General features: G+C 41.9%; 59 protein-coding genes (2 of these 59 only partly in view). 9 read left to right on the plus strand and 50 right to left on the minus strand.

All coding sequences use genetic code 11. The features are described from left to right. The 13 genes from mraY to B9Y89_RS15405 form a co-directional block, all read right to left on the minus strand. Positions 1-678, minus strand: the 5' portion of a protein-coding gene (gene mraY / locus B9Y89_RS15345) for a phospho-N-acetylmuramoyl-pentapeptide-transferase (RefSeq protein ID WP_085524071.1). Its footprint begins 294 nt before the window's first position; the window shows 678 of its 972 coding nt (coding positions 1-678); the start codon lies at positions 676-678; its stop codon lies beyond the left edge, outside the window. After that, positions 678-2,054: a UDP-N-acetylmuramoyl-tripeptide--D-alanyl-D-alanine ligase gene (locus B9Y89_RS15350; RefSeq protein ID WP_085524072.1), complete on the minus strand. Its 1,377-nt coding sequence runs from the start codon at positions 2,052-2,054 to the stop codon at positions 678-680. The genes mraY and B9Y89_RS15350 overlap by 1 nt, the downstream gene beginning before the upstream one ends. Further along, positions 2,044-3,519, minus strand: a complete 1,476-nt coding sequence (locus tag B9Y89_RS15355; protein ID WP_085524073.1) for a UDP-N-acetylmuramoyl-L-alanyl-D-glutamate--2,6-diaminopimelate ligase — start codon at positions 3,517-3,519, stop codon at positions 2,044-2,046. Before B9Y89_RS15355 ends, B9Y89_RS15350 begins: the two co-directional genes overlap by 11 nt. Before the next feature lie 90 nt (positions 3,520-3,609). Continuing rightward, the gene (locus B9Y89_RS15360; RefSeq protein WP_085524074.1) at positions 3,610-5,544 is read right to left on the minus strand and encodes a stage V sporulation protein D; all 1,935 of its coding nucleotides are present in this window, start codon (positions 5,542-5,544) and stop codon (positions 3,610-3,612) included. Between the two features lie 95 nt (positions 5,545-5,639). Beyond that, a complete protein-coding gene (locus tag B9Y89_RS15365) occupies positions 5,640-7,787 on the minus strand; it encodes a penicillin-binding protein (protein WP_085524075.1) in 2,148 nt (715 codons plus the stop codon). 14 nt (positions 7,788-7,801) lie between these two features. Further along, positions 7,802-8,176 carry a cell division protein FtsL gene (ftsL, locus tag B9Y89_RS15370; protein ID WP_085524076.1) on the minus strand — a complete coding sequence of 125 codons (375 nt, stop codon included), beginning with the start codon at positions 8,174-8,176 and terminating at the stop codon, positions 7,802-7,804. After that, a complete protein-coding gene (gene rsmH / locus B9Y89_RS15375) occupies positions 8,173-9,132 on the minus strand; it encodes a 16S rRNA (cytosine(1402)-N(4))-methyltransferase RsmH (protein WP_085524077.1) in 960 nt (319 codons plus the stop codon). Before rsmH ends, ftsL begins: the two co-directional genes overlap by 4 nt. 22 nt (positions 9,133-9,154) lie before the next feature. Beyond that, entirely contained in the window at positions 9,155-9,592 is a 438-nt protein-coding gene (gene mraZ, locus B9Y89_RS15380; RefSeq protein WP_085524078.1) for a division/cell wall cluster transcriptional repressor MraZ, read from the minus strand. 125 nt (positions 9,593-9,717) lie between these two features. Continuing rightward, positions 9,718-11,340, minus strand: a complete 1,623-nt coding sequence (bshC, locus tag B9Y89_RS15385; RefSeq protein ID WP_085524079.1) for a bacillithiol biosynthesis cysteine-adding enzyme BshC — start codon at positions 11,338-11,340, stop codon at positions 9,718-9,720. Between the two features lie 81 nt (positions 11,341-11,421). Further along, complete coding sequence (locus B9Y89_RS15390) at positions 11,422-11,808, minus strand: DUF3397 domain-containing protein (protein WP_176222252.1); 387 nt, start codon at positions 11,806-11,808, stop codon at positions 11,422-11,424. A 95-nt stretch (positions 11,809-11,903) separates the two neighbouring features. After that, a complete protein-coding gene (locus B9Y89_RS15395; protein WP_085524081.1) occupies positions 11,904-13,442 on the minus strand; it encodes an acyl-CoA carboxylase subunit beta in 1,539 nt (512 codons plus the stop codon). Continuing rightward, positions 13,439-13,660 carry a biotin/lipoyl-binding carrier protein gene (locus tag B9Y89_RS15400; protein ID WP_085524082.1) on the minus strand — a complete coding sequence of 74 codons (222 nt, stop codon included), beginning with the start codon at positions 13,658-13,660 and terminating at the stop codon, positions 13,439-13,441. The genes B9Y89_RS15395 and B9Y89_RS15400 overlap by 4 nt, the downstream gene beginning before the upstream one ends. Next, a complete protein-coding gene (locus B9Y89_RS15405; RefSeq protein ID WP_085524083.1) occupies positions 13,657-15,000 on the minus strand; it encodes an acetyl-CoA carboxylase biotin carboxylase subunit in 1,344 nt (447 codons plus the stop codon). Before B9Y89_RS15405 ends, B9Y89_RS15400 begins: the two co-directional genes overlap by 4 nt. 160 nt (positions 15,001-15,160) lie before the next feature. On the opposite strand from B9Y89_RS15405, the gene B9Y89_RS15410 reads away from it, so the two are divergent. Further along, positions 15,161-15,637, plus strand: a complete 477-nt coding sequence (locus B9Y89_RS15410) for an N-acetyltransferase (protein WP_085524084.1) — start codon at positions 15,161-15,163, stop codon at positions 15,635-15,637. Positions 15,638-15,678: 41 nt separating this feature from the next. Here the strand turns inward: B9Y89_RS15410 and B9Y89_RS15415 are convergent, their stop codons facing one another. The 3 genes from B9Y89_RS15415 to B9Y89_RS15425 all read right to left on the minus strand — a co-directional run bounded on the left by B9Y89_RS15415 (position 15,679) and on the right by B9Y89_RS15425 (position 17,171). Next, positions 15,679-16,314: an RsfA family transcriptional regulator gene (locus B9Y89_RS15415; RefSeq protein WP_085524085.1), complete on the minus strand. Its 636-nt coding sequence runs from the start codon at positions 16,312-16,314 to the stop codon at positions 15,679-15,681. Positions 16,315-16,461: 147 nt separating this feature from the next. Next, positions 16,462-16,635, minus strand: coding sequence for a 50S ribosomal protein L32 (gene rpmF / locus B9Y89_RS15420; protein WP_085524086.1), 174 nt, complete (start codon positions 16,633-16,635; stop codon positions 16,462-16,464). 20 nt (positions 16,636-16,655) lie between these two features. Further along, the gene (locus B9Y89_RS15425; RefSeq protein WP_085524087.1) at positions 16,656-17,171 is read right to left on the minus strand and encodes a YceD family protein; all 516 of its coding nucleotides are present in this window, start codon (positions 17,169-17,171) and stop codon (positions 16,656-16,658) included. A gap of 127 nt (positions 17,172-17,298) precedes the next feature. Between B9Y89_RS15425 and B9Y89_RS15430 the strand changes: the two genes are divergently transcribed. Beyond that, a complete protein-coding gene (locus B9Y89_RS15430; RefSeq protein ID WP_085524088.1) occupies positions 17,299-18,519 on the plus strand; it encodes a nucleotidyltransferase in 1,221 nt (406 codons plus the stop codon). A gap of 6 nt (positions 18,520-18,525) precedes the next feature. Here the strand turns inward: B9Y89_RS15430 and B9Y89_RS15435 are convergent, their stop codons facing one another. Together B9Y89_RS15435 and B9Y89_RS15440 are read right to left on the minus strand one after the other, a co-directional pair. After that, positions 18,526-19,563 (minus strand): SepM family pheromone-processing serine protease, encoded by a 1,038-nt coding sequence (locus B9Y89_RS15435; RefSeq protein ID WP_176222253.1) that lies wholly within the window; start codon positions 19,561-19,563, stop codon positions 18,526-18,528. 5 nt (positions 19,564-19,568) lie between these two features. Then, the gene (locus tag B9Y89_RS15440; RefSeq protein WP_085524090.1) at positions 19,569-20,351 is read right to left on the minus strand and encodes a patatin-like phospholipase family protein; all 783 of its coding nucleotides are present in this window, start codon (positions 20,349-20,351) and stop codon (positions 19,569-19,571) included. 140 nt (positions 20,352-20,491) lie between these two features. On the opposite strand from B9Y89_RS15440, the gene ylbJ reads away from it, so the two are divergent. Beyond that, positions 20,492-21,736, plus strand: a complete 1,245-nt coding sequence (gene ylbJ, locus B9Y89_RS15445; RefSeq protein WP_085524091.1) for a sporulation integral membrane protein YlbJ — start codon at positions 20,492-20,494, stop codon at positions 21,734-21,736. Here ylbJ and coaD read toward each other — a convergent pair whose 3' ends face one another. The 10 genes from coaD to safA all read right to left on the minus strand — a co-directional run bounded on the left by coaD (position 21,737) and on the right by safA (position 29,605). Then, on the minus strand, positions 21,737-22,228 hold the full coding sequence (coaD, locus tag B9Y89_RS15450; protein ID WP_085524092.1) for a pantetheine-phosphate adenylyltransferase: 492 nt from the start codon (positions 22,226-22,228) through the stop codon (positions 21,737-21,739). Continuing rightward, positions 22,221-22,796, minus strand: coding sequence for a 16S rRNA (guanine(966)-N(2))-methyltransferase RsmD (gene rsmD, locus B9Y89_RS15455; RefSeq protein WP_085524093.1), 576 nt, complete (start codon positions 22,794-22,796; stop codon positions 22,221-22,223). Before rsmD ends, coaD begins: the two co-directional genes overlap by 8 nt. Positions 22,797-23,084: 288 nt before the next feature. Then, a complete protein-coding gene (locus tag B9Y89_RS15460) occupies positions 23,085-23,348 on the minus strand; it encodes a DUF2129 domain-containing protein (RefSeq protein WP_085524094.1) in 264 nt (87 codons plus the stop codon). 85 nt (positions 23,349-23,433) lie between these two features. After that, on the minus strand, positions 23,434-23,871 hold the full coding sequence (locus B9Y89_RS15465) for a YlbF/YmcA family competence regulator (protein ID WP_176222254.1): 438 nt from the start codon (positions 23,869-23,871) through the stop codon (positions 23,434-23,436). Positions 23,872-23,969: 98 nt separating this feature from the next. Beyond that, positions 23,970-24,251, minus strand: a complete 282-nt coding sequence (locus B9Y89_RS15470) for a YlbE-like family protein (RefSeq protein WP_085524096.1) — start codon at positions 24,249-24,251, stop codon at positions 23,970-23,972. Positions 24,252-24,260: 9 nt separating this feature from the next. After that, the gene (ylbD, locus tag B9Y89_RS15475) at positions 24,261-24,683 is read right to left on the minus strand and encodes a YlbD family protein (protein WP_176222255.1); all 423 of its coding nucleotides are present in this window, start codon (positions 24,681-24,683) and stop codon (positions 24,261-24,263) included. Between the two features lie 95 nt (positions 24,684-24,778). Further along, positions 24,779-25,969 carry an amidohydrolase gene (locus tag B9Y89_RS15480; protein ID WP_085524098.1) on the minus strand — a complete coding sequence of 397 codons (1,191 nt, stop codon included), beginning with the start codon at positions 25,967-25,969 and terminating at the stop codon, positions 24,779-24,781. 111 nt (positions 25,970-26,080) lie between these two features. Further along, positions 26,081-27,700, minus strand: a complete 1,620-nt coding sequence (locus tag B9Y89_RS15485; RefSeq protein ID WP_085524099.1) for a BCCT family transporter — start codon at positions 27,698-27,700, stop codon at positions 26,081-26,083. 122 nt (positions 27,701-27,822) lie between these two features. Then, positions 27,823-28,866, minus strand: coding sequence for a CAP domain-containing protein (locus B9Y89_RS15490; protein ID WP_139822818.1), 1,044 nt, complete (start codon positions 28,864-28,866; stop codon positions 27,823-27,825). Between the two features lie 106 nt (positions 28,867-28,972). After that, positions 28,973-29,605, minus strand: coding sequence for a SafA/ExsA family spore coat assembly protein (safA, locus tag B9Y89_RS15495; RefSeq protein WP_085524101.1), 633 nt, complete (start codon positions 29,603-29,605; stop codon positions 28,973-28,975). 170 nt (positions 29,606-29,775) lie between these two features. Between safA and B9Y89_RS15500 the strand changes: the two genes are divergently transcribed. After that, positions 29,776-30,147: a YugN family protein gene (locus tag B9Y89_RS15500; protein ID WP_085524102.1), complete on the plus strand. Its 372-nt coding sequence runs from the start codon at positions 29,776-29,778 to the stop codon at positions 30,145-30,147. Between the two features lie 35 nt (positions 30,148-30,182). Here B9Y89_RS15500 and B9Y89_RS15505 read toward each other — a convergent pair whose 3' ends face one another. The 7 genes from B9Y89_RS15505 to cyoE form a co-directional block, all read right to left on the minus strand. Further along, on the minus strand, positions 30,183-30,686 hold the full coding sequence (locus tag B9Y89_RS15505; RefSeq protein ID WP_254901265.1) for a GNAT family N-acetyltransferase: 504 nt from the start codon (positions 30,684-30,686) through the stop codon (positions 30,183-30,185). Positions 30,687-30,809: 123 nt separating this feature from the next. Further along, complete coding sequence (locus tag B9Y89_RS15510; RefSeq protein WP_085524103.1) at positions 30,810-31,271, minus strand: DUF420 domain-containing protein; 462 nt, start codon at positions 31,269-31,271, stop codon at positions 30,810-30,812. A 122-nt stretch (positions 31,272-31,393) separates the two neighbouring features. Beyond that, positions 31,394-31,726, minus strand: coding sequence for a cytochrome C oxidase subunit IV family protein (locus tag B9Y89_RS15515; RefSeq protein ID WP_085524104.1), 333 nt, complete (start codon positions 31,724-31,726; stop codon positions 31,394-31,396). A gap of 3 nt (positions 31,727-31,729) precedes the next feature. Continuing rightward, positions 31,730-32,350: a cytochrome (ubi)quinol oxidase subunit III gene (locus tag B9Y89_RS15520; RefSeq protein WP_085524105.1), complete on the minus strand. Its 621-nt coding sequence runs from the start codon at positions 32,348-32,350 to the stop codon at positions 31,730-31,732. Position 32,351: 1 nt separating this feature from the next. After that, positions 32,352-34,238: a cytochrome c oxidase subunit I gene (locus B9Y89_RS15525; protein ID WP_085524764.1), complete on the minus strand. Its 1,887-nt coding sequence runs from the start codon at positions 34,236-34,238 to the stop codon at positions 32,352-32,354. A gap of 46 nt (positions 34,239-34,284) precedes the next feature. Then, a complete protein-coding gene (gene coxB / locus B9Y89_RS15530) occupies positions 34,285-35,319 on the minus strand; it encodes a cytochrome c oxidase subunit II (protein WP_085524106.1) in 1,035 nt (344 codons plus the stop codon). 97 nt (positions 35,320-35,416) lie between these two features. Beyond that, positions 35,417-36,352, minus strand: coding sequence for a heme o synthase (cyoE, locus tag B9Y89_RS15535; protein WP_085524107.1), 936 nt, complete (start codon positions 36,350-36,352; stop codon positions 35,417-35,419). 333 nt (positions 36,353-36,685) lie between these two features. Here cyoE and B9Y89_RS15540 point away from each other — a divergent pair, with 333 nt between their 5' ends. Continuing rightward, positions 36,686-37,588, plus strand: coding sequence for a COX15/CtaA family protein (locus B9Y89_RS15540; RefSeq protein ID WP_085524108.1), 903 nt, complete (start codon positions 36,686-36,688; stop codon positions 37,586-37,588). Positions 37,589-37,639: 51 nt separating this feature from the next. On the opposite strand, the gene pyc is transcribed toward B9Y89_RS15540, so the two are convergent. The 3 genes from pyc to B9Y89_RS15555 form a co-directional block, all read right to left on the minus strand. Further along, complete coding sequence (gene pyc / locus B9Y89_RS15545; RefSeq protein ID WP_085524109.1) at positions 37,640-41,086, minus strand: pyruvate carboxylase; 3,447 nt, start codon at positions 41,084-41,086, stop codon at positions 37,640-37,642. Beyond that, positions 41,087-42,220, minus strand: coding sequence for a putative lipid II flippase FtsW (gene ftsW / locus B9Y89_RS15550; protein WP_085524110.1), 1,134 nt, complete (start codon positions 42,218-42,220; stop codon positions 41,087-41,089). It abuts the gene before it with no gap. Positions 42,221-42,377: 157 nt separating this feature from the next. Beyond that, the gene (locus B9Y89_RS15555; protein WP_085524765.1) at positions 42,378-42,662 is read right to left on the minus strand and encodes an Fpa/YlaN family protein; all 285 of its coding nucleotides are present in this window, start codon (positions 42,660-42,662) and stop codon (positions 42,378-42,380) included. Positions 42,663-42,848: 186 nt separating this feature from the next. On the opposite strand from B9Y89_RS15555, the gene B9Y89_RS15560 reads away from it, so the two are divergent. Continuing rightward, positions 42,849-43,337 (plus strand): hypothetical protein, encoded by a 489-nt coding sequence (locus tag B9Y89_RS15560; protein WP_085524111.1) that lies wholly within the window; start codon positions 42,849-42,851, stop codon positions 43,335-43,337. A 337-nt stretch (positions 43,338-43,674) separates the two neighbouring features. Here B9Y89_RS15560 and B9Y89_RS15565 read toward each other — a convergent pair whose 3' ends face one another. After that, entirely contained in the window at positions 43,675-45,000 is a 1,326-nt protein-coding gene (locus tag B9Y89_RS15565; RefSeq protein ID WP_085524112.1) for a PhoH family protein, read from the minus strand. A gap of 180 nt (positions 45,001-45,180) precedes the next feature. Between B9Y89_RS15565 and B9Y89_RS15570 the strand changes: the two genes are divergently transcribed. Then, positions 45,181-45,387, plus strand: a complete 207-nt coding sequence (locus B9Y89_RS15570) for a YlaI family protein (protein ID WP_085524113.1) — start codon at positions 45,181-45,183, stop codon at positions 45,385-45,387. A 46-nt stretch (positions 45,388-45,433) separates the two neighbouring features. On the opposite strand, the gene B9Y89_RS15575 is transcribed toward B9Y89_RS15570, so the two are convergent. Next, a complete protein-coding gene (locus tag B9Y89_RS15575) occupies positions 45,434-45,754 on the minus strand; it encodes a YlaH-like family protein (protein WP_085524114.1) in 321 nt (106 codons plus the stop codon). 29 nt (positions 45,755-45,783) lie between these two features. Further along, positions 45,784-47,616, minus strand: a complete 1,833-nt coding sequence (gene typA / locus B9Y89_RS15580) for a translational GTPase TypA (RefSeq protein WP_085524115.1) — start codon at positions 47,614-47,616, stop codon at positions 45,784-45,786. 130 nt (positions 47,617-47,746) lie between these two features. On the opposite strand from typA, the gene B9Y89_RS19135 reads away from it, so the two are divergent. Next, the gene (locus tag B9Y89_RS19135; RefSeq protein WP_254901266.1) at positions 47,747-47,920 is read left to right on the plus strand and encodes a DUF5325 family protein; all 174 of its coding nucleotides are present in this window, start codon (positions 47,747-47,749) and stop codon (positions 47,918-47,920) included. Between the two features lie 41 nt (positions 47,921-47,961). Here B9Y89_RS19135 and B9Y89_RS15585 read toward each other — a convergent pair whose 3' ends face one another. Both B9Y89_RS15585 and B9Y89_RS15590 read right to left on the minus strand, forming a co-directional pair. Then, complete coding sequence (locus tag B9Y89_RS15585) at positions 47,962-48,789, minus strand: inositol monophosphatase family protein (protein ID WP_085524116.1); 828 nt, start codon at positions 48,787-48,789, stop codon at positions 47,962-47,964. Positions 48,790-49,143: 354 nt separating this feature from the next. Next, on the minus strand, positions 49,144-49,332 hold the full coding sequence (locus tag B9Y89_RS15590; RefSeq protein ID WP_085524117.1) for a hypothetical protein: 189 nt from the start codon (positions 49,330-49,332) through the stop codon (positions 49,144-49,146). 296 nt (positions 49,333-49,628) lie between these two features. On the opposite strand from B9Y89_RS15590, the gene B9Y89_RS15595 reads away from it, so the two are divergent. After that, entirely contained in the window at positions 49,629-50,252 is a 624-nt protein-coding gene (locus tag B9Y89_RS15595; RefSeq protein WP_085524118.1) for a YktB family protein, read from the plus strand. A 127-nt stretch (positions 50,253-50,379) separates the two neighbouring features. On the opposite strand, the gene B9Y89_RS15600 is transcribed toward B9Y89_RS15595, so the two are convergent. The 7 genes from B9Y89_RS15600 to B9Y89_RS15630 form a co-directional block, all read right to left on the minus strand. Beyond that, positions 50,380-51,333, minus strand: a complete 954-nt coding sequence (locus tag B9Y89_RS15600) for an NAD(P)H-dependent flavin oxidoreductase (RefSeq protein ID WP_085524119.1) — start codon at positions 51,331-51,333, stop codon at positions 50,380-50,382. 318 nt (positions 51,334-51,651) lie between these two features. Beyond that, a complete protein-coding gene (locus B9Y89_RS15605; RefSeq protein WP_085524120.1) occupies positions 51,652-51,765 on the minus strand; it encodes a GapA-binding peptide SR1P in 114 nt (37 codons plus the stop codon). Positions 51,766-51,982: 217 nt separating this feature from the next. Further along, on the minus strand, positions 51,983-53,392 hold the full coding sequence (lpdA, locus tag B9Y89_RS15610; protein WP_085524121.1) for a dihydrolipoyl dehydrogenase: 1,410 nt from the start codon (positions 53,390-53,392) through the stop codon (positions 51,983-51,985). Between the two features lie 4 nt (positions 53,393-53,396). Continuing rightward, the gene (locus B9Y89_RS15615; RefSeq protein ID WP_085524122.1) at positions 53,397-54,713 is read right to left on the minus strand and encodes a dihydrolipoamide acetyltransferase family protein; all 1,317 of its coding nucleotides are present in this window, start codon (positions 54,711-54,713) and stop codon (positions 53,397-53,399) included. A 94-nt stretch (positions 54,714-54,807) separates the two neighbouring features. Beyond that, complete coding sequence (locus B9Y89_RS15620) at positions 54,808-55,785, minus strand: alpha-ketoacid dehydrogenase subunit beta (protein ID WP_085524123.1); 978 nt, start codon at positions 55,783-55,785, stop codon at positions 54,808-54,810. Between the two features lie 3 nt (positions 55,786-55,788). After that, positions 55,789-56,850, minus strand: a complete 1,062-nt coding sequence (gene pdhA / locus B9Y89_RS15625; RefSeq protein WP_085524766.1) for a pyruvate dehydrogenase (acetyl-transferring) E1 component subunit alpha — start codon at positions 56,848-56,850, stop codon at positions 55,789-55,791. Positions 56,851-57,222: 372 nt separating this feature from the next. Then, positions 57,223-57,671, minus strand: the 3' portion of a protein-coding gene (locus tag B9Y89_RS15630) for a YkyA family protein (RefSeq protein ID WP_085524124.1). It continues 232 nt past the right edge of the window; the window shows 449 of its 681 coding nt (coding positions 233-681); its start codon lies off the right edge, out of view; the stop codon is at positions 57,223-57,225.

Consider the following 57,671-nt stretch of genomic DNA (forward strand, 5'->3'; position numbering starts at 1 on the left):
CACTTTGGCAGGATGAGCATTAAATACAAGAAAACCAAGCAAAGCTCCTGCGGCCGCTATCGAGAAGACAGCGACATCCATCAGCTGCATTTGATAAGCAATAACGGCATAAGCCCCAAATGCAATTGCGGATGTACCTGTTAATAAGCCATCCATACCATCGGTGAGGTTCGTTCCATTCGACGTCCCGAGCAGCATAATAACAATTAATACAATATAAAATCCATGTAAATCAAAACTGATACTGGTGCCTGGAATACTAATGGCTGTAGAAAACTCAGTTTGCATCAAAATGACAAAGAATAACACCGCCACAATTAACTGACCTAGTAGTTTTTGTTTCGACTTCAAGCCTAAGTTACGTTTCATAACCACTTTAATGAAATCATCCAAAAAACCAATGACACCGTATCCCACAGTCACTAGCAGCAGAAGATACGTCGATGTAGATAGAAGACCAGTGCGCCAAGAAACAACCAAAGTGGCAATCACCAAAGCAACAATGATAATGATCCCGCCCATGGTCGGTGTTCCAGCCTTCTTTTGGTGGCTCTCCGGTCCCTCTTTTCTAATATATTGTCCAAATTTTAGTAAGCGTAATAATGGAATAAATAGTGGCGCGATGATCACGGCAATAACAAACGCCGCAATCATAGCCACTAATAAAGTGCCTGACATTAATGTGTGCCCCCTTGCGATGGATCCATTACGGCCGTTAATGTTTCAAATTTTGCGGCACGTGAGGCTTTGAATAAAACAACAGTATCCTCTTGGTTATGTTGCTTTAGAACAGATGCCGCTGCATCCTTATTTTTAAATGAACGAATAATAAGTTTTGACGCATGCTTTTGTAATTCATCAGCAATCCATTGTGCTTTCTCACCTATGGTATAGACATGGGTGATCGGGGCATGAATTGAGTCAGCAATATCCCTATGCATTCGCTCTTCATCCACACCCAATTCATAAATATCGCCAAGTACAAGCACTCGTTCAGTAAATCCAGGTAACTGTTTGATGGTTTCAATCGCCGCTTTCATCGATGTTGGACTAGCATTATAAGCATCGTTAATGATTGTGGCACCGGCTGCGGTGACATACGTTTGCAACCTCATGTCCGTCATTTGACCTTGAAGCAGTCCGGCCTGAATCGCTTGATTTGATAAACCTAAATATTGACCGACTGCAACAGAAAACAATGCATTTTGGACATTGTGACGCCCGAGTAACGGAATATCAAAGCTTCGGTTTTTCACCTCAAAACGATAACCTTCAGCACTTTCATGAACCCCACTGACCATATAATCATTTCGTTCAGTAAAACCACAGCGAATCGTCGTCAAACTTTTTGTAAGGGGTGAATCCAGCAACGGTTCATCACCGTCAATCACGAACACACCTGAAGCGTCCATACCATCCATAATTTCCATTTTAGCCTGAGCAATACCTGCGCGACTTCCAAGATATTCAATGTGTGATTCCCCAATATTGGTAATCACCGCAAAGTCAGGTTCAGCCAGACGGCTTAATTGTGATATCTCACCAAAATGATTCATGCCCATTTCAGCAATGAGAACCTCACAATCTTCCGGCATCGAAAGTATGGTTAAAGGCAGCCCGATATGATTATTGAAATTGCCTTGGGTTTTAAAAGTTTCATAAGACTGGCTCAGAACACCATCCATAATATCTTTCGTCGTCGTTTTCCCGTTACTTCCCGTAATTGCAACAACTTTAGGATTGATCTTACGTCGATAGTTACGAGCAAGCTCTTGCAGGGCTGTTAACGGATCTGTGACAAAAAATACGGGAAAGTCCTCGGGTATGTCGCTAGGAAAATCGTGATCCTCCTGCCATAGCGTCGCCACCGCGCCATTGTCTATCGCTTGCTTCACAAAGTGATGAGCGTCAAACGTTTCCCCAGTCAGCGGGATAAATAGACCCTGATTGATCGGTTTACGGCTATCTGTCATCACATTGAGACTGTATATGTCAGTCAGACGACCTTGGGAGCGAACGCTCACAGTTTGCACCGCTTCTAAATTAATGCTCATGGTTCTGACGCTCCTTTATCGCTTCAGCAGCAACCCGTCGATCATCAAAATTAATCGTCTGATCCCTAATAACCTGATATGTTTCATGACCTTTACCTGCGATCAAAATGACGTCATCAGGCTGTGCTTGATTGATGGCATGGAAAATCGCCCGTCTCCTATCAACGACCGACGTGTAAGTTCCAGTGCCGACACCCGATTCCATATCGTGAATAATTGCTTCAGGATCCTCTGATCGTGGATTATCAGATGTAAAGACTACCCAATCACTATATTCAACAGCAGTTCGTGCCATGACCGGGCGCTTATCGCGATCACGATCACCGCCACAACCCACCACGGAAATGATACGTCCCTTGGCAAATTCCTTAATGGTCTGCAGGGCATTCTTTAGACTGTCGGCTGTATGAGAATAATCGACAATCACATTGAAATCCTGACCAACATTCACATTCTCAAATCGTCCGTCAATCCCTTCAAGCTGCTGAATAGCGGAAATAATGGCTGTCAGTGTCATGCCTGATAAATAACAGGCCAGACTAGCTGCCAATATATTGTATACACTAAATTTGCCTAATAGCGACGTTTTAATCGTATACCGCTCGCCGAAAGCCACGAGATCAAACGTCGTCCCCGCGGCATGAATAGCAATATTTTCAGCTGTGAAATCGGCACTATGATCAATACCATATGTGAAGACCGGTGCAGAAGTGACAGCTTGTAGAGTTTGCGATGTTTCATCATCCCGATTGAGAACAGCCGCTTTTCGATTACTATTATTATATGTATTGCCAAGCTGGGAAAAAAGAAGTGATTTGGCATACATATAGTCTTTCATCGTTGCATGATAATCCAAATGGTCTTGGGTTAAATTGGTGAATACAGCAATATTATAATCACATCCTCTTACTCGACCCTGAACCAAAGCATGTGACGACACTTCCATTACTGTATGCCGGACACCTTCATTAATCATATCCCGGAACATCCGGTGTAGCTGATCGGATTCCGGCGTCGTTCTTGGTATCGGCATATGATGTTCGCCATACTTCACACCCATGGTGCCGATCAATCCACTTTTATCACCACCCGATTCTAGGATTGACTTCACGAGATGACTAACTGTCGTCTTCCCGTTTGTCCCCGTCACACCGATGAGATTCAGATCCCCAGATGGATGATGATATAATTGATCAGATACAATCGACAATGCCCGACGGCTATCAGGAACATAGATGACAGGAATACTCACGTCGATGACCTTCTCTGCAACGATGGCAGAAGCTCCGGCTGAGACAGCAGCCGTTGCAAACATGTGACCGTCATGGTTCTCTCCTTCAATACATACAAACAGTGAGCCGGTTTGAACAGCTCGTGAATCCATTGTAATATCCATTATATCTGGATTCCCATCACCTAATTTCTCATAATTGAATAACGGCTCTATACATTCATTCAGTTTCATCTTCATACCTCCAACCTAAACAACCATTCCATTTATCGTAAAAAAGAAGCCAAGGGACACCACCTTGGCTCATTTATTCCCATCACTATTTTAATCGTCCAACTGAGATTTGTCACCCAGATAAATGCGAATTGTTTGCCCCGTTTCAAGCTTCACACCTGGCTCAGGCCCTTGTTTAATAATGTAATCACCTTGACCAACCGTATCAATCTTTAAATTGTATAAAGCATTCCTTAATTTACTTTTCTTTTTGCCGACTAAATTCGGAACTTTAACCGTAATAGGATCTGTAGGTTTCCGTTCCTTATCCATACCACCTTTTCTTGGTTCAACGCCCATTGCCCGTAAACTATCACCAATAATTTGACCCGCAATCGGAGCAGCAACGACACCGCCGAATTGGACATCAGTCGTCGGATTATCAATAGCGACATAAACAACAATCTCAGGATCATCCGCCGGTGCAAATCCCATGAATGACAAAACATAATTGTTTTTGAGATAGTGTCCATTTTTCGCCTTTTGCGCAGTACCTGTCTTACCACCCACACGATATCCATCAACATAAGCACCGCGGCCCGTTCCTTTTGCCACGACCGATTCAAGGGCATTGCGGACTTTTTTCGATGTTTTTTCGGTAATAACCTGTTGCTTCATGTCAGGAGCAGTCCGGTTCACGACCTTCCCAGTTTCGGGATTTTCCCATGATTTAGCAATGTAGGGTTCATACAGATAACCGCCATTGATGGCTGCTGAAACTGCAGTAATTTGTTGGATTGGCGTCACAGATACCCCTTGTCCAAAAGCCGTTGTTGCTGTTTCCAACGGTCCTGCTTTCTTTGGATCGAAAAGAATCCCCTTGGCCTCACCCTGGAGATCGATACCTGTTTTCTTACCAAATCCAAAATCATGGATATAAGAAAACAACTTATCTGTTCCCAACTTTTGCCCCATTTTGACGAAACCAGGGTTACATGAATTTTGCACCACCTCAAGATAGGTCTGCTCACCATGGCCCCCGCTCTTCCAGCAATGCAATTTACTTCCTGCCACTTCGATGGCGCCAGTATCATTGAAATGGTCTTCCTGCAAATCAATTAACCCTTCGTTTAATATGGCTGACAGCGTAATAATTTTAAATGTCGATCCTGGCTCATACGTTCGCCAAATGGGTGAATTATGATTGTACACTTCTGGTTTCACATTTTGATAATCTTCCGGATTAAAATCAGGGCGTGACGACATCGCCAATATTTCACCATTATCCGGATCCATCGCGATCGCGATCGCATTATCAGGATGATATTTCTGATCAGCAATATCCAGTTCCCGTTCAACAATCGATTGAACTTTGGAATCAATCGTTAACTTAAGATTCAACCCATCTTTGGGTGGAACATACTGTTCCTTGAGCGACGACATCCGGTTACCCTGTGCATCTGAATAAAAATCAACATGCCCGGAGTCACCTTTCAATCGATCGTTGTAATAGGCCTCTAATCCCGTCAATCCCTGATTATCAATTCCCGCAAACCCTAAGACGTGAGATAAATAACTCTTGTGAGGATAATGTCTTGTGAAATCTTCAGCAATAAATACCCCCGGAAGTTTGAGACGTTTAATCTTTGTTGCTTTTTCATTACTAATTTTTTGTCCTTCTGGCTTAATCCACTTTTTGTTAGCTTCATCTGTAATAATCTCATATACTTCTTTTTGCGACATTCCGAGAATATCAGCTAATTTCGCTGCTGTTTTTGCCGGTTTCCTCACTTGCTTAGGAGCAACCAGCACCGATGGTCGGCTTTTATTAGTTGCAAGCACCTCACCGTTACGATCCAGAATGTCACCACGCTCGGCCTTATACTCAATTTCCTGACTCCATGAGTCAAGGGCTTTTTGCGACAGCCAACCATTCTCAAAAAATTGAACATATCCCAAGCGTACGGCAAATATGGAAAAGATGAAGATCCCTATGAATAAAGTTATAAGTAGTCTTTTTCGTACTGTCACATTTGAAACGCGCAAAAGTGGCCCCTCCCGTTATAAAGCTTGTTTCACTAATATGCGAGTCACGGAGAAATTAGAACAAGCTAGGGCCACATACGCATTCTGATTTCTTGCTATTCCTCTTTTTTATCTTTCGATTCAGGAGCTTGTTTTTTGTCCCTTGTCTCGAGGTTAAGGACAAGATCATCACCTTTTTTAATGGCCTTATCCGGTTTCGGCTGCTGCTGCTTTACAAAACCATGGCCAACAAGGTTCAATTGCATCTCTAGCACGTCAGCTACTTTTAAACTATCTGACAAGGACCAACCACGTAAATCTGGTAAATGATAATCACGCTCTCCAGCGAGAATGACTTTGCTGCCTTGCAGTAACTCAGAACCCGAATAAGGAATTTGATCGGTAACCTTTCCTGTGCCAATGACGACAGGATTCAGACCCTTCTTCTCAAGTACTTTAGCTGCATTGTTAATGTCTTTTCCTTGTAGGTCCTGGACTTGTACGGTTTTAGCTTGATCATCTTTCTTGCTCGGTTTGATGTTCATATATTGCAAACTATTTTTCATCACTGGTCTGAACACTTTAGACACCGATTCTGACTCTCCCTTTTCAGGACGGTCCACTGCTATGTATACAACGAGTTCAGGATCTTTTTTAGGAGCCATGCCTAAAAATGAAAAAATGTAATTATTTTTTCCTGTCATATATCCGTTTTTATCAGGGATCTGTGCCGTTCCAGTCTTACCAATGATGTCATAGCCTTCAATTTGATAATCGTTGCCAGTACCATGGTCTTCATTAGCAACCACTTGGCGCATTAATCCCCGGACATTTTGAGCGGTTTGCTTAGACACTGGATGTCCAGCAGATTTGGGTTCATGGTTAATCAATGTTTCCTGATTATCAGGATCAACGACTTTATCAATCACATAAGGTTGCATCATTTGACCATCATTAGCAATCGCCGTTGCCGCTTGTACGATTTGAATAGGTGTAAAAGCAGAGGCTTGTCCAAAACCTGTCATTACCTGATCAATGGGATACTTAAAATTAATTTGGCTATTCGCTTCATGAGGTAAATCAATTCCCGTTTTTTCTGTGAAGCCAAACTTTTGTAAATACTCATGAAACGTTTTCGATCCTAGTTGTTTGTCGACAACCCGGGAAAAAGCAACATTAGAAGAACGGATAAACCCTTGGCGATAGTTGATTTTCCCCCAGTTTCCCCGCCAGTCATGAATCGATGGTGCATTGTCAGATATCCGATAACTCCCGGAATCAAATGTCGCTTGGCCATTCCAAACGCCTTCGTTCATCGCTGCCGCCAACGTAAAAGTTTTCATGACTGAACCTGGTTCATATGGGGTCGAAATCGCCATGTTGTAGTAATTTTCTACATTCCGTTTATTAGGATTAAATGTCGGTCGGTTCGACATAGCTAATATTTCACCGGTTTTCGGATTGGCAACAATGCCGATCATTCGCTCAGGATTGTATTCTTGATTCACCTTGCTCATAGATTCCTCTAGAACAGTTTGAATTTTATAATCTAGCGTTAATTGGGCATTAGCTCCATTATTCGCTTTAACGTCCGTCTGTTTCGTATCAGCTAGAATGACACCATCCTGTGTTTTTTCAAACGTTACTTGACCATCGTGAGCCTTTAGCTGTTGATTAAGTGACTGTTCTAGACCCATGAGACCTTTTTGTTGGTCAGACGTTTGGTCATACTTGGTAAAACCAATTACATAAGGAGAAAACGACTTATTTGGGTAGAAACGCTTGGAGGTTTCTTTAAAGTGAATACCTGGCAAATCTAAAGCCTTAATCTTCTTCATCTTGTCATAGCTAAGTTTTTTTCCAGCCGTCCCAAACTCCACCTGAAAACGATCTTTGTGCATGAGTGACGCAAGCTTATCAGCCTCAACATCTAAAATGGGCGCGAGCTTTTTGGCCGTTTTTTCTACATCCTCATCCTTGACATAATCATCCATATCTTCGCTTAATACGGCATACACCGTATAAGCAGGGACATCATGAGCAAGAATGCGGTGATTACGGTCATAAATCGTCCCCCGATCAGCGTCTTTAGTTTTCATTTGCGTCCACTGATTTTCACCAAATTGAATAATGTTATGATCATTAATTTCTTTAGCTGAAACAATATAACAAAATCGTCCCAGAATGATCGAAAAGAGCAGTAAAAAGCCTAGTGCCAATACCAGCGCCCATCGATTAATCGATTTATTTTTACTTGGAAACATATCGATTCACCACTTTATGGCAAAACTTTAACATTTTTATCGTTGAGGTCAAGGCCTAATTTGTTCTTAGCAATCCGGTGAATGCGGTCATAGGCACTTAACTTCGTCACTTTAGCTTCCAATTGGTTATTCACTTTAGCTGTTTCACTAATTTTGTTATTCAGTTGATTGATATCTTTTGACGTGGCATGAATCATAGCCTGGGACGACACAATAAAGATAGCCAATGCCATGATAACAGCGACTCCGGCGGCCCACAGGACTTTTTCACCTTTGGTCACACCTTTTTTGACCGGAACAGAGTTTGTCTGGGCTTGTTCACCAGACTTTTGTTGATGTCTTGCTTGTCGAGTTGGCTCTTCAGTTAATTGACGGGCAACTTGGCTCATCTTTCATTCTCCTCCCTATTAATAGGTCTTATTTTTTCGGCAATCCGCAGTTTCGCTGAATGAGCGCGGCGATTATTTGCCATTTCTGAATCAGCAGGCACCACCGGTTTACGATTCACCAACTTAAGTGACGGCTGATAAGCTTCTGGAATCACAGGCAAACCCCGGGGTAGGTCAGGGGGTTCGCTAAACCCTTTAAGCGTTTGTTTACAAATCCGGTCTTCCAGTGAATGAAATGTAATGACAGCGATTCGGCCACCAACGGACAGTAATTCAATTGCCTGCTTCAATGATGCCTCAAATACACGCAATTCATCATTCACAGCAATCCGTAAAGCTTGAAACACACGCTTAGCTGGGTGACCGCCAGTTCGCCTGGCCGCCGCTGGTATCGCCGCTTTTATGATATCGACTAATTCAGTCGTCGTCTTAATGGCTTGCTTTTCCCGGTTTTTTTCAATATGTCTTGCAATGGACTTAGCGAATTTCTCTTCGCCATAACGGCTGATAATGGACACTAACTTTTCAAATGGCCATTCGTTGACAATCACTTCAGCCGTTAAAGCCTGCTCTTGATCCATCCGCATGTCTAAAGGACCGGTAAATCGATAACTGAAACCACGTTCAGCTACATCGAATTGGGGTGAAGATACACCCAAATCAAAAAGAATACCATCCACTTCATCAACTTCAAGACGATGGAGTTCTTGTTTGAGGTGCTGAAAATTTTCTGGAATATAAGTCACCTTTGACGAATAAGCACTCAAACGGTTCCGAGCTTGACTTAACGCGTACTCGTCTTGATCAAAGGCATAAAGATGACCGCCTGTTAACCGCTCTAAAATCGCTTCACTGTGCCCCCCCATTCCCAAGGTGCAATCGACGTATCGGCCATCCGGCTGGATATCCAATTGTTTAATCACTTCTTCTTTTAAAACAGAAATATGCTGTGTCATGTTGTCTTCCTTCCATAGGGATTTATAGATCAAAATCAAAATCCATAAGACTTTCAGAAATCTCCGCAAACGATGCTTCGGATTCTGCATAGTAGCTTTCCCAAACAGGCTTACTCCAAATCTCAATTCGGTTGGAGACACCGATGATCACACATTCCTTTTCCAGTTTTGCGTACTGCTTTAACGGTGTGCTGACGTTAATGCGTCCTTGTTTGTCAAATTGGACTTCAGCCGCACCAGAGAAGAAAAAACGTGTGAAGGCACGTGCGTCTTTTTTCGTAAAGGGGAGGGCTTTTAATTTCTGCTCGAGTTGTCTCCATTCTTCCATGGGATAACCGAACACACATTGATCCATGCCTCTTGTGATCACAAACGTCTCACCTAAGTCCTCCCTTAACTTGGAAGGAATGATGATACGCCCTTTTTCATCGATGTTATGTTGATATTCCCCCATGAACATGGATCCGTACCCCGCTTTCTCCCCCTACTTTACCACATCGCCCCACTATTCACCACTTTATTATTAAATATTCGCTTAGTATACAAAAAATCCTGCCGTTTGGCAGGATTTTTTTGATCATTTTTTTACATATAGAAAAGATATTGTCGGCCATCAAACGAATAGGTTTCACTAAGTAAACGATCGATGAGATCTTTACTATGGGCGTTAATAAAGTAGTAAATCGACCAGGTCCGTTCTTGTGGCTGGTTATCGGGTTTTAAATCCATCTGAACATTATCAAATTTTTTCAGCGCTTGATCATGATGCTGTTCCACTGATTTCATCATTTTACGTCTAATATATTCGATCTGCTGCTCAATGATGGTACGATTTTTATCTGCGAGCGGCTGAAGGTTAGGGTCAATGTCCCCAGCTAGATCCTTCAACGGCTGATAGTATTCATGTAAAGCAGCGGTCACTTGCTCGGCCGTTTCATCTATTGGCCAATGATTCTGCTCACGGAGCCATGCTTGCTTTTTTGCTTCCAGCCCCTCCGTGAGTACATCCCCAATTGAGTAATTTTTGTCTTTCAACCACCTACAAACATCACGGCTAACTAACGTAACGTTCAAACGCGGAATCACCGGCGGCATCGCTAATGACATTGCTTCAAAACCAGTTTTCAAAGCAGACCAATATGAAATTTCACCAGGACCGCCGACAAAAGCCAATGTCGGTAACAACATTTCCTGCATTAACGGGCGCGTAACAACATTATTACTTAATCTCTCAGGTTGTTCACGCGCAATCCGAAGCAATTCATCTTTTGTTAACCGGATTGTATCATGTTTATCCTTAAAAGTGACTTCATCCACCCGTTCTAAAAGTTTGCGCTCACCGGCATCATGATAAAATAAGTGAGCATCTGTTGCAGATGCGTCAAGGTTGACGTGATAGCCAGAGGCATTGAGATTAAATAAAGTATCTTGCACATTTTGACTGAGCGTCTCTGATTGATGAATCATTTGCTCAAAAAATGCCGATTCCAACTGCCGAAACCGCTTATCACATGAATCAAGAAGCACCAAGCCATATTGGCTGAACAGGTCATGAAGCAAATAGGCAAAAAAGTCAACAATCGTTTCCGAACGATCAATAAATGTATAAATAGCATCCAACAATGATTGAGTATCGTCGCTTTCACCATACGCCTGAAACACATCGTTGACCCACGCTTTTAAACGAGCATCGTCTATACCAATCTCAGAAACAGGTTGTTTATTTTGCGTGCGATCTTGATAAACCATTTTTTTTATATGCTGTTGTTCATTCACATTAACATGATTAATTTCCGCAAAATCATGATCTTCTCCGGCAATCCAAAACACTGGGATGACTGGGGTACCCAATTGCTTTTCCCGTTCGCGAGCAAATTTGATGACGGAAATACACTTATAAATCGTCATAGCTGGCCCCGTCAAGAGTCCGGCTTGCTGACCACCGACAACAACCGTAGCATCGGACTGATGAAGCTGATCAATATGTCTTCGAACGTGTTCAGACGACGTATACTGTGCATTAAAGGCATGTAAAGCAGCGACTAAATGATCCCTCTGATAATCACGTTGTTGTAAATATGTAACTCTCTGTTCATATGTATCATCCCTCTGATAATCGTAGGCAAAATAAGATGTGATCGTCTCATCTTGATGAATATAGTCATGAACGAGCTTATTGGCTATGGATGAATTCAAAACCTCAACCATGACTGAACCTTCCTCTCTATGACGGCATTCTTTGCAACATAGAGTATAGCAGATTTAAAGGCCCTGACCAAAATAGTGTGCCTACCCGAATTGGTGTCCAAACTCGAAGATCAATCCATAACAAGATAATAATAGATCTAGGCCGACAAACACTAGAAAATTCAAACGCCATATTCCGCGAAAAACGCGTTTAAATTCAAATTCTCCCCTGTAACGCCAATAAAATATCGTATAGATAATGGCGACGATCGAAACGATTAATATAACAATTCCTAAAAACGAACGATGCCAGAGATAGCTCATCAATGCCTGAGCACATAGAATAACAAAAACCGTTCCTATATCTAAGGCATAATGAAAGGCTTTTCTCCGGTTGCCAGTCAACTTATGCGTAACAAGATAAATCAGAGCTGTTGTTATCAAAGGCAATGTAATGAAAACCCCTAAAATATAAGCAATAACCGTCAAACCCATCCCCCCTTCACTATATAATCCCATCATAAACGACCGTGTCTATGATTTCGACACGGTCGCAGCCATTTCTTGCTTTTATTTAAAAATCGTTATACAGGGTATACGGGATGCTTACGTTCACTAAATGTTACGGCTTTCGACCTGTATATGTCATATCTCATCACTAGTTCATTCCGAAGAGCATCCGCCGATATCACATCATCGACAATCTGTTCTGAAGCCAATTTATAAATATCAATGCTTTCCTGATAGTCTTTTTGTTTTTCTTGGACAAATTGGCGCCGTTCTTTCGGATCTTCAATTTGCTCAATTTTATTGGAATAAACAGCGTTGACGGCCGCTTCGGGACCCATCACTGCAATCTGCGCTGTTGGCAGCGCTAAGCAACAGTCGGGTTCGAAGGCGGGCCCTGCCATAGCGTACAACCCCGCACCGTAGGCTTTCCGAACAATGACTGATATTTTGGGCACCGTTGCCTCACTGACGGCGGCAATGAGCTTGGCACCATGGCGAATAATTCCAGCCTGTTCCACTTTCGTCCCAATCATGAATCCCGGAACATCCGATAAAAATAAGAGTGGGATATTATAGGCATCGCAGAGTTGAATGAATTTGGCACCTTTGTCCGCAGAATCTACAAATAACACGCCGCCTTTACTTTTCGGTTGATTGCCAACAATCCCAACAACCTCCCCATTGATCCTGGCTAGTCCAGTAATCAATTCTCTAGCAAAGCGTTGTTTAATTTCAAAAAAGCTACCCTCATCAATCAATGACTCGATGAATTCATACATATCAAAAGGGGCATTCTGATGCTCGGGTACAATCTCCGACGGTTTTTTTTCTGATTTTGGTGGGATGCCATCGATAGTTGCTGGCTGTTGTTGAAAGTTCGCTGGAAAATAACTGAGATAGTCCCGCGCATAGTTGATTGCTTCCTCTTCGTCTTGAGCCAAAACATCACCGCAACCACTTGTCGAACAATGCATTTCAGCACCGCCCATTTCTTCAAGTGATACCTGTTCACCAATCACTTTTTCCGCCATCCGCGGTGATCCTAAATACATGGAAGCATTTTGATCCACCATTATGACGATATCGCAAAAAGCGGGAATGTAAGCTCCACCAGCTGCAGAAGGTCCAAATAGCAAACAAACTTGTGGGATCATCCCCGATTGCTTCACTTGATTATGGAAAATCCGGCCCGCGCCGCGACGATTCGGGAACATATCAAGTTGATCTGTAATCCGAGCGCCAGCTGAGTCGACTAAATAGAGAAGCGGAACGCGCAATTTTTGCGCCGTTTCCTGAATACGGATGATCTTCTCAACCGTTTTGGCTCCCCATGATCCGGCTTTGACGGTCGAATCATTGGCCATGACACAAACCGTTTCACCGTTAACCTTACCCATTGCAGTCACAACACCGTCAGCAGGGAGATCACCCGCCTCATAATTGGCAAACCGGCCATCCTCCACTTGATAGGTGCCTTTATCAAACAATAATTCAAGACGCTTGCGCACAAATAATTTACCTTTGTCCGCTAAGCGTTCATGATATTTAGCAGCCCCGCCGGATTCAATCGTTTCCACTGCTGTCTGCAAATCACGCTCTTGTTTTTGACTCATGACTGATCCTCCAAAGCGAGTAGTACATCACCTTCATTAACGAAATCTTGACTAGCAACATTCACAGCCTTAACCGAACCGTCAGTCTCGCTTTCCATAGGAATTTCCATTTTCATAGATTCTAACATAACGACCGTATCGCCTTTTTTTACCGCATCTCCTTCTGATACCAAAACATCCAAGACCGTTCCTGCCATATTTGCTTTGATTTCCTTCATTGTGATTCCTCCTTCATATCGTGAAGCATGTGTGTTGTATAATGGCCTCGACTAAATTCAGAGCCGCTAAGTAGTTTTTTAAATAACGGAGCGTTGGTTTTAATTCCATCAACCGTGAGTTGGTCGAAAAAATACTGGCTTTTTGCTAACACGTCAGAACGGTCGTCACCTCTAATAATGATTTTAGCAATCATCGGGTCATAAAAAGGCGTCACTGTGGAGCCAGCTTGATAGCCGTCATCAATACGGACGTCGTTAATATTAGGCCAGGTCAAAGTCCGAATCTTTCCCGGAGAAGGTAAGAATGACACTGGATCCTCCGCATATAACCGGTATTCAATCGCATGTCCCTGCGCATGAATATCCGTCTGCACCTTGGATAACGGCTTGCCTTGAGCCACATCTATCTGCCATTCGACAAGGTCGTCACCCGTAATAGCTTCCGTTACCGGATGTTCGACTTGCAGACGTGTATTCATTTCTAGAAAGTAAAAGTTTTCAGCTTCATCCACAATGAATTCAACTGTTCCCGCATTGGTGTAGCCGACATGCTTGCCTGCGGCGGACGCCGCAGCTGTTATCTTTTCACGCGTGGTTTCGGAAATAAAGGGTGACGGGGATTCCTCAATCACTTTTTGATTTCTGCGCTGTACTGAACAATCTCTTTCATATAGGTGAACAATATGTCCAAAGCTGTCGCCAAATATCTGTACTTCAACATGACGACCGTTTTCAATCGCTTTTTCTAAAAACATATCTGGCCGGCCAAAATAAGTCTGCGCCCGTTTTTGGTTTGATTGAAACGCTGCTTCGAGTTCGGCGGACGAAGTACATAATTGCATGCCAATCCCACCCCCACCTGCACTCGCTTTAAGCATTACAGGGTACCCTATCTTATCCGCTAAGCGGGTCGCTGCATGAGCATCTTCTAAAGCCCAGTCACTCCCTGGGACAACAGGAACCCCAGCGGCCTGCATGGTCAGGCGCGCTTTGACTTTATCACCCATTAGATCAATAATGGATGGATCAGGGCCAATAAAAGTAATCCCGGCTTTTTCAATTTCACGGGCAAAAGCAGGATTTTCAGACAAAAATCCGTATCCAGGATGGACAGCGTCCGCTCCAGAATCCCTGATTGCCTGCATAATCCTTTCAATATTTAAATAAGATTTTTGCGGATGAGATTCCCCGAGTGAAAAAGCGTGATCAGCCTCTTTAACAAACGGTAATTCACGATCAGCTTCTGAAAAAATAGCCACGGTTTCAAGGTTGAGTTTTTGGCAAGTTCGAATGATTCTAAGGGCGATTTCACCTCTGTTAGCAATTAATACTCTGTTCAAGGTATCATCCTCCTCTCGTTGTAAACCCTTACATTTTAATAATTCGTTAATAAACTGCGATATCCTTTTATTTTCTTTCGGCAAATACAAGAAATTTTATTAAATATGTATTATAATTGTAGGAGAAAGCGTTATTAGTTCAATTAGGGGGCAAAACAAAATGAAAACGAATTCTGTCCAACGACTGTTAATTAATTTCAAAACCCTAGAAGAATTTAAAAAGTTCCGTGAGTACGGCGCTCAGGAACTATCCATGTTAGAAGACCTTGAGGCCAATTTTATTGAAAATGACAGCGAATCCCCATTTTATGGGATTTATTTCGGGGACAAATTGGTCGCACGTATGAGTCTATATAAAGTCAATAAAAAGTACGACTCTTATTTCGAACCACCACAAGATTACCTTGAACTTTGGAAAGTCGAGGTTTTACCTGGTTATCAAGGTCAAAAATACGGTAGAGCATTGATTGATTTCGCGAAATCCTTCAACCTTCCCATTAAAACAAATGCTCGAAATCAATCCCATCACTTTTGGGACAAAATGGAATTTGAACCGATCACTTATAACACACAAAGAGATCGTGGTGAAAATCCTTACGTTTGGTTCCCTAGTGGTGTTACAGAGCAATCTCTGTAAAGAAAACACTTGGCATTCTGCTAGTGAATGCCAAGTGTTTATTATTTATTGATCTTTTCAGGCATCTTTTGTTCTTCGTTTGAAATACTGTCTTCATCTTGAAGACCCATCATCTTTCTAGCTCGATCCATAACAGACAGCATTTTCTGATATTCTGCCTCAATCTCTTGATATTGTCGCTCAACTGTTTGCAACGTCTGTGATAACTCCGATTTTTCTTTTTTCATATGCTCCAATTGTTTTTTTAGCGTTTTATTTTCCTTTTCTAAATCATAGCTGTCCAACTCATTATTTTTTAGCTGTTGCAGATAGTCTATGATAGATGATAAGTTGAACGCCTGTTCATTGTCCCCTGCTTTTGCTGCTGAGGCGCGTGATTCACTCTGACCCTCAGTTGATTGAGACCGTTTTTCATCTGACAACGGCTGTTTCAACTTTTTTTGGGCTGCATGCTGTTCTTTTCGCTTATTCTTCGCTACAGTAATCGCTGATTCATAATTTTTTCGCACCAGGGAATTCCATCGAAATCCACAAGCTGCAGAGGTTCGCGATAACTTCTGACCAACTTCTTCAAAAGCACCGAGCTGTGTGCCACCTTCACGTATATGTCGTAAGACGGTTTCGGCAAGCAATAAATCTTCATCATGATTCCAAGCATCCTGCCTAACGGTACTCATGTGATCCCTCCAAACACTTTTTTTCTAAATATATGCATTTAGTTAAATAGATAGACTTATTATTCTATTATTTTTTGACTGTTTTGACTGGAGGGATATTATAAAAAAAAGACAAGGAGAAAACTCCTTGTCTTTTTACGTGATTAGTTATTTTTCAACAACATCTTCGCCTTTGTATGAACCACATTCAGGACATACACGGTGAGCCAATTTGTACTCGCCGCAATTATCACATTGGACCATACCAGGGACACGAAGTTTCAAATGCGTACGACGTTTGTTCTTGCGTGTCGTCGACGTTCTGCGCTTAGGTACTGCCATGGTTGACACCTCCTTGAAGCTTAATCATCATAGAATTGCTTCAATTTTTCTAATCTGGGATCAATACGATTCTTCCGTTCTTCATCGGTTACCACTTCCCATCCCTTACCTTCCGGCTTCGGTTGGTTCTTGGCTTCCTCACTCACGACGCGTATAGGTTTTTCAACCAAAATCGCTTCTTTTATAAACGGAATTAAGTCAATCACTTGATTGTCTACATCATGAATTTCCTCACCATGACCATCTTCTAAATCCAAAGAAGAGTCAAGGCGAAACGTTTCCGATGTATGAACTTCAAATGGCTGATCGACGTTTTTCAGAGTTATCGAACAAGGTAATACCATTTTACCCTTTAATGTCAAATGAAATGAGATCAAGCGGGCTTTAACTTCCGCGAATCCTGTGATGCGAATAGGGGAAAGATCTCGAATTTCATCATCTTGTTCCGACATTTCGGGTAGTTCAATCGTCTCATCCAAGGTCAATCCTTCATTTTTATACGGCATTAAATCAGGAACCGACCATTTCAGTGTCATGTTAAAACCACCTCAAAGACAACATGTGTAATTATAGTGTGAGTTGAATCAATTGTCAATATGTTAACTTTACACCATCCACGAAAACCTCTATGCTGAAACTAAAAGATGAGTGGAGGTTAGAACTATGAAAGCAGCGGGCGTCATTGTTGAATATAATCCATTACATAACGGTCATTTATATCATTTACAAGAAACAATCAAACAAACCGGTGCTGATGTTATTATTGCTGTCATGAGCGGCAACTTTTTACAACGTGGTGAACCGGCGATTACATCAAAATGGACACGGACCAAAATGGCCTTGGATGCAGGTATCGATCTCGTTATTGAGTTGCCTTATGCTTTTGCAACGCAAAACGCAGAAATATTTGCTGGCGGTGCTATTTCTATCCTTAAAGCCCTTAAAGTTGATCACTTATGTTTCGGCAGTGAAGCGGGTGACGTCGCACCCTTCATGCAAACCCTTGAAGCGTTACAGAACCATCATGATCAGTATCAGAAAGCGATCAAGACTTACATGGGTCAAGGTAACAGCTACCCGACATCCCTTGCACGGGCATTCAAACAGCTTGACTTACCTGCAGACAAAAGCATTGATTTATCGCAGCCCAATAATATTCTTGGTTTTCATTATATCAAAGCTATGTCGGAACAAAATCATCCTATGACCGTTCATACCGTTAAACGCAAGCAAGCAGGTTACCATGATCTTACTGTAAGTGATGCCAATATAGCAAGTGCTACAAGTCTTCGGCGGATGATTTTTAACCATCAAGGTGGTCTGTTATCTGCAGAACCCTACATTCCTAACTTTACCCTCCAACGCCTGCAAAAAGAAGCTCACGCAGGACGTTTAACGGAATGGAGCGACTTCTTTCCCTATCTTAAATATCGTCTATTAAGTACTAATATTGAACATCTTGGACATATTTATGAAGCTGAAGAAGGATTGGAAAACCGTCTGCAGCAAAACATTCGTGAGGCCAATACATTCAATGAGTTTATGACAGCTATCAAAACCAAGCGTTATACATGGACACGGCTCCAACGCCTGCTCACACATACACTGATCAATGTAACCAAAGACAGGCTCAGAGAGACGTTGCAACAACCTTCGAGCCCCTATATACGGTTATTAGGGATGACAACTCAAGGTCAAACGTATTTACATGAGATTAAGGACACACTGTCCCTTCCCTTAGTAGCGAACGTGAATCGGTTTAACCATCCGCTCTTAACCATTGATGAGACAGCAGCCCAGTTATACAACTTTATCGTCGGAACGAAACCTGGCAGCATGACGCCGCTGTCCGAGCATCGCCGTCATCCCATTCGTCGAACATAACTACGGTTAATTTTGCTTCTGCAAGTCATTTAAAGCTGTGTTAAAAGATTTCGTCGGGATGACTTTCATATCTGTTTTAATGTCTTTGGCAGCCGCTTTAGCGTCTTGAGCCTCATTATCCGCCGTCGGTGCGAAGAAAATGTCACAATTGGCGTTGTCTGAGGCGACGACTTTCTGCTGAATGCCGCCGATGGGTCCAACCGAACCATCCGTATTAATGGTTCCCGTTCCACATATTTTACGGCCTTTGGTCAGATCTTTAGGCTCCAGGTTGTCATAAACCGCTAACGTCATCATTAAACCAGCTGAAGGGCCGCCGATATTTTTTGTATCTATCGTCACTTTCCGGTCTAACTGAACATCCATTTTATCTCTAAAGGTAATGCCAATCCCATATTGCTTAGAATGATCATCCGAGACGTAAACATCGGGAAATTGGCCGACCGGAACTTGATACGTCTTTTCCTCATCATCTCGGCGAATCGTGAGGGATAACCGATCGCCCTTGTTTTGTTGTTTTACAATCTTTTGTAATTGTTCAGAACTCCTGATGTCCTTCCCGCTAGCCTTTAAGATAATATCGCCTGCTTTCAGCTTATCACTTGCAGGCATGTCTGAAATGACATTAAGGATATGTACCCCGACAAACTTGAGCTTGGGATCAAGTCCTGCTGTTTTCGCTGCAACATAAATCGCTCTTTGCTGCGCTTGAGTCATGTTGTCTAGACGGCTCACTTCCCGTTCATGCTGGTTTTCATCCGGGCCTGTCATCGCTTCAGCAGGCATTAATTGAGTATAGGGATTACCATCAAATTTTGCCCATAGATAGCGATAGACATTCGAGCGTTTTTGGTCCACTAAAATCGTCACCAAGTTATAGGATCCCTTGCTCTCTGATCCATCTTCAACGGATAGCATGGGCTTGATTTCATCGGCGGAACCCGGCATCGTCACATAAGTGTCAACATGATAGAAGTTCAAACCACAGGCTATAACTAAGATAGCTACAACAATGTAATATAATAAGTTGCTTCGTTTTTTCACGAAATTTAAGGCCCCTTCCATTCCCGGATTGTTTGTTCAATGGTCGTGATTTGGTGACGCGCTGTTTCCTCTCCTATTTTAATGATTTTGTCCATATTTGTGAACGCTTTTGAATTAAAACCACTAACATTCGGCTTTAGCATGACATCTGCCAGTTGCTCTTGTCCTTTTACCATTTCCTGTTGCATGATATCAATACTCTGCACAATCACATCAAAGAAAGAAGCAAAGGTCGACCGATCACTCGCGCTAGCGACATCAACAGCGATGATAATATCAGCACCCATCTGCTTAACAACGTTAACCGGGACACGATCAATAACGCCACCGTCTACCAAGATCATATCACCTTTTTGAACAGGAATGAAAATGCCTGGAATGGAAATACTCGCTCTTATGGCTTCATACAAGTACCCTTCCTCAAATATTATCCTCTCTCCATTAGCCAAATTCGTTGCAACAACTTGAACCGGAATGGCCGCATCGGCAAAAGTCTTCTTCTTCGTAATGGCACGAATCAATGACGTAACTTTCTTTCCGGAGATAAACCCCAATCTGGGAACAGTAAAATCAAGATAATGATTTCTTCTAAACGTCGTTGCCAGTTTGAACATAGGCTCATAATGGTAACCGATCGCATACAGCGAACCGACAAGCGCCCCCATACTCGAACCCGCAATATAATCGACTTGAATATTGTGTTCTTCCAAAACTTTAATGACGCCAATATGAGCAAAGCCCTTGGCACCACCTGAACCTAAAGCAAGTCCGATCTTCGGTCGTTTCATGAATGCTCCCCCTGCTTGGTCTAAAGTAAGAACCTTCTGCGTATAGTTGGTAATGGACAGGTTATAAAGACTGATACCAAAAATATATGCGATTCAGGTCTTAAGCATTAACCAAGATTACTGAGAGAGGGGAGCATTAAGTGACTACTGTAGCAAAAATCCAAACGTTTACACTTGCAGCCATCGCAATCATCCTAGCTGCAGCCATTGTCGCGTTTCCAAAGACATCTGTAGATGCTTCCGTGAGCGGGCTTAAAGTATGGTGGAATGTCGTTTTTCCATCCTTGTTACCTTTTTTTATTCTGTCAGAACTGTTGATAGGTTTTGGTGTGGTCACTTTTATAGGTGTCCTTCTTGAACCTATCATGCGCCCTATTTTCAAAGTCCCCGGTATTGGTGGATTTGTCTTTGTTATGGGATTAGCTTCCGGTTTCCCGGCTGGAGCCAAATTTACTGCCCGGCTTTACGAACAAAACCAATTAACAAAAACAGAGGCCGAAAGATTAGCGAGTTTCACTAATTTTTCCAACCCATTGTTCATGTCCGGCGCGATTGCCTACGGATTTTTCGGAAAAGCATCACTAGGTATCATATTAATGTTAAGTCATTATATTGGCAATATATGTGTTGGACTGCTTATGCGTTTCTATAAATCCTGGGAGCGTTCATCGGAAGAGACGAGACTGTCTCCTATGATTTTGGGAAAAGCTTTAAGACGAATGCACCGCGAACGTATGAAAAATAAACAACCCATTGGTCAATTGCTTGGTGATGCGGTGCAATCTTCAGTGCAAACTCTTCTAATGGTTGGCGGTTTCATCATTCTATTTTCTGTCCTCAACCAACTGCTCGAACAGCTAAATATTACAGCAGTTCTTGCTACCATTGTGAAATATGTGTTTGCCTTATTGCATATCACTCCAGAATTAAGCTCTGGATTTATTCCAGGATTATTTGAAATTACGGTCGGTGCTCGAAAAATTAGTGAGATTCAAGCACCATTAATGGAAGCTGTGATTGTAACAAGCTTTATTTTAGGTTTCTGCGGGCTTTCTATTCAGGCCCAGGTCGCCAGTATTTTAGCCCAAGCCCGGTTGGACAGTAAACCTTTTTTTATTGGAAGGATATTCCACGGTTTGTTTGCGGCGATTGTTTCCGGGTTTCTTTTCATGTTCATGTACCGGGAAGACCAGACGAGTTTTAATGGCGCAGATACGATACCTGTTCTCACATCACCACACGGGCAGCTTGATTTCCTTAGCACCCTTAATGTTTTTTGGCATGATAGCCTCCATTGGGGTTCTTGGGTAACTCTACTCAGTCTTATTTTATTTGTATTGGTGACGGCGTCCCGTCTATCATCACAGCAAAAGCCCCGCTACTAATTATGTAGCAGGGCTTTCAAATTTAGCTTTTAATGCCGTTTCCACCACGGGTGGTACTAAATCCTCAACAAGGGCATCGTGACTGGCAATTTCCTTAACGATACTGGAACTTAAAAAAGAATATTGATTGTTAGTCATCATGAAAAAGGTTTCAATATCATCATTCAATTTTTTATTGATTGATGTAATTTTAAGCTCATATTCGAAGTCAGAAACAGCTCTGAGCCCCCGCAGCAACACATCAACATGTTTCTGATTGGCATAATCAACCAGTAATCCATGAAAATAATCGACGGTTACATTGGCTAAATCTTTGGTTGACTCTTTTATAAAGTTCACTCGCTCTTCAACAGTAAATAAGCCGTCCTTACTGTTATTATGTAAAACAACAACGATAACATGGTCGAAAATTTTGGCGCCTCTTTTAATGATGTCCAAATGGCCTAGTGTAACCGGGTCAAAACTTCCTGGACATACGGCTGTTTTACCCATTTTTTATCCCTCCGGAAGATTGATATATCGCGATCGCTGTTTGACTTTGAAAGCTTTGCTGACGGTTCAAAACCAAATGGGGTTCCAATGTATCCGCCATGGTTCGATTGGCATCATGCTCAACAACCAACACGCCCTGCTCTGTAAGCAACTCTTGCTCAGCGATCACTTGCATAATGGCTTCTAAACTCTTATCACTGTAAGGGGGGTCTAAAAAGATGACATCAAACGTTAGCCCCCGTTTGACAATCGCCTTTAAGGCACGGCGGGCATCATTACGAAAAACCTCAGCAACCTCCATATAACTCAATGTGACGAGATTGGTTTTGATGGTTTCCACCGCCTTCGGTGCACGATCAACAAAAATAAAGCTATCAAAACCGCGACTGAGTGCTTCAATACCAAGCCCACCGCTTCCTGAGAATAAATCTAATCCACGACCCCCATCGAAAAAGGGTCCGATCATGTTGAACAAAGCTTCCTTGACCTTATCAGTTGTCGGCCTTGTTGCCTTGCCGGGGACAGCCTTTAGCCGTGTGCCTTTCCGTGTACCTGCGATCACTCTCATATCGTTCATCCTCTAATATAGCATTCGTTATTCATCTTATCACAATCCATGCATTCGACCAATATAGACCAAATCACTAAAATCATGTATAGTTTACAAGAATGATGGCAAATATAGTAATAGCAACATCGGTTATGATGTTGTGCAACCGCGGAGACTTACGTTTCCCCATAAGTTTTTCCGCCGGTTTCTCCTCTCCCATTGTCTTGGCATACTTAGATATGCGTAAAGACGCCCGCAGGTGTTATACCTGCGGGCTTTTTTATCTAAGTACCAGGCCACTAACAACTAAGCATTTACCTCTTCTTCGGATGCCTGAGAATGATCTAAATGCTCCTGCCGAAGTTCGTATAAGGCCGAACGTTCCACATTTTCAACCGGCTTTTGCTTCATTAAAGCATTGATCATCGATTGATGGTTATGTTCATCACAATAAACAATAGCGTAGTTTAATCGGTTGGATACATAATGAACGTTCCCATAACGACGGAGAATTTTAGCATGTTTCGGATGCCGAAGCCAGACGATGAGCCCAATTCGTTGTTTATCCAAATTCAACCCCCCTGGTATCGTTTACAATCATGCTTGATTTCATATTAGGCGCAAAAAGTCACCTATTTGGATAAGACGATGGATTTTAACCACATTGACAAGCGCCGCCGGTGCCACAGCCACCACCGCAACCACGGTCAAAAAAGGGATCACCATTAGGCACTTTAATAGATGGAGAAACGGCACCTGCCATCGTTGCTCCAACTTCGTTAAGCAGCGATTCTAGATTCTCTTCTGCTTTCTTATAGGCAGCAATGCTATCATTCAGGTCGACTTCCCGCTTCATTTCCATCATATCATTAATTACCGTTTTGTATTCGGGATGATATTTTCCGAAGCGCTGTACCTCATCATATTTCTCACGCAATTTGACAAATCGGTTAATGATGTCTTGGGCTTGTTTATCGTCAGCCAATGTTTGTTTACACCGGCGATAATCTTCGGCAATGTCTGATTCGGCAATCATACCTACCAAATCTTCCGCCTGATCTAATAGCGAAATGTGATCCATGGTAGCAATCATGATCGAACACCTCCACCATTCATTGTATCATGGATAGAGAGCTTTTACACCTCTAGATATTAAAATCGGCCCGAATCAGGCGGCTGATGATCAAGACACTAGTCTTGATCATCAAATCCATCCTGAGTATCCTCACCACTTGTATCAGTAGCATTCATCATTTTTGCCATTTCTAACATCATCATCACCATATTCATTTGCTGTCCCCATCGATCTATCTTTTGCGACAATGTGCGTCCGTAGAATTGGTCAGCATAAGATTTTAACGCCTCAACATTTTCGGGTCTGCGCCGTAAATCGCGATACCATTCAGGATGAGCCCGTACAAAAAATTTCAGTTCAGGATTATCATCTAAATAAATCTGAATATCACGCCTCATGTTGATCCACTAATCCCTTTTGAACGTTGGCGGCTGCTGACCTGCTTGCGGCATCATATGCGCTGGGCGCGAGCTAATATATTGATGAGAACGCTGAGGCATGATTTGTGTGATGATATCATGTATGTTGGTTAAGGCACCGTTAATTTGATCCAAATGTTTATTAACATTGTCTGGATCCATACGACTTATAAACTCAATAAAGTGTTGGATGGATTCACCTTGGGATGATGACGTCTCCTCAGCTTCACCTTTACGAATATCGATGCCATAGTCTTCCCAAATTTCATGATCCTCGCCAAATAAAACCCATTCTTCAAAAACATCTTTCCATGACTTACCTTCCTCACGAACCGTTTGAACCATTTCTGGATGCTCACGGACAAACGCTTTAAATTGTTTCAAAGCATCAGCCGTTGTTTGACTGGCCATAAAAGACACCACCCTTTTTTCATGCTTACCTACTAACATGGTAAGCGCAAAGTAGATGGTATGTGCGCCCAAATTATGGGCGACCTGCTGACTAGCTAAATTTTATTAAAAAACTTAAAGGCGGCATGGGTAAATATATCAACCCCTTTTCGGAGCGCATCTTCGTCAATGGTAAAACGTTCATGATGATGCGGGTATGTAATCCCCTTTTCCTGATTGCCTGCACCAATAAAAAAGAAGGCCCCAGGCTTCGCATGTTGATATCCAGAAAAATCTTCACCAGCCATAACTGGGTCACTATATTCGATAACTTCTGTTCCGTACACATCCGTGACCGTTTCCTCTACGAGTCTTGTGACTTGTTTTTCATTAATGACGGGGCGATAACCCGGAATATATTCGAATTCATAACTTGCGCCATGAGCATCCGTGATGCCTCTGACTACCCGTTCCATCAATCCTGGGATATCAGCACGTAATTCAGGATTGAAGCTTCTAACCGTACCTGTCATGGAAACCGCACCAGGGATGACATTATGTGCCGTCCCCCCATTGAATTGAGTAACCGATAACACGAGTGGCTCAATCGGATTATTATAGCGGGCTACAACATGTTGCAGGTTTGTGACAACTTGAGAACCGATTGCGATACTGTCAACAGTACTATGAGGCATGGCGGCATGCCCACCCTTGCCATTAATCGTAATATGAAACATGTCAGGTGAAGCCATCATGGGACCATAGATGATCCCAACTTTACCTGATTCAATTGGGGTCCATAGATGCGCGCCAATGATCCAATTGACATCGTCAACAACACCTGTTTGGACCAATTCTTCCGCACCGCCTGGTTGCAGTTCCTCAGCGTGCTGAAATATGAACCTGATTTCCCCTTCTATCGATGCCTGGCATGTCGATAAAATTTTCGCTGTCCCAAGCAGCATCGCCGTATGACCATCATGACCGCAGGCATGCATCACGCCGGGATGCTTAGAGGTGAACTCGAAATCATTTTGTTCTTCAATAGGTAAGGCATCCATATCCGCTCGCATTCCTAAGACTGGGCCGGATGAATCCCCTATGAGCCGCCCAATCACACTTGTTTCTGTCGGCCGGGTAATTTCGATATTTCCAAATGACGATAGTTGATCCGCTACAAACTGAGCCGTTTCATATTCATGATAAGAAATTTCAGGATATTGATGTAAATAACGACGCCATTCGATCACTTCTGGAATGATATCGCTCACTTGATCTTTTAGATATTCTTTTAAATCAACCGTCATCGGTTAGCTCCCCCTAAGGTAAATGACAAAATATTCATTAATAAAAGCGTACACGAAACCTCCTGTATAATCAATTAAAAAACCCTCTTCAAATGAAGAGGGTGATGATGTCTAATCATGATGATCGTCTGAATGTTTCCGTCTGCGTTTTAACCTATCCACGATTTTTCGATAATTAATATGGATGACTTTTGGTCGATAAGAATCTTGTGCTTTAATGTCACCTGTTGAGGCTTTCATAAATGACCACCCTAACAGGATTAATATGATTAGAAGTGGGAATCCTCCCACAATGCTAGCTGTCTGCAGAATAGACAAGCCACCAAGGTACATTAATGTCAAGGGTAAGAGCGATAAAGCAAATGCCCAGAATAAGCGATTCCATCGGATTGGATCATCGTCAACTTCCTTCTGAACAACGGAAGCGAGAATATATGAGCTTGAATCAAACGTTGTCGCCAAGAAAATGATGGCTAATATAGTAAAAATGGATACCATTAAAAAGTTAAGGGGTAATTGCTCAATCACACTAATAATGGCCGCCGGTGCTCCCTGTTGATTAACAACACCGATCACATCATGCACCCCGGTTAACTGCATATACAACCCGTAATTTCCGATGATACCAAAGAAAAGCAAACTTCCAATCGATCCATAAATAATGGTACCAAGAACCATTTGCCGTATCGTTCGCCCCCTGGAAATCTTCGCGACAAATAAACCGACAAATGGGGCATAGACTAACCACCAAGCCCAATAAAAGACCGTCCAACTCTCAGGAAAACCTGTGCGTTCAAACGGTCCTAAATTATTAAAGGGTTCCGTCCATGTACTCATATGAAAAAAGTTATCTAAAATTAAGCCAATGCTATTCGTAGTTGTCTCAGTAATGAACTGTGTTGGTCCAAATATAAACACGAATGCCAATAAAAATATAGCCAGCCAAAGGTTCACGTCGCTGAGATATTTAATCCCTTTGCGCAAACCTGTATAGGAACTTACTGCAAAAATGGTTGTACATATTACTAAGACAACCGTTTTTAATATCATATTGATACTTATGCCCGTTAAGGAATGAATGCCTTGAGCAATCATCGGTGTCCCCAAGGCAAGGGTCGTTCCCGCACCTCCTAATAGACCGAACATAAATAGAACATCAATGATCGTTCCGACAAACGTATCTGCCAACCGGCCAATTAACGGGCGACAGGCTTCACTGACTTTCAACACGGGTTTCTTACGAACATAATAGAAGTACGCCATCGGTAGTGATGGTAATGTATAGATAGCCCAAGCAATAGGACCCCAATGGAAAATACCATAGGTGGAGGCCCATGAGATCGCTTCCTCAGTCCCTGATTTAAGACCAAAAGGTGGTCCTTGATAATAAAAAGCCCATTCGATCGTCCCCCAGTATAAAATACTTGAACCAATCCCGGCACAGAATAACATTGCTGCCCATGAAAATGTGTTAAATTCTGGTTTTTCACCTTCATCCCCTAGTTTTACCCGGCCATTTTCACTGAACGCGACATATAGGAGAAAGAAGAAAACCCCTAAACCCACTAGTAAGTAAACAGCTCCAAAATTCCGAGAAATGAAGTCATTCGCCGCTAAGACAAAAGTTTCACCTTGTTCCGGAAAAATGATAAGCGGTATAGTCACCAACAAAAGCAATATCAGTGCTCCGATGAATGTTGGCCAGTCAATCAAACGTTTCGAATCCCCCATATTATCACCTTCCTGATTTGAAACTCTTTTCTTATCTTGTACATCGTTTCAGTTAATATTCTTCATAAAAAAAACCACGCCATTTGCAGCGTGATTTAAAATGCTTATCTTTTTTTATAATGTCATTTTCGCGGTGTAAGAAAATCTTGCGTGTAAAAATTATGATAGACACCAACGCCAAGTTCGGTAAAGTCATCCTTCAAAATATTTTTCCTGTGATCCTCACTATTCATCCATCCGTGAACAACAGCCGCAGCATCAATGTAATGCGCAGCAATATTTTCTCCAGCGATTTTGTAGGGAACTTTTTGGGTTTTTAAACGGTCACCCAAATGACCTTGCCATTTGGAATCATGGGAAAAGTAGTTTTTCTGCTCCATTTCTACGCTGTGTAAATAAGCCGCTTGAGCAGCTTTTTTGTTCCGATTCAGTTTATCCAAATCAAATCGCTGGCGAAGAATATTAGTAATATCAACAACTTGCCGGGCCCGAGCTTGATTAACAGCCTTCCATTGTTTTTGTGGAAGTTTTGGCGGTTGCTCCAATTGTCCCTTGTACACCAAAGTATAAGGCCGCTGACTCATCAGAACACTCGTTGACAAAAACCGGACACCTAATAATCGTTCATCAGAATGATTGAAATATAATTGCACCCAATGATCATTAAATTTGATAAGCGGCCGTAACATCAAATCCTCTTCTTTAAATTCGAATTCGTATTCCTCACCTTTATAATTTAGTGACAAAGAATCGGAAAATGAAACATATTTAAGAATTTCGGATGATGGGGCACCAATTTCAAAGGGTTTGGTATTGACCTTCTGTCCTAAAGCAAAAACCGTCACAACTTGACCATCATTCATACCAATCTGCATGTATTTTTCGCTGCCCCTACCATATATCCACCATTGATAACCATATCTGCTAGGGTCTTTCCTATCCGGCTGACCATATTTTTTGACGACCTTTTTTTCTGAGGCGCCCATTAAATTACCGACACTGTCTTTACTAACGGTTAAAGATTTCTTGGATGGACCGGAATCATTAATTTGAGGTGATGATGGCGCTTGATTATCTTCCTCCGAAATATCAAAAAGAAAGATTCCTATGAAAACCACTAGTGCTATAACAAAAATCAATACATTCGTTAGTCTCAGCCGTATCACATCCTTTCCGTCAGTTCCTATTATTATTATATCAACGTTTCGGGCAAAAAAGACACCCAAAGGGTGCCTTTTCACATTTTTTTAACGTTATATAAGATTTGAAGACTTATTTTGTAATAAACATTTGTGACCAATAGTGACCATAAGAACCACCTTTAGCATAACCAACACCAATTTGTGTATATTTGCTGCTTAAAATGTTTTTACGGTGACCCTTACTTTTCATCCAGGCATCAACAACGGCTTGCGGAGTCGATTGACCGGCTGCAATATTTTCACCTGCTGCTGTAAAGCTGATATTGAAGTCACGCATCATTTGGAACGGCGAACCATAAGTCGGCGACTTATGTTCAAAATAGTTGTTGTCCCTCATATCACGGGCTTTATAACGAGCGACCCGGGATACTTGCCAGTTGGCCTTCAGTGGCTCTAATCCTTGCTTTTGTCGCTCTTGATTAGTGAGTTCAATGACACGCTTCTCGAATTTTTTAATAGAAGGAATTTTAGGTATGTTGACTTGATTTCCCGGATAGATCAAATCAGGGTTAGCAATCTCTGGGTTAGCATTAATCAATTCTTTTAAACCTACATGATAACGTTGAGAAATTTTCCATAACGTATCTCCTCGTTGAATAGTGTAAGTTTGTTGAGACTCGGCACTAGCCTTTTGTAAAGAGAAGCCAGTTAATAAACTAACCATTAGAGCGACGACAAATGTTAGGCTTAATATTTTTTTCATAGAGAAACCTCCTTTTTACTAACTTCTAGTCTGACCCATTTTCTGCAAAACATTCTTCTAGAGCAGTAAAAAAATTGATATATAAAGGACAAAGGTCCCACATTGCAATTCCGCGTCGTTCGTAATATGATAAATAGGACAGAATGTTTGACTGTAAGGAGGCATAACTGATGAAATTTCATGATACTGGCATAGAAAATACTGTGCTGCCTTTCCCAGCTTTGGAACATATCATGGAGCAAGCCAACATCACACGCGGCGGTCAATGGGATTGGGAACGGGCTACATACGATTTCAAATTTGAGAACCATCATGACGGTAGTATTTATTACCTTAGAATCCCTGCCCTTGCCGTCGAGGGTGAATTCGAAAAACCTAGCGCTGTGGCTAAGTTAGGGATCCCTTATGTCGGTCACCACTATTACCCACATGGTGTTGAATATGATGAAGATTTCCCTGAACATGTGGTTACAACCTGCCAAGAAAGGCTCGCACATGTAAAAGCATTGATTGATGATTATCAAACGCACGCTGAAGAATAATGAAAAGGGCTGCCCACAACCGGACAGCCCTTCTTCTATTCTAAAATTTTCCCCATATAGAATTCATCAACATATTCATCATTCATTAAAATCGCTTTCTTTCGCATGCCCTCAATTTTATAACCCATCTTATCATATAGTCCGAGAGCACGCCGATTATGCCCCATAACGGTCAATTCAAGCCGGGTTATCCCTCTGTCTTGGGCCCACTCTTCCCCAGCTTCCAGCAGTTTCGAACCAATCCCTTGCCCGGAATGCGCTTGTAAAACCCCAACAACAATTGAAGCGCGGTGTCTGATCCTATTCAATTGATTACCCATAACCACCGCAAAACCAATAAGTTGACCCTCGCTATCCTCAGCCGTTAATGCCGTTGTATGTTCTTGATTCATTAAGTTTTCAATTTTCTTTTGTTGGTCTTGAACCGTCATTTGCCGTTCTTCCGGCTCATATAGCATGAATGTTGTTTCTTGATCTAATGCTAACTCTAATTTTAAAAAGCGATCAGCATCATCAACTGTCATTTCACGAATAACCACTAGAGCACCTCCAACACCGATCAATATAAAGCATTTCTATTATCTTCTTTAACCATCTATATTCAATATCAAGGGTTTAATTCCCTTTTATAAAATAAAAAACGCCCGGGAGAAACCCGGGGTTTACAAGCCAAATATTGCTTTAATTAAACCGCTATCCGCCTCATTTGGCCAGATAATAAATAACATAAGATAAACAATTGGCCCAGAAATCGCTGTTATGAACCAAATAATAGCCGTATACGGACCAACTTTACGATGGGCTACGAATTTCTGCTTATAACCGAGATATAGACTAATAAGACCAAAAATCGCTCCTAGCGTTGCAAACACAATATGAATGATTAAAAAGATGTGATAAGATAATGCCAAAGATTCAGGGCCATTAAACGGCACATTACCTATAAACGTCGTCCGGCTCATATAAATCACAAAGAAAGCTAAAGCAAAAATTGACGCAGTGACCATTAACTTCTGATGCTTAGTTTCATCACCTTGCCTGATAGCACGCCAACCAAGTGCTATTAAGATGCCACATATAACAATAAACGTTGTCGATATCGTTGCTAATATAAAGCTAAGCATGATCAAACATCCTCACTATGTATGAATTACATTTAGAATAACAACAATGCACCCTGCTGACCATCCAAAAAAATTTCGATTTATTGACAAAACCCCCAACTAAGCTGTTGGGGGTTCATCAATTAAATCCAAGAAATGGCACTTAATGATAAAACGGTAATAAACGCTACGCCTACACCCGAATAAATCATAAACGCCGGATAACCGTGGTCTTCATCCTTCATGTGCATGAAATAATACAATTGGAACATGAACTGAATGACTGCCAAAACAACAATAAGGAACATGATGATCGCTGCATTCTTAATTACTTCTTGCTCATATAAGTATACGGCCGTAAAGGAAATAATCGTCAGCGCCAACATCATGGCAAAAGATACGAGATAATACCGCATCTCACGTTTTTGTTTTTGCTTCTCCATATACGCTACTGTATTCAAATCTTTTGTTGTCATAGGTTACCCTCCTAAAATACCGAAAAGATAAACGACTGTGAATATGAACAACCAGACAACATCAATAAAGTGCCAATATAAGGCGGAAATATAATACTTTGGCGCCGTAACAGACGTCAATCCCTTCTTATAGGATTGGATGATGAGTGTCGTAATCCACAATACCCCAAAAGTAACGTGGGCGCCGTGGGTGCCGACTAAAGTGAAAAAGGCGGATGAGAAGGCGCTAGTTGTATAACCAAGACCCTCATGAACATAGTTCTGAAATTCGTAAATTTCCAAGCCAAGGAACGCAAGACCAAGCAGAACAGTAATCCAAAGCCACAATTGCACCTTACGTATATTATTTTCTCTAATCCCAACAACAGCAAAAACACTGGTCAAACTACTAACCAACAATATAATAGTTGCGGCAAACGTCATCCAGATATCGAACAATTCTGGTGCGCCAGGGCCTTGAGCTACTTGATTGTTCAGCGTTAAGTATGTTCCAAACAGCGTACCAAATAAGACGGTTTCACCACCGAGAAAAAACCAAAAGCCAAGAAACTTATTTTTCCCTTCTAATGTCGCTTTTTCGGGATGAGCTGGCAGCGTTTGTTCAGCGTGATCCATTTGACTCATATTACTCATCCCTCCTTATCTTTTCAGTTTCAATGATTTCTTCCTTATGAATGTGGAAGCCAGCATCATCCTTAACAGATCTTGCAAGCATACACGAGAAGAAACCAACAACACCGACAATAGCAATGATAATTCCTGTCATATCGACCGTATCACCCGTCGTGTCCGCAATAATAAAACCAATACTGACAACGGTCAAAGCCAATGACATTAAGAACGGTATCATGGTTGGTGACGGCATATGTACATCACCTAGTGGTTCAGCGGGGGTTACTTTCTTATTCCCTTCCATCTTTTCTTTCCAGAAAGTATCAAGACTTTTGGCCATCGGTGTTTGTGCAAAATTATACTCAGGCGGCGGTGATGGTATCGACCATTCCAGTGTCCGTCCAAGCCCCCAGGCGTCACCCTGAGCTTTCTTACCATTTGCAGCTGTTTTAACAATATTAATCAACAGTACAATAACCCCTATACCCATCAAAGCGGCACCAATGGAACTGAGCAGATTTCCAGTTGCTAAGTGCTCACCTTCTAAGTAGGTAAAATAACGACGCGGCATTCCCATTAACCCTAAAAAGTGTTGCGGAAAGAAAGTTAAGTGAAAGCCAATGAAAAACGTCCAGAATGTTATCTGACCGAGTGTTTCACTCAAAAATTTACCGAACATTTTCGGCCACCAATAGAATAACCCGGCAAAAATACCTAGAATGACACCACCGACAATAACGTAGTGAAAGTGGGCAACAACGAAATAGCTGTCGTGATACTGGAAGTCAGCAGCTGGTACTGACAACATAACACCTGTCACACCACCCATAACGAACGTCGGGATAAAACTAATGGCAAAAAGACTGGCTGTTGTGAAGTGAATTTGTCCACCCCACATTGTAAAGATCCAGTTGAAAATTTTGATTCCCGTTGGTACAGCAATGGCCATTGTCGCAATCGCAAAGATCACGTTAGCAACCGGACCTAGGCCAACAGTGAACATATGGTGGACCCACACCATGAAAGCAAGGAAACCAATTAAGACGGTGGCAAACACCATGGAGGCGTAGCCAAATAACCGCTTCTTAGAGAACGCACTTATCACTTCTGAAATCGCCCCAAAAGAAGGCAAGATTAAGATGTAAACTTCAGGATGTCCAAATATCCAGAATATATGCTCATAGATGACTGGATTGCCACCCGCTGCTGTATTAAAAAAGTTACCTGAGAAGATCTTGTCAAAGAACAACAAGAATATGCCAACCGTTAATGCCGGAAAGGCAAAAATAATCAATACAGACGTCACTAATGTCGTCCATATAAACAACGGCAAGCGCATAAATGTCATACCAGGTGCGCGCATATTGATAATGGTCACTAAAAAGTTAATACCACCCATTAGAGTACCAGCACCAGCCACCTGTAAACCAAGAATATAGAAATTCATACCGCTTCCAAGGTAGCCCGATGATAGCGGAGCATAAGCTGTCCAACCACCAGCAGGGGCACCGCCAAAAAACCAACTGGCATTCAAAATCAAACCACCTAAGAAAAACAGCCAGAAACCTAATGAATTTAAAAATGGAAAGGCAACGTCACGAGCCCCTATATGAAGTGGAACAACCGCATTCCATAAAGCAAAGATAAACGGCATCGCCGCAAAGAAAATCATTGTCGTTCCGTGCATTGTTAACACTTGATTATATTCAGAACCCGTGAGAAAACCCATTTCAGGCTGAATAAGTTGTATACGAATGAGTAAAGCTTCAATTCCTCCGGCAAGGAAGAATAATCCACCGCCAAACAAATATAAAATTGCAATCTTCTTATGATCAACAGTTGTTAACCATTCCAAAAGCCATGAACCAAAACCTTGGTTCTGTTTTGGTACAGAAGACAAACTCTGTGCATTTTCAGACACGATGTCAACCTCCCTTATCAGTTATTTAGTCGTCAACAGATAATGTAGATAAATACTCAGCAATCGCATTAATTTGATCATTCGATAGTTTGTCTTTAAATGCAATCATGCTTGTTCCCTGTTTTAGATTATCAGGATCTTTAATCCACTTTTTCAAGGCATCTTTGTTATTATTTTTAGCAACGCCTGCGAGGTTTTCCCGATCAGCGAAGTTCGTTAAGTTCGGTCCTGTCATGCCCTTTTTATTAGTATCTGTTGCATGACAAGCTACGCAATTTTTCTTAAATAACTTTTGGCCTTTTTGTGCTACGGCTTGATCAGGTTTTTCCGCACCGTTTTTCATATCCTTAATCCATTGGTCAAAATCGTCTTGCTCCATGACCTTAACATTAAAATACATTAGTGCGTGAGACTGACCACACAGTTCAGCACAACGACCTTTAAAAGTCCCCAATTCATCGAAAGTCAACCACATTTCATTCGTTAAACCAGGGTTAACGTCTTGCTTGCCACCAAAAGCTGGAAGCCAAAATGAGTGAACCACATCATTGGATGTCAATTCAAACACAACTTTTTTATCTTTTGGTACATATAGATCTTGTGCTGTCGTGACTTTCTTATCTGGATAAGTAAACTCCCACCAATATTGATTAGCTGTCACTTTAACCTTAAGGACATCATCTTTCTTACTATCATTATTGGTATCGGACAAAGCAAACGTTTGTTGAATCGTTGGCACAGCTAAAATGGCCAAAAGAACAATTGGAATGATCGTCCAAAGGAGTTCTAGTTTGGTATTCCCCTCAACTTGTTTTGGAATATGTTCTTCTTGTCCAGACCGTTTGCGGTAGCGAATCAATGCATATGTAAATAAAAATCCAACAACTAGAACGACCACAACCATGATCGCTATACTGATCAGCATGAGATTTGCTTGACGTTCTGCGACTTCCCCTAATGGGTCCAACGCAGAAACACCCTGCTTACCACAACCGGACAACACCAAAGCAAGCGCTGTTATAGGAAGCCAGCGCCATAAATGCTGCCATCTTTTAAGCATATGTTCGACCTCTCTTTCTCTAAATTATGACTAAATATATTAACTATAATGGTTGCAGCGATATAGTTTATAAAACCGACTACAACCATTATTGTCACTAAATAACAGACACAACCATAACAATGAACATAATGGTCATATAATTCAAAGAATACACAAACATGATCCGTGCCCATTTGATTGTATCTTTCATATAAAACCCATATAGGCTAACAGCGATCCACCCGAGACCCAGAACAATGGCCGCTATTAAATAAATCGCACCTAGTTCATATAATAAAAGTGAGACTGGAAACAGAACTAGAACGTAAGTCGTCATTTGCCTTTTGGTAAACTCGAATCCAGCGACAACCGGTAACATCGGAATACCCGCTTTACGATATTCCTCAACCCGTTTGATAGCAAGTGCCAAAAAATGAGGCGGCTGCCACAGAAACATAACCATAAACAATAACCATGGTATACCAGTGCTCAATGAGGGATCAATCGCAGCCCAACCAATCATCGGCGGTATGGCACCAGAAATGCCGCCAACAATAGTGTTTAACGAATGAGTGCGTTTTAACCACCAGGTATAAACAACAACATAGACAAACAAGCCAATAAGCCCCAAAATTGCCGCCGCATAGTGCGCTAACATTAAGCTCATTGTACCCAATATAGACATGGCAATACCAGCCCATAGAACTTGCCTTTCATCTAGTCGCCCCGTTGCCGATGGACGTTCCTGGGTTCGTTCCATTAATTGATCGATATCCCGATCAATGTAATTATTAAAACAACAGCCACCGGCAATAATTAAAGCCGTACCGATCAAAGCATAAATGATCGTCATAATATAATCTAAAAATGCGTATTCGTTAAAAGTTAATGCTAGCCAAATCCCAGTGAACGTTGTAATTAAATTGGATATGACAATCCCTGTTTTCGAAATCGTTAGGAAGTCTTTCCAAGTCCCCGAAGGATTGGCCTCCGACAATGGACCCGGTTCCATAACACGCGTAGGTTCATAGGTGGCAAAGGGCTTGCCCATAAAAAACGCTTCCTTTCTTATTGTAAAAGATGATCCTCACGAATAAAAGAACCAAAATGACAATTCTAGTCTCTATGTGATTTTCCCATTACATTATAATTAACAAACAACTAAATGGAAACCACTTTGCGCCAAAAGATTATGATTTTGAAAAACCATCACAAAAATGTTTAAGAGTGTTCACAAAAACAATTTTTGGCGTCTAAAAGATTATGTTAAGCTATTAATGGATTTCATATTATCTGTATTCATTATATACGAACTCCATTTATTTGTATACTTTGTGTCGGTTTGACATAAAATCGACACATTTTTGTAAGAAGGTGTCCCTCTTTGAGACAAAACAAATTATTTATTTTTAGTATTGTAGCCACACTTGGGATGTTTATTGTCATCTTAATGGGTGCTCTAGTAACGAACACTGGGTCTGCTAACGGGTGTGGACGATCTTGGCCACTCTGTTATGGGGAAGTTGTCCCGTCGGATGTAAAGAAAGAAACCCTCATTGAGTTCAGCCATCGTATTATTTCTGGATTAATGGGGCTTATTGTTATCATTCACGCCATTTGGAGTTGGCTTCGTTATGCCCACATTAAATGGACAAAATTATTAGCCGTTCTATCCGTTTTCTTTGTCGCATTTCAAGGTCTATTAGGAGGAGCCGCTGTCATTTGGCAACAGTCTTCCTTTATTCTAGCCTTGCATTTTGGTTTCTCATTGATTTCATTTGCCAGTGTTCTGATGCTAACCATTATTGTTTACGAACAGACCAGGTACCGCACTACCATTCGACCTAAGATTACAACGGCAATGCGTCTGAATCTTACAGGAATGTTTATCTATCTTTATCTTTTAATTTACTCCGGTGCCTTCGTTCGACACACCGACTCAGCCTTAGGGTGTCGCGGCTGGCCACTGTGTAATGGCGAATGGATTCCTGAACTTTATAGCCGCGCTGGTGTCCAGTTCATCCATAGAGTGCTGGCTGGCGTCCTCATCATCTGGTTAGCGACCACGTTCATTCGCGTCGTGCTTAAATATCGTGATGAAGTTTGGCTTTATTGGGGAATCACATTAAGCATTGGGCTTATTCTTCTTCAGGCTTTTACGGGAGCCATGGTTGTGTTAACACTTATGGATATCAGCTTTTTGCTTCTGCATGCCTCCTTCGTGACATTGCTATTCGGGGCTTTAGGTTTTCTCGTCATGATTGCTTGGCGAAAACCCAGATCATAAAAAGCATCCTGCTTCATCAGCAGGATGCTTTTTAGATTAAGTGGTTTCTAATTAGTCTCTCATTTCTACCAGTAGATCACCGGTTTGTATCGTTTCATTGGATTTAAGATGAATTTTTTCTACGACGCCATCAAAAGGAGCTTGCAGTGTTGTTTCCATTTTCATCGCTTCGGTGATCATCAGATGATCACCTTTTTTCACCTTTTCGCCTTCATCAACAAGCACCTTAATCACTGTTCCCGGCATGGTCGCACCTAAATGCTTATCATTGTCAGGGTCTGCTTTCGGTTTGACTGATATGTCGGTTTCAACATTTGTATCACGAATCACAACTTCACGTGGTTGACCGTTCAATTCAAAGTAAACGGTTCGCGTGCCATCTTTTTGCGGTTCACTAATAGATACAAGTTTCACAATCAAGGTCTTACCTTGTTCAATTTCAATCGCCACTTCTTCACCAAGCTTAAGACCGTAGAAGAAAGTTGGTGTATCTAAGACTGATATATCCCCATAAGATTCTTGCGCTTTTAAGTAATCCGAAAAAACCTTTGGATAGAGGGCATAAGATAAAAGTTCCTTAAACGTCCCTTTACGGTTAATCTTATGTTCAAGCGTTTTTTTCATTTCTGTGAAATCTACACTGTCCAAATATTCACCAGGGCGTTTGGTTAAAGGTTCACGTCCTTTAAGAACAATATTTTGCAATTGCTTTGGAAAACCCTGATATGGCTGGCCAAGATAACCTTGGAAAAAAGTAATCACAGAATCTGGAAAATCAATGGAGTCGCCGCGTTCGTACAAGTCATCCTCTGTTAAGTCATTTTGTACCATGAACAACGCCATATCTCCGACAACTTTTGAAGATGGCGTAACCTTGACGATATCACCGAATAACTGATTAACGCGGGCATACATATCTTTGACTTCTTCCCAACGTCCACGGAGACCGACTCCCTCTGCTTGTTGTTGCAAGTTACTATATTGGCCGCCTGGCATTTCATATTTATAAATTTCCGGATTAGGAGCTTTCATCCCATTTTCGAACGGCGCATAATATTCTCGTACATCATGCCAATAGTCACTCAACCGCTCCATAGCATCAATATCAACTTCTGGCTTACGCTCATTACCTTCTAGGGCATAATATAAGGAATTCGCACTTGGCTGTGACGTCATTCCGGACATCGATGCCATGGACGTATCTACAATATCAACCCCGGCTTCAACAGCACGGGAGTAGGTGAAGATGCCGTTACCACTTGTATCATGCATATGTAAATGGATCGGGATATCCACCGATTCTTTTAATTGGCTAATCAATTGATAAGCAGCTTCAGGTTTCAATAATCCAGCCATATCCTTAATAGCTAGTATATGCGCGCCTGCTGCTTCCAATTCTTTTGCTAGATTTAAATAATAGTTTAAATCATATTTCTTCTTGGCGGGGTCAAGGATATCACCTGTATAGCAGATTGTCGCTTCAGCGATTTTGCCCGTATCTCGTACAGTTTCAATCGCGAGCCGCATCCCTTCTACCCAGTTCAAACTGTCAAAAATTCTGAATACATCAATACCGGCATCTGCAGACTCTCTAATGAACGATTGAATCAGGTTATCAGCATAATTGGTATATCCGACTGCATTGGAACCTCTAAACAACATTTGCAACAGGACGTTCGGCATTTTTTCTCTGATTAACCTTAAGCGTTCCCACGGATCTTCTTTTAAGAAACGCATCATGGTGTCATAAGTAGCGCCGCCCCACATTTCAGATGAGAATAGATTCGGTAATAGCCTCGCGGTTGGTTCAGCGATTTTTTTAATATCATGCGTCCGCATCCGCGTCGCAAGTAAACTCTGGTGGGCATCACGGAACGTGGTATCGGTTAACAACACTTGTTCATGTTGCTTAATCCAATCAACAACACCTTCTGGCCCTTTGGCATCCAAAATTTGTTTCGTTCCCTGCGGCATTGGTTCAGAATACTTAACGTCCGGTAGCGTCGGCCGTATAAGGGACGGCTTTTTCTGTTGATGAATGCCCGGAAAACCATTGACCGTCACATCACCAATATAGGTTAACATTTTGGTTCCACGGTTAAGTTTTGGAGGGAATACAAACAATTCTGGTGTGGAATCAATAAACGACGTATCGGCTTGTCCGGATAAAAACGTTTCATGATTAACAACATTCTCCAAAAAGGAAATGTTCGTTTTGATCCCTCTTATTCTGAATTCCTTTAGATTTCTTAACATTTTGGATGCAGCATCCGTGAATGTTAACGCCCAGGTTGACACTTTAACGAGTAAAGAATCATAATGTGGCGTTATGACAGCGCCTTGGAAACCATTGCCGGCATCTAGACGAACACCAAAACCACCGCCTGTTCGATACGCCATAATTTTTCCGGTATCAGGCATAAATTGATGTTCCGGATCTTCAGTTGTTACCCTAGATTGAATGGCATAACCGTTCGTAACAATACGATCCTGTTCCGGGATATTGACCGGTGCTTGATGCAGATGGGCCCCTTCGGCAATGCGGATTTGTGATTGAACAATGTCAACACCGGTTACCATTTCTGTAATGGTGTGCTCGACTTGGACACGCGGATTAACCTCAATAAAATAAAAGTCTCCATCATCTGTGACAAGAAATTCAACGGTGCCTGCATTCTTGTAATTCACATGGTCCATTAACTGAACGGCTGATTGGCAGAGCCCTTCTCTAACCGGTTCAGGTAATGCCAAGCTTGGGGCAACTTCTACCACTTTTTGATGGCGTCTCTGAACGGAACAATCACGTTCAAACAAGTGCACAGTGTTACCATGACTGTCACCAATAACTTGAACCTCAATGTGTTTAGGATTCTCAACATACTTCTCAATATAGATGTCCCCTGAGCCAAAAGCAGCTTGAGCCTCGGATTTCGCACGTTCAAACGCATCTTCAAGCCCGCGTTCACTGCGAACCACTCGCATACCACGACCGCCGCCACCAAGAACAGCCTTAACCATGATGGGATAACCGTGCTCATTGGCAAATTGTTTCGCTTCTTTAACCGAATCGATGACGCCGTCAGTACCTGGAACAACTGGAATACCGGCTGCAACAGCTGCTTCGCGTGCTTTCGCTTTATCACCAAATGTCAATAAATGATCGACGTCCGGTCCCACAAAGATAATGCCCTCATCCTGACAACGTTGAGCAAATTCCTCATTCTCAGATAAAAAGCCATAACCAGGGTGGATCGCATCAACGCCATTAGCTTTAGCGATTTCAATAATCCCTTCAATATCTAAATAAGCATCAATCGGCTTTTTATCCTCTCCAACAAGATAGGCCTCATCCGCTTTATAGCGATGATATGAGCCCGTATCTTCCTTTGAATAAACAGCAACAGTACGGATATTGAGTTCCGTACACGCCCTGAATATTCGAATCGCAATTTCTCCTCTATTAGCAACTAACAGTTTCTGAATCTTTCGCTCTCCCATTTATGCAACCTCCTGTAGTCGTTTTTTTTCTCGCATTTTGACAAAACTAGAGATATTGATGAGAACCCCGACAGATATCATTGTCATCACTAAAGATGACCCCCCGTAGCTAATGAACGGCAACGGTACCCCTGTGACCGGCATGAGTCCGACTATAACACAGAGATTAATCCCCGCCTGTATTCCTATGAATGAAGCAATACCAATCGCTAGCAAACTACCGAATACATCTTGAGCCTTAATCCCGATTAAAAACCCTCGAACTACGATATAGGCGAGTAACAATAACACGAAGGCAACCCCAAGAATACCTAGTTCTTCAGCAACAATCGCCATGATAAAGTCCGTATGTGGAAATGGCAGAAAACCAGTTTTTTCAATGCTGTTGCCCAGTCCTTTACCAGACCAGCCGCCTGATGCAATAGCAATATAAGAATTCACTAATTGCAAGCCTTCGTCCTGAGCAAAAGTGAAAGGTTGGCCAACCGCTTCTATTCGATTTTTTTGTTCAGGTGATAACAGCATCGTAAATAACACCGCAATGGCTACTAAAGCAAGACTAAGCAGTGACACAAGGTGTTTGACCCGAATCCCGGAACATATAATGACACAGCTAGCAATACCAGCCACAATCATAGCTGAGCCCAAGTCAGGTTGAGCCGCAATTAAGAAAAAGAATAGGATTACAACAATTAAAGGCGGTAAGACGCTTGTTTTAAACTGAGAAATATGCCTTTGTTTGTTCGCAAATACTGAGGCTAAATAAAGAATTAGGGTTAACTTAGCCATTTCAGCTGGCTGGATATTAATCGGACCCAATGACAACCACGACGTGGCGTTGTTATTCGTTTCACCAATGATGAAGACGAGCCCAAGTAACAATAAGGTTATCGGCACTATCCATTTAATTAATTTTTGATAAGCCTTATATGGAAATAGCATCGCGACGAACCCAGCACTAATCGCAATCACAGCCCACATCATTTGTCTTTTAAAGATATAAGTGATTGTGTCATGATCGATTTGAGAGATAATGGTACTCGCACTATACACCATAACCAAGCCAAATCCAATTAATAAAAGCACGGTCACGACCAAAGTGTAGTCGTAGTTTCGAAACATTTTCTTCAACATGTTGTCCATCCTATCAAAAGTTCTCTTGTTGTATAATTCTTTGAGTGAGTATCGATTTCCTGCAAAATCGTCAAGATTATTCGTATGTATTCATTGTTTTATGACAAAGGGCCTAAATAAAAACTCAAACTACCGCGCAAGATAGTTTGAGTCTATATCATTTATTTTGGGTTGTCGCCTCATGCAAAGCGGACAATTGCCTTTCCAAGGATTCAAGCAATTCCTTGCCATCCTTTTCATCAATGGTTCCTAAGCGAACAGCAAAGTCAATTTCCCTAGAAAGTCCGAACATTTGTGTATCCAAAACCTCTTCATATAGAGGGCATTGCGGCATCGTTAGGTTTTCCATCTGAACTTCTATCAGCTTTAGGATCTTATGGGCATCGGCTTTCAGCAATTCATAAGCCTTTTCCCGATGTCCTGCTGCTATCTCAGTGGACAAATTGATCCCCTCCATTTGTGGACATCCTGCATTTATCTTATCGTTAATAAGCAAAAAATGCAAGCCATTGTTCCGACGATATTGCTCATTCCATTATATAATCCATACCCGATTTTTAGAAGTGACAAATTTTCTACAGCAATTTATACTAGTGTAAGAAAGCAGTCTACATAAAGAGGTGAGTCTATGGACTATATCATACCAGTCAAAGGAGCCGTCAATTATTCCATCACTTTGGATGCTAGTGTATGGATTTTTGATGATCGGAAAATCGCATTTGAAGATTTTTTCAGTCATGACTATAAAATGCTTATTGATCCTGAACCGAACAATGCACAAAATGGGCTAGCACCTGAACAAGACGCCGCAGGAGCGCCTTTTCAAAAAAATGAGCGACGATATAAGAAATCAGAGTGGTTTGATCACTCTTTTGTCATCCCAGTTAAAACGTTTCTGGGCAATGCGGAACCTTTAGATTCTGCCAATACCGTCCGCTTTGAACTTGATAATCAAACGTCGGAATCAGTCACTCTGGACGAAGCCAACAAAGGGGTTTTCCTCTTTTCACAAGATGGCCAGTCCATTAAAGAAAGAGGACCGATTCATTTTTATCATGGCAACGGTGATAATAAAGACAACCCAATTAAGGGAATCCGTAAAATTGTTGTTGAATAATTTAGCGTCACTCCATCGCTCATTGTGATGGAGTTTTTTTATAGGCTCAACGCTTCAGCCTCCTCGGAAGAAAACCACTTCCTGCGGGGGCTTTAGCTGTTGCTTTCGCCGCAGGACTCTAGTAAAGGCACCTTAAGTAAGCGACGCTGAGGAACACACTAAGTTTAAGTATTCCGAACCTCTTATAAAGGAGTTAAGAGCAATACCAGCGGAGGAAATACACGGAGGCTCACGGGTCACTCAGCGAGCGCGTAGTGTATTTCCGGAGCGGTATATACGATGCATTTCGGTTCAACCATGAAGTTAAAAAGCAACAATATTTATGAAAATAGCCTTTTTATAACAAATCAGCTGCCACTTGCGCCAGCTGTGAACGTTCCCCTTTTGTCAATTGAACATGTCCAGTAATTGGGTCTTCTTTCATTTTTTCAACCACATAAGTGAGGCCATTATTATAAGCATCGAGATACGGATGGTCCACTTGCTGAGGGTCACCCATTAAGACAATTTTACTCCCTTCACCTACTCGCGTTAAGATCGTCTTTACTTCATGTTTTGTGAGATTCTGAGCTTCATCAATAATAATAAACTGCTCTGGTATACTACGCCCACGAATATAAGTGATAGCTTCAACTTGAATCGACGAGATCCCGGATAAGATATTATCAATCTCACCAGATTGGTGAGTATTAAATAAAAATTCTAGATTATCATAGATCGGTTGCAGCCATGGCTTAAGTTTATCCTCTTTCTCTCCTGGCAAATAACCGATATCCTTCCCTAATGGAACAATCGGGCGAGCAATAAACAATTTATGAAAAGCTTTCATATCCTCTGTCTGCAACAATCCTGATGCCAAAGCTATTAATGTTTTTCCCGTCCCTGCCTTTCCCATCATCGTCACCAAACGAACATCATCACGTTGTAATAGTTCAAGTGCCATTAATTGCTGAGCATTTCGAGCTTTTATCCCCCAAATCACATCCTGGCCGAACAGACAATGGTTCAGCTGGTCTTTCTTCCCATTTACAATGCCAACAGCTGATGCTTGACTCGTTAAGCTCTTTAAAATGAAGAATTGGTTCGGATACCAATCGTGAGTCGGCAACTCATTCATCTTAATATGTTCATCTTTATAAAAACGATTGATCAATTCATCTGGAACCAACAATTCATTGTAACCCATATAAACGTTATCAGAATGGATCACACGATCGTTAAGAAAATCGTCAGCTTGAAGACCAAGCGCATCGGCCTTAACTCGTACGAGTGTGTCTTTACTAACTAGAATAACCGATCGCGGTTGTTGTTTTTCTTGCTCTTCTTGATGGAGGTTGAGAGCAACTGCAATGATCCGATTATCGTTGGTGACTTCCAAAAACGTATTTTGTAAACATTGAAACGAACGATGATTTAGTTCAACTCTTAAGGAACCGCCATTTTCCAAGGTTAGCGTTTCATGAAGTTTACCTTTTTGTCGTAAACCATCCATGATTCGTGAAACTTGTCTTGCATGACGTCCGATTTCATCCATATTGCGTTTCTTTGAATCAACCTCTTCCAGAGCTGCCGCTGGTATGACGACTTCGTTATCCTCAAAAGCATAAATGGCATAAGGGTCTTGTAAAAGGACGTTTGTATCAAGAACATAAATTTTAGTCAATGTGTCGCCTCCTGTGCCAAACATCAATCTATCAAAATTCATTTGTTTATACATCGTATGTCAGAAACAAGCCAGTTAGACGAATAATCTCGAGGCACAGCTCTAAAAAACTAACCGTTCATATCTTGTTATTCTAAATCGTTCATTTTATACTGGTATTGTAAGGTGGTGTTCATCATAATGCGTGTTAAATGCATTTTATGCGATAAAATAGATCAATTGGATAACTGGTGCCCGACTGCCAAGAAGTTGCGCAACCGTCCAATCCATACGTATATGTGCCAAGAGTGCAATGACAGGATTGGTGAGAGAACCAAAGAACGCTGGGCAACGGGCCACTTTACGATCCCACACAGAAAAGAAGCTCAAGAAGAGATGAATGACTGAAATGAAAAAGGATCGGATCCCGATATCAATCGGGATCCGATCCTTTTTAGACTTGCCGACTTGCATCTTTTTGTTTTGATTTTTTAAGACGGATTTTGTAAATCGTCAAAACAAGAGTAGAGAAAAACAGCGCCCCGGTAATCGGTAACTGCAATGCTAGGATAGCCAGCATAAAACAACCGAAGAACATGAGACAGTAGATAATTGCGGCTTTTAATACAGGTAGCTTTCGGGCAAAACCTAGTTTATAAACAATGATAGATAAGACAAAAATGGTCGCCCATAACAGATAAAAAGCAACATCATCAGTTACTGGATTCTCAAACAAAAACCGAGGATACGGCGCAAGATCACTGGTGGTTATCAAGGCCGCAGACACCTCCCTAAACAATCACTTTACGATTGTTTTTTCTTTTTACTTAAACGTTCACGCTCATTTTTATCTAATATTTTTTTGCGCAAGCGAAAATGAACAGGTGTGATTTCACAGTACTCATCATCATTCAAATAAGCTAGTGCATCTTCCAAAGACATGGTTCGAGATCCCTTCACTGTAGCCGTTTGATCCTTCGTTGCCGACCGAACATTGGTCATTTGTTTAGCTTTAGTGACGTTGACCGTTAAATCATTCTCACGCGTATGCTCACCGACAATCATTCCCTCATAGACTTCAGTGCCCGGCTCAATAAACATCACACCGCGGTCTTCTAATTGCATCATCGCGTATGTCGTTGACTGGCCTTTCTCCATGGCCACTAGAACACCGGCACGCCGGCCACCGATGTATTCAGTAATCCGATCACCATAGTGATCAAATGTGTGATTCATGACGCCATATCCGCGTGTTTCCGTTAAGAAATCGCGACGATAGCCAATCAAACCACGGGAAGGCACGATGAATTCCAGCTTATTGTGACCATCGGCCATTTGTTCCATATTCAGCATTTCGCCCTTGCGCATGCCAATGGATTCTATGACACCACCGGTATGTTCTTGCGGCACTTCGGCGAACATACGCTCATATGGCTCTTTAATGACGCCTTCCTCTTCCTTTTGGATAACCGTTGGCTTCGAAACCTGTAGTTCATAGCCTTCACGTCTCATATTTTCAATGAGAATCGACAAGTGTAATTCCCCGCGTCCTGAGACAACCCATTCATCAGGAGATTCTGTTTTCTCAACATTTAAACTGACATCCCGTTCCGTTTCAGCAAATAGACGTTCTTGAACTTTCCGACTTGTAATATAGTCACCTTCACGTCCAGCGAAAGGACTTGAATTCGTTAGAAAATTCATTTGCAGTGTAGGTTTATCAATTTTCAACAATGGCAACGGCTCAACTTCACCAGCGTCACAAATCGTTTCACCAATATTGATATCTTCAACACCAGAGATCGCGATTAAATCCCCGGCTTTGGCTTCTTCGATTTCAACGCGTTTTAAACCAACAAAACCAAATATCTTTGTAACCCGGAATTGTTTAACGGAGCCATCAGTTTTAGCAAGCGCGGCTTGTTGACCTACCTTAATTTTACCGCGATAAACCCGGCCAACGCCAATCCTGCCAACATAATCATTATAGTCAAGCATGGTTACCTGGAACTGCAGCGGTTCATCGCTGTTATCCTTAGGTGCCGGCATATATTTTAAGATTTTATCAAAAAGGACGTCCATACTATGGGTGACATCATTATAATCTTCACCCGCAACACCTTCGATAGCTGAGGCATAGACAACTGGGAAATCCAATTGATCGTCGTCAGCCCCTAAATCAATGAATAATTCAAGGACTTCGTCAACGACTTCTTCGGGACGTGCCATCGGCTTATCGATTTTGTTAACAACTACAATGGGCTGCAGCTTTTGATCCAAGGCTTTTTTTAATACAAAACGGGTTTGCGGCATAACGCCTTCATATGCATCGACAACGAGCAAAACGCCGTCAGCCATTTTCATAATCCGTTCAACTTCACCACTGAAATCAGCGTGTCCAGGAGTATCAACAATGTTCACTCGATAGTCTTTATAGTCGATACTTGTATTTTTCGATAAAATCGTAATGCCGCGTTCACGTTCAAGGTCATTACGATCCATAGCGCGTTCTTGCACATGCTCATTCTTCCGAAACGTTCCAGACTGATGCAGCATTTGGTCAACCAAGGTTGTCTTACCGTGGTCAACGTGAGCAATAATCGCGATGTTTCTCAAATGGTTTCTTGTTTCTGTCATATCATTCTCTCCTCTGTTTACATCCACAAACGGTTTCTATTATAACATAATAACACGTTTTAGCCGATACTTTGCAATGTTAAGCTATTCTGTTTAAACTATTATATAGAGATGGAAGGATGTGAAAATGTTGTTGAACTTATTATTTGTCCTTTTTGCAGCTTTTACGGTCTTCTCCTTAGTCGGGATTGGCTTTGCCATTGCCGCAGAAAGCTTGCTCTTTACTATTTTAGCCATTCTTGGCGTTTTTATATTTATGGGTGTCGGTTTTTTCGTCAAACATAAATACGCACATGCGTCATGATAACATGATAAAACGGGTGTTCCAACCAACACCCGTTTTTATTATGACTTATCGATATGTTTACCTCCAGCAACTTCACTCTCAATATGCTTAGAAAGGTCATGGTAAACACTTGGTCTACCAGCTAGGATTGAATTCTGCTTAAGCAAGTCTATAGGTGAGCCATCAGCGCGTGTGGCAATGCCATCCACCTCATTCAACAGAATCAACCCTGCCCCATAATCCCATGGTGCGAGCCGCATCGTAAAGTAAGCGTCCAAGATTCCAGTCGCAACGTATGCAAGTTCAATGGCGGCCGAACCATAAGACCGTGTTCCCCTGCATTTGGCTGCAATAGGTCGCATAATATCAGGATCAATCCGTCGGTTCTCATTAACCCATGTCGTGTTGATGCAAATCACTGATTCATTAAGTGGAACCGCTTCTAATGACGGCAGCAAGGTATCGTTAAGATAAGCTCCCTCACCAGCGAGACAGTGATATAAATCATCCGCCATGACGTCATAAATCAGACCGATACGTCCTTTTCCATGTTCATAAATGCCAATCGAAACTGCAAAGTGACGTTTTTGGTGAACAAAATTCATCGTTCCATCAATAGGATCAATCAGCCACAACGTCCCATGCTCCTTATCCACCTCATCGCCGAATCCTTCTTCCGAAACAATTTTGTGTTCTGGATAGTGCTTATGTATACGCTCAATAAAAAATTGTTCTATCCGCTTGTCCATATTCGTCACTAAGTCATCATGAGATGATTTGAACTGTACGTCCAATTGCTCAGCGAGAGATGTCTTTAATATCTCACCAGCCTCATATATCCAAGCTTTAGCTTGTTTGTAGATGTCGTGCCACGCCTCATTCACCATATGTATCTCCCTCTGTAATCATTTTTACTACGTTGACCTACCTTCCCTGCTAAAATGATATGGTAGTGCTTAGCGAAGCGGGGAAGTGCTCCCTCTGTAATCATTTTTACTACGTTGCGACGCACAGGATGTGCTAGCGTCGGCGTTCGCAACAGGACGTTGCGGTGATTAGCCGACGTTCCTGCTTCTCCGCTAAAATGATATGGTAGTGCTTAGCGAAGCGGGAAAGTGCTCCATTGTGTTAACCACCCTATTTAAATTGTCTGTTGTTTTACCTTTATTGTCAATCAGTCAAGCCTTCTTCATACAAAAATATTTAAAATGACCGGATGAATGGTCATCCGGCCGGCAAAACTATACCTCAAGTTCAAGCATTTCCCGTCGTAATTCAGTTAATCTTTGTTTAGACACTTCAATTTGATTTATATCTTCATTAACAATCGCTTCATGGAGTGTTGCTAATTCATAATCAATTTCCATCCGCATCACAGGAATACGCTTTTCGGCATCTGTCCTTCTCAAGGTCTTAATGACCTGTTTCATGGGGAGTCTGCACATCCTTTCAGGGGAGAAGTTAATATCAAACCCAAAACGGACTGATAATCATTCAATATTCTGATTAATATCCGAAAACTTTGACCCACGGATTATTACTATAATATGATTTTTACCATAACTATGCGACCATTCAAGCATTCTTGCTTACTAAATTCCTCAAATGTCCTGATTTAAAACCTGTTTTTTATGCATCTTACCCTGGTTATGATAAACTAGCTTCAGACAAGATTGAAACCATTAACAATAACGTTACAGAAAATAATGCTTAAGGAGAGTCGAACGTGGTTTTTTCAGGATTTTCAACCAAAGATTTTGATGTGTTCACTATTGATGGTCTCGATGAACGAATGGAGGCATTACGTGAGCGAATTCAACCAAAGTTTCAAACAATCGGTGAGGTATTAGCCGATGATATTGCCGTCATGGCAGGAGATGAAATGTTTTTACATATTGCAAAGCACGCGCGCCGTTCTAAAAATCCGCCCAAAGATACGTGGCTAGCCATTTGTGATGACAAACGCGGATACAAGAAGCACCCGCATTTCCAAGTCGGTCTTTTTGATGATCACGTGTTTATATGGCTTGCCTATATCAACGAATTAGCAGATAAACCAGCAATTGGACAAACACTTCTCAACCATATTGATACATTTCAGTCCATCCCCGATGATTATGTTATTTCCCTTGATCATACGAAAAAAGACGCCTTTCAGCTTGGGGACACTGAAGAAGCAACATTGAAGCAATCTCTTGAAAGATTCCGTGATGTGAAAAAAGGTGAATTCTTAATCGGACGGCATATCAAAGCCGATGATCCACTTCTAAAGGACGGCAACGCATTTTTACAGTTTGCTAAGGAAACCTTTGAAACATTAATGCCGATTTATCATTTATCTGCTAAATAAAAGGCGTCCGGCTATCATAGCTGGACGCTTTCTTTTGTTATATAAACTTTTGGCTCTTTTCATTTAAATGGTTGCTTTTTGGCGTAGTTACAGTAACAGTCTTTTAAAACACCAAACTTTTGAATGATCATACCCAGCGCTGACGAATGTCTTCGGCTTCAGTAATGACACGATTGATTAATGATTGCACAGTTGGAATATCATGAATGCGGCCGGCAATTTGCCCTGCCCAACCGAAACCTTCCTCGCCGTAGCCATCATGAATATAACGCTTATTGGCATAACCGCTGATCAAATCCTTAAGATCCTCATAAGTGCCGCTATTTTGTTCAATACTTAGAATTCGATCCGTCCATTCATTCGCTAACGCCCGTGCCGGCGCACCTAGACTTTTTTTAATTATCACTGTCTCATCAGCATTAGCCCCAAGAATATGCTGTTTGTACGCCTCATGGGCCAAGCATTCCTGTGTTGCAATAAATCGTGTTCCCATTTCAACACCATCAGCACCTAAAGCCAAGGCCGCCATTAAACCATGACCATCACCAATCCCGCCGGATGCTGCTACAGGGATATCAACCGCTTCAACAACTGAGGGAACCATGACCATAGTGCCGATATCATGTCGTCCGAGATGTCCACCACCTTCCTGACCAACGACCATCACGGCATCGGCACCCAGGGATTCAGCTTTAACGGCCTGACGTTTGGAGGCGACAAGAACCAACGTTTTAATACCTGTTCCTTGAATTCTCTGAAGCAACGGTTGGGGGTTCCCTCCCGTAATAGAAATCACAGGAACTTCAGCATCAATCGCTGTCTGCAGTAAATCTTCATACGGACGTCCTTGATTTCCAATTGCAAAGTTGACACCGAAGGGCCGATGGGTTTGTTTGCGCGTCAGATCAATTTCATTCTGAAGGGCTGCTGTTGACTCACATGTCATGGCCGTCAGCTGTCCGAGACCCCCTGCCTCCGATACAGCTGCTGCCAAATCACTGTAAGCCAGATATGCCAGCCCACCTTGAATAATGGGATACTGAATCCCAAGTCGTTCAGTTAAACGTGTTTTACATTCCATTGTCATAGCCTCCACTTAAGTGCTTTAAAACAAACTCTATGTCTTATTTTAGATGGATGAATGTCGATTTTTCAATAATTTTTTATTAAAAAGACTCTGTTAAACATGCTTGCTGTTTGCCACTCCAGGTGTTCGCTTTCCGCGGGCGGTCCGGGTGCCTTCCTCGACGCACGGCGCCTACGATGGACTCCTTTTGTCTCTTCTTCCCGCAGGAATCTCTTACCTTCCGTTTCAATCAACACCAAGTAGCAAAAAATCAACTATGAGCCTTAACATAGCCAAAAAAAAAGACGGCTGCATGAACCGTCTCAACCCAGGCTATTTTTTGGTGTTTTTTCGGCAATGAGGACATTGAGCATACAGCGTTCTAACTTTCCGATCTTCCACATGATCAATTGTTCGTTGACAAGTTTGACAAACAATGATTCCCATGTCATCAGCCCCTTTTTTGTAAGCGGTTAATTTATAGTTTTATAATATGCCATACTAATAATGTTGTCAACACTTATTTGTATGTCATATTGGGACTTTTATTAAATCATTAAATCGTTGCAGACATTAAACATTCTTTCTTTACCTATGATGTATATGCTTTGAAAGTAAAAAAAAACCTTGCTTTCATTTAAAGAAAGCAAGGTTTGATAAATACTTATTTAGCTGTGTGAATTGGCTGACCTAGAGCAACCTCTGCTGCTTCCATAGGAATTTCGCCAAGTGTTGGGTGGGCATGGATGGTCAACGAAACATCTTCTGCCGTCATACCAGCCTCAATCGCTAATCCCACTTCCGCAATCATATCAGAAGCACCAGCCCCTGCAATTTGGGCTCCAAGGATGAGACCGTCTTCTTTACGAGTGATGAGTTTCATGAAGCCTTCAGTGTCATTAAGTGACAATGCCCGGCCATTAGCAGCAAATGGGAATTGTGAAGCTTTGACATCGTAACCTTCTTCTTTGGCTTCATCTTCACTTAGTCCAACAATTGCTAATTCAGGATCGGAGAAGACAACAGCTGGAATACATTGATAATCCACTTGAGCTGCTTCACCAGCAATAGCTTCTGCAGCAACTTTGCCTTCATAAGAAGCCTTATGCGCCAATGCAGGACCATCAACGATATCACCAATGGCATAGATGCCATCAACGTTGGTTTTACCTTGATTATCCACTTTGATCATGCCTTTGTCAGTGGCCTCGATACCAGCCATGTCAAGACCTAGTTCCTCAGTGTTTGGTTTACGTCCAACGGTGACAAGGACATAATCAGCTTCAAACGTTTGCTCTTCGCCTTTTATTTCAGCTTTAACCTTAACACCATCTTCCGTTTCTTCAACACCCTGAGCCATAGCTTCTGTTTCAATATTGACGCCTTTACTTTTCAGGCGTTTTTTCACCAATTGGCTCATTTTCTTCTCAAAGCCAGGCAAAATCGACTTGGTGCCTTCAAGAATAGTGACCTCAGTACCGAAGCCAGCATAAGCGTTACCTAGTTCAACACCAATATAACCGCCGCCGATAACAATCATTTTCTTCGGCACTTCTTGAAGGGCTAATGCGCCTGTTGAAGAAATCACGCGATCGCTGAATTTGAAGTTAGGCAATTCAATCGGGCTCGAGCCAGTTGCAATAATACAATTCTTAAACTTGTACCGATTGGACTCATAACCGGCATTAACCCGAACCTCATTTTCAGCAACAAAAAGTCCTTCACCTTTGACAATCTCAACTTTGTTAGCTTTAAGCAAACTTTGGACACCGCTCGTTAGCTTATTAACAACGGAACCTTTCCATTCTTGAACTTTAGTAAAGTCCAGTCCAACCTTTTCAACGGAAATCCCCATATCATCAGAGCCTTGAGCGTCTTCATAACGATGGCTGGCATTAATCATCGCTTTCGAAGGAATACAGCCAACGTTCAAACAAACACCGCCAAGATCACCTTTTTCAATAATGGTTACATTTTGACCTTTTTGAGCTGCGCGGATGGCGGCAACATAACCGCCAGGACCCGCACCCAAAACAACTGTATCGACTTCAGTGGTAAATTCGCCTACTACCATAATATTACGCCTCCATTATTAAGCGTTGTGGATCGTTCAATAGACGCTTGATTTTGTTCATGGCATTTTGGGCTGTTGCCCCATCAACAAGACGATGGTCAAAGCTTAACGACAAGGCAAGAACAGGACGGGCAACCACTTCACCGTCTTCGACAACAGCTTTTTCAGCAATGCGTCCAATACCTAAGATCGCCACTTCCGGATGATTGATAACTGGAGTAAACCATTGACCACCGGCAGAACCAATATTGGTTATCGTGCAAGAGCCGCCTTGCATGTCACTGGACTGAAGTTTACCATCGCGAGCTTTAGCCGCATAGTCATTGACTTCATCAGCAAGTTGATACATGGACTTGCGATCAGCATCCTTTACAACCGGAACCATAAGACCGTTATCTGTATCTGTTGCAATACCGATATTATAATAGTGCTTATAAACAATTTCTTCGTTCTCGTCATCAATGGTTGCGTTAAGCACAGGGTATTCACGTAATGTCGAAACCAACGCTTTAACAACGTATGGAAGGTAAGTTAATTTCACACCGCGATCGGCTGCTTCCGCTTTGAATTCCTTACGATGGGCAACAGTTTTAGAAACATCAATTTCATCCATAAGTGTGACGTGTGGCGCCGTTTGCTTGGAATTAACCATAGCCTTGGCGATGGCCTTACGTACACCACGGATTTTCTCACGAGTTTCCGGTTGTTGTGCGACGGTTCCGCTTTGTGATGCCTGCTCAGCAGCTGGTTGTTCTTGCTCTTGTGATGATGCATCAGTTGTGGCATCCGTTTCTTCACCGGATACGAAGCGGTCAATATCTTCACGAAGGATGCGACCGTTTTTGCCGCTGCCCTCAACTTTGGCAATATTGACGTCATTTTCACGGGCATACTTACGGACAGAAGGCATCGCAATCTTACGTTCACCTGTATCAGCTTCCGAATCAGCCCCACTCGCTGCTTTCTGTTTATCATTGTTAGCAGCTGTTGTTTCCTTTTCTTCAGCTTTACTGTCGTCGCCTTTAGTTTCTTCCTCGGCCTTGTCAGATTCACCTGAATCATCGCCGCCTTGATCCTCATAGCCTTCAGCGTCTAACGTTACGATAACTTCGCCAACCGTAACGGTTTCTCCTTCCGGCTGCAGCACTTCATTTACAGTGCCGTCAACGGGGCAAGGGATTTCGACGACGGCTTTGTCATTTTGAACTTCGGCAAGAACGTCGTCTTCTTTGACTTCATCGCCAGCTTTAATAAACCACTTGACGATTTCACCTTCATGAATGCCTTCACCGATATCCGGCAATTTAAATTCATAAGCCATTGTCACTTACGCCTCCTTGTATCAAGAAAAATTCCTGTTTTGGACTGCATAAAGCATCCACCTTTCCGTTAATAAGGTGAATGCCATTGTTTAATTAAAAATTAACGGTTTCTTTAACCTTTTCAATAACGTCATTTTCATCTGGAAGCCACACTTCCTCAGCAGCCGCAAATGGGAAAACCGTATCTGGTGATGTTACACGGCCAACTGGGGCTTCAAGATGAAGAATCGCTCTTTCATTAATCTCACTAATAACATTGGCAGCGACACCTGCTTGTCTTTGCGCTTCTTGAACGACAATTGCACGATTCGTTTTCTTAACGGATTCAACAATTGTTTCCACATCGAGCGGACTAACGGTTCTTAAATCGATGATTTCTGCACTTATGCCGTCCTCTTCAAGTTGATCTGCTGCCTTTTGAGATGTATGCACCATAGCACCATAAGAAATAATGGTCACATCTGAACCTTCGCGAACAACATTGGCTTTTTCTAAGTCAACGGTATAGGATTCCTCAGGAACTTCACCACGGAAGGAACGATAAAGTTTCATATGTTCAAGGAAAATAACCGGGTCATTGTCACGAATTGAAGAGATGAGCAATCCTTTAGCATCATAAGGGCTTGAAGGAATCACAACTTTAACACCTGGAGTCTGTGCAAACAAGCCTTCTAGACTGTCAGCGTGCAATTCCGGTGTTTTAACACCGCCGCCGAATGGTGAACGAATGGTTACCGGTACATTGGTTTGTCCAGCTGTGCGGTAACGCGTCCTTGACATTTGTCCCGCAATACTATCCATAGCTTCAAATACGAAACCAAAAAATTGGATTTCCATGACAGGACGAAACTCTTGCATAGACAGGCCTAGAGATAGACCACCGATACCAGATTCGGCTAACGGAGTATCGAAAACGCGCTCCTCACCGAACTCATCTTGCAAACCTTCTGTTGCTCTGAACACGCCACCGTTTTGCCCGACGTCTTCACCGAAAACGAGAACATCTTCATCGTTTTTCAATTCCGAACGGAGCGCATCAGTGATTGCTTGAATCATTGTCATTTGCGCCATGGGTTATTTCGACTCCTTTTTACGATATTCTTCCAATTGTTCGCGAAGCGTTTCCGGAAGTGTTTCGTACATAATTTCAATTAAATCCGAGACTTTCTGTTTTGGAACAGCATCGATTTCTTTAATAGCTTTCTTGATATCTTCTTTTGCTTGTTCGGTGGTTTCGTTTTCTTGCTCCTCAGACCACAGACCCTTATTGACTAGGAATTTGCGGAAACGAACAAGTGGATCGCGTTTTTCCCATTCATTATCAGTGTCCTCTGTACGATAGCGCGTCGGATCATCACCAGCCATCGTGTGCGGACCATAACGGTAAGTTAACGTTTCAAGCAACGTCGGACCTTCACCATTAATACCACGTTCACGTGCATCTTTTGTCGCCACATAAACGGCTAGCGGATCCATTCCATCAACTTGTACACCACGAACACCGGCAGCAAGTGCTTTTTGCGCTAACGTTTGTGCAGCAGTTTGTTTCTCAACAGGAACAGAAATCGCAAATTGGTTGTTTTGTGAAATAAACACAGCAGGTGCTTTATATGTACCTGCGAAGTTCAGACCTTCATAGAAGTCACCTTGTGATGTTGCACCGTCACCAAAGTAAACAACAGCGACGTTATCTTTTTTACGTTTTTTAAGACCAAGCGCAACACCAGCCGTTTGTGTACATTGAGCAGCAATGATAATTTGCGGCATCAAAGCATTAACATCTTCTGGTACCTCTCCACCTTTAAAATGACCGCGGGAATATAAGAAAGCTTGTGTTAATGGTAGACCATGAAAGACCAATTGAGGAACATCACGGTAAGATGGCATTAGCCAATCTTCTTTGTCCATCGCAAATTGGCTGGCTAACATGGAAGCTTCTTGACCTGCTGTCGGTGCATAGAAACCAAGGCGTCCTTGACGATTTAATGAAACAGCTCTTTGATCCCAAATTCTCGTGTAAACCATGCGTCTCATCAATTCTTTCAGATCATCGTCTGAAAGGTCAGGCATTGCATCTTCGTTAACAACGTCTCCTTCAGGAGATAGGATTTGGAACGTTTCAAATTGTTCTTCCATTTGTTGCAAATCAGGGGTTTGCAATCCTTTCACCTCTTCCTTTTCATTTAAAATGGCTAATAGCAGTTTGCTTTAGATAACATGTTTTTATTAGGACTTGGCAAGTTTTGTCGACATTAATGGTTTACCCCTTGAAGGGACAATTCATAACATCCGAAACCGTTCAAGTTATCCGAGCACCCGCTATATAACTGTTTTATTCATTAAGATATAAAAAAATAATACAACGCGATTCATTGAATAGTTTATAATAAGTCCATTACACAAGTCAATAAATAAAACCTTGATCCTTTTAATATCATCTGTTATACAAAAACAATTCACTCTGTATTATTACTGTTATGATTGCCGGGACACTAAAAAAAGACGCTCTTAAGCGCCTTCTTTATCTTTCCTATTAATTTCAATGCCCAATTGTTTATATAGATCCATTTTTTTCTTGTTAAACTGTTTCGTTAAATCGTTAAATTGCTTCTGGTTTTTTTCAACTTTTTTATAACCACTGTTCACTTTTTTAATTTGTGCTTGAAGCGTTTCGACCTTTAAATCTTTCTTTTCCAGCATATTGAAAAGCTTCTCATCAAGCTGTAACGATTTTTGATAAGCCTTGTGTAAGTTTTGATAAGTTTGATATCGCTGATCCATAATATCGACGACATCTTTGGCCAAAGACTTGGTCTCTTTATCATCAAGTTCACTGATATAAGTGGCCCCTTCTTGAAAGGATTGGTAGGCCTTTTCAATACTCGCTTGTTCATCCTTTAACATATCTTTTCTTTCTTCAATTGATTTTAGAGCATCGTCAGCATGTTCTTTAATTT

Origin of the sequence: Tuberibacillus sp. Marseille-P3662 (assembly GCF_900178005.1) — a bacterium.
In the GTDB taxonomy this organism is placed as follows: domain Bacteria; phylum Bacillota; class Bacilli; order Bacillales; family Sporolactobacillaceae; genus Marseille-P3662.

Coding starts and splice junctions, on each gene's coding strand:
- B9Y89_RS15350 (WP_085524072.1), bottom strand. CDS start 2,054: ATGAGCATTAATTTAGAAGCGGTGCAAACTGTGAGCGTTCGCTCCCAA.
- B9Y89_RS15355 (WP_085524073.1), bottom strand. CDS start 3,519: ATGAAACTGAATGAATGTATAGAGCCGTTATTCAATTATGAGAAATTA.
- B9Y89_RS15365 (WP_085524075.1), bottom strand. CDS start 7,787: ATGTTTCCAAGTAAAAATAAATCGATTAATCGATGGGCGCTGGTATTG.
- ftsL (WP_085524076.1), bottom strand. CDS start 8,176: ATGAGCCAAGTTGCCCGTCAATTAACTGAAGAGCCAACTCGACAAGCA.
- rsmH (WP_085524077.1), bottom strand. CDS start 9,132: ATGACACAGCATATTTCTGTTTTAAAAGAAGAAGTGATTAAACAATTG.
- mraZ (WP_085524078.1), bottom strand. CDS start 9,592: ATGTTCATGGGGGAATATCAACATAACATCGATGAAAAAGGGCGTATC.
- bshC (WP_085524079.1), bottom strand. CDS start 11,340: ATGGTTGAGGTTTTGAATTCATCCATAGCCAATAAGCTCGTTCATGAC.
- B9Y89_RS15395 (WP_085524081.1), bottom strand. CDS start 13,442: ATGAGTCAAAAACAAGAGCGTGATTTGCAGACAGCAGTGGAAACGATT.
- B9Y89_RS15400 (WP_085524082.1), bottom strand. CDS start 13,660: ATGAAGGAAATCAAAGCAAATATGGCAGGAACGGTCTTGGATGTTTTG.
- B9Y89_RS15410 (WP_085524084.1), top strand. CDS start 15,161: ATGAAAACGAATTCTGTCCAACGACTGTTAATTAATTTCAAAACCCTA.
- B9Y89_RS15415 (WP_085524085.1), bottom strand. CDS start 16,314: ATGAGTACCGTTAGGCAGGATGCTTGGAATCATGATGAAGATTTATTG.
- rpmF (WP_085524086.1), bottom strand. CDS start 16,635: ATGGCAGTACCTAAGCGCAGAACGTCGACGACACGCAAGAACAAACGT.
- B9Y89_RS15425 (WP_085524087.1), bottom strand. CDS start 17,171: ATGACACTGAAATGGTCGGTTCCTGATTTAATGCCGTATAAAAATGAA.
- B9Y89_RS15430 (WP_085524088.1), top strand. CDS start 17,299: ATGAAAGCAGCGGGCGTCATTGTTGAATATAATCCATTACATAACGGT.
- B9Y89_RS15440 (WP_085524090.1), bottom strand. CDS start 20,351: ATGAAACGACCGAAGATCGGACTTGCTTTAGGTTCAGGTGGTGCCAAG.
- coaD (WP_085524092.1), bottom strand. CDS start 22,228: ATGGGTAAAACAGCCGTATGTCCAGGAAGTTTTGACCCGGTTACACTA.
- rsmD (WP_085524093.1), bottom strand. CDS start 22,796: ATGAGAGTGATCGCAGGTACACGGAAAGGCACACGGCTAAAGGCTGTC.
- B9Y89_RS15465 (WP_176222254.1), bottom strand. CDS start 23,871: ATGATTGCTACCATGGATCACATTTCGCTATTAGATCAGGCGGAAGAT.
- B9Y89_RS15470 (WP_085524096.1), bottom strand. CDS start 24,251: ATGAGGCGTGATATTCAGATTTATTTAGATGATAATCCTGAACTGAAA.
- ylbD (WP_176222255.1), bottom strand. CDS start 24,683: ATGGCCAGTCAAACAACGGCTGATGCTTTGAAACAATTTAAAGCGTTT.
- B9Y89_RS15480 (WP_085524098.1), bottom strand. CDS start 25,969: ATGACGGTTGATTTAAAAGAATATCTAAAAGATCAAGTGAGCGATATC.
- B9Y89_RS15485 (WP_085524099.1), bottom strand. CDS start 27,700: ATGGGGGATTCGAAACGTTTGATTGACTGGCCAACATTCATCGGAGCA.
- safA (WP_085524101.1), bottom strand. CDS start 29,605: ATGAAAAAAATATTAAGCCTAACATTTGTCGTCGCTCTAATGGTTAGT.
- B9Y89_RS15500 (WP_085524102.1), top strand. CDS start 29,776: ATGAAATTTCATGATACTGGCATAGAAAATACTGTGCTGCCTTTCCCA.
- B9Y89_RS15510 (WP_085524103.1), bottom strand. CDS start 31,271: ATGCTTAGCTTTATATTAGCAACGATATCGACAACGTTTATTGTTATA.
- B9Y89_RS15515 (WP_085524104.1), bottom strand. CDS start 31,726: ATGACAACAAAAGATTTGAATACAGTAGCGTATATGGAGAAGCAAAAA.
- B9Y89_RS15520 (WP_085524105.1), bottom strand. CDS start 32,350: ATGAGTCAAATGGATCACGCTGAACAAACGCTGCCAGCTCATCCCGAA.
- coxB (WP_085524106.1), bottom strand. CDS start 35,319: ATGCTTAAAAGATGGCAGCATTTATGGCGCTGGCTTCCTATAACAGCG.
- cyoE (WP_085524107.1), bottom strand. CDS start 36,352: ATGGGCAAGCCCTTTGCCACCTATGAACCTACGCGTGTTATGGAACCG.
- pyc (WP_085524109.1), bottom strand. CDS start 41,086: ATGGGAGAGCGAAAGATTCAGAAACTGTTAGTTGCTAATAGAGGAGAA.
- ftsW (WP_085524110.1), bottom strand. CDS start 42,220: ATGTTGAAGAAAATGTTTCGAAACTACGACTACACTTTGGTCGTGACC.
- B9Y89_RS15560 (WP_085524111.1), top strand. CDS start 42,849: ATGGACTATATCATACCAGTCAAAGGAGCCGTCAATTATTCCATCACT.
- B9Y89_RS15570 (WP_085524113.1), top strand. CDS start 45,181: ATGCGTGTTAAATGCATTTTATGCGATAAAATAGATCAATTGGATAAC.
- typA (WP_085524115.1), bottom strand. CDS start 47,616: ATGACAGAAACAAGAAACCATTTGAGAAACATCGCGATTATTGCTCAC.
- B9Y89_RS15585 (WP_085524116.1), bottom strand. CDS start 48,789: ATGGTGAATGAGGCGTGGCACGACATCTACAAACAAGCTAAAGCTTGG.
- B9Y89_RS15590 (WP_085524117.1), bottom strand. CDS start 49,332: ATGAAACAGGTCATTAAGACCTTGAGAAGGACAGATGCCGAAAAGCGT.
- B9Y89_RS15600 (WP_085524119.1), bottom strand. CDS start 51,333: ATGGAATGTAAAACACGTTTAACTGAACGACTTGGGATTCAGTATCCC.
- B9Y89_RS15605 (WP_085524120.1), bottom strand. CDS start 51,765: ATGGGAATCATTGTTTGTCAAACTTGTCAACGAACAATTGATCATGTG.
- lpdA (WP_085524121.1), bottom strand. CDS start 53,392: ATGGTAGTAGGCGAATTTACCACTGAAGTCGATACAGTTGTTTTGGGT.
- B9Y89_RS15615 (WP_085524122.1), bottom strand. CDS start 54,713: ATGGCTTATGAATTTAAATTGCCGGATATCGGTGAAGGCATTCATGAA.
- B9Y89_RS15620 (WP_085524123.1), bottom strand. CDS start 55,785: ATGGCGCAAATGACAATGATTCAAGCAATCACTGATGCGCTCCGTTCG.
- pdhA (WP_085524766.1), bottom strand. CDS start 56,850: ATGGAAGAACAATTTGAAACGTTCCAAATCCTATCTCCTGAAGGAGAC.